45 protein-coding genes (1 of these 45 running past the window's edge) are annotated in these 57,671 nt (G+C 68.9%); 23 read left to right on the top strand and 22 right to left on the bottom strand.

What is annotated here, in order from left to right; translation table 11 throughout:
- The first annotated feature begins 34 nt into the window (after positions 1 to 34).
- From ACZ5UM_RS16465 to ACZ5UM_RS16395, 15 genes are all read left to right on the top strand, one after another.
- On the top strand, positions 35 to 1,258 hold the full coding sequence (locus ACZ5UM_RS16465; RefSeq protein WP_464845492.1) for an IS256 family transposase: 1,224 nt from the start codon (positions 35 to 37) through the stop codon (positions 1,256 to 1,258).
- 301 nt (positions 1,259 to 1,559) lie between these two features.
- Complete coding sequence (locus tag ACZ5UM_RS16460) at positions 1,560 to 2,654, top strand: DNA methyltransferase (protein WP_464845490.1); 1,095 nt, start codon at positions 1,560 to 1,562, stop codon at positions 2,652 to 2,654.
- A gap of 4 nt (positions 2,655 to 2,658) precedes the next feature.
- The gene (locus tag ACZ5UM_RS16455) at positions 2,659 to 3,810 is read left to right on the top strand and encodes a hypothetical protein (RefSeq protein ID WP_011196384.1); all 1,152 of its coding nucleotides are present in this window, start codon (positions 2,659 to 2,661) and stop codon (positions 3,808 to 3,810) included.
- Between the two features lie 23 nt (positions 3,811 to 3,833).
- Positions 3,834 to 5,903 (top strand): ATP-binding protein, encoded by a 2,070-nt coding sequence (locus tag ACZ5UM_RS16450; protein ID WP_464845487.1) that lies wholly within the window; start codon positions 3,834 to 3,836, stop codon positions 5,901 to 5,903.
- 25 nt (positions 5,904 to 5,928) lie between these two features.
- A complete protein-coding gene (locus ACZ5UM_RS16445; RefSeq protein ID WP_464845485.1) occupies positions 5,929 to 6,762 on the top strand; it encodes an HNH endonuclease in 834 nt (277 codons plus the stop codon).
- A gap of 238 nt (positions 6,763 to 7,000) precedes the next feature.
- Entirely contained in the window at positions 7,001 to 8,149 is a 1,149-nt protein-coding gene (locus ACZ5UM_RS16440) for a stalk domain-containing protein (RefSeq protein ID WP_464845483.1), read from the top strand.
- Between the two features lie 131 nt (positions 8,150 to 8,280).
- Positions 8,281 to 8,904: a TetR/AcrR family transcriptional regulator gene (locus ACZ5UM_RS16435; protein WP_464845481.1), complete on the top strand. Its 624-nt coding sequence runs from the start codon at positions 8,281 to 8,283 to the stop codon at positions 8,902 to 8,904.
- 17 nt (positions 8,905 to 8,921) lie between these two features.
- A complete protein-coding gene (locus tag ACZ5UM_RS16430; RefSeq protein WP_464845480.1) occupies positions 8,922 to 9,461 on the top strand; it encodes an ABC transporter permease in 540 nt (179 codons plus the stop codon).
- Between the two features lie 70 nt (positions 9,462 to 9,531).
- A complete protein-coding gene (locus ACZ5UM_RS16425; protein ID WP_464845477.1) occupies positions 9,532 to 10,734 on the top strand; it encodes a copper amine oxidase N-terminal domain-containing protein in 1,203 nt (400 codons plus the stop codon).
- A gap of 15 nt (positions 10,735 to 10,749) precedes the next feature.
- Entirely contained in the window at positions 10,750 to 13,272 is a 2,523-nt protein-coding gene (locus tag ACZ5UM_RS16420) for a hypothetical protein (RefSeq protein WP_464845476.1), read from the top strand.
- 253 nt (positions 13,273 to 13,525) lie between these two features.
- On the top strand, positions 13,526 to 14,746 hold the full coding sequence (locus tag ACZ5UM_RS16415) for a hypothetical protein (protein ID WP_464845475.1): 1,221 nt from the start codon (positions 13,526 to 13,528) through the stop codon (positions 14,744 to 14,746).
- A gap of 331 nt (positions 14,747 to 15,077) precedes the next feature.
- On the top strand, positions 15,078 to 15,257 hold the full coding sequence (locus tag ACZ5UM_RS16410; RefSeq protein WP_464845471.1) for a hypothetical protein: 180 nt from the start codon (positions 15,078 to 15,080) through the stop codon (positions 15,255 to 15,257).
- A gap of 70 nt (positions 15,258 to 15,327) precedes the next feature.
- Positions 15,328 to 16,530, top strand: a complete 1,203-nt coding sequence (locus ACZ5UM_RS16405) for a copper amine oxidase N-terminal domain-containing protein (protein WP_464845468.1) — start codon at positions 15,328 to 15,330, stop codon at positions 16,528 to 16,530.
- A gap of 669 nt (positions 16,531 to 17,199) precedes the next feature.
- On the top strand, positions 17,200 to 18,453 hold the full coding sequence (locus ACZ5UM_RS16400) for a hypothetical protein (RefSeq protein WP_464845464.1): 1,254 nt from the start codon (positions 17,200 to 17,202) through the stop codon (positions 18,451 to 18,453).
- The gene (locus tag ACZ5UM_RS16395; protein WP_464845462.1) at positions 18,359 to 18,877 is read left to right on the top strand and encodes a hypothetical protein; all 519 of its coding nucleotides are present in this window, start codon (positions 18,359 to 18,361) and stop codon (positions 18,875 to 18,877) included. The genes ACZ5UM_RS16400 and ACZ5UM_RS16395 overlap by 95 nt, the downstream gene beginning before the upstream one ends.
- Positions 18,878 to 18,916: 39 nt before the next feature.
- On the opposite strand, the gene ACZ5UM_RS16390 is transcribed toward ACZ5UM_RS16395, so the two are convergent.
- Positions 18,917 to 19,846 carry a tetratricopeptide repeat protein gene (locus ACZ5UM_RS16390; RefSeq protein ID WP_464845459.1) on the bottom strand — a complete coding sequence of 310 codons (930 nt, stop codon included), beginning with the start codon at positions 19,844 to 19,846 and terminating at the stop codon, positions 18,917 to 18,919.
- Positions 19,847 to 20,098: 252 nt separating this feature from the next.
- Between ACZ5UM_RS16390 and ACZ5UM_RS16385 the strand changes: the two genes are divergently transcribed.
- Positions 20,099 to 22,309, top strand: coding sequence for an S-layer homology domain-containing protein (locus ACZ5UM_RS16385; protein ID WP_464845456.1), 2,211 nt, complete (start codon positions 20,099 to 20,101; stop codon positions 22,307 to 22,309).
- A gap of 390 nt (positions 22,310 to 22,699) precedes the next feature.
- Here ACZ5UM_RS16385 and ACZ5UM_RS16380 read toward each other — a convergent pair whose 3' ends face one another.
- Entirely contained in the window at positions 22,700 to 24,280 is a 1,581-nt protein-coding gene (locus ACZ5UM_RS16380; RefSeq protein WP_464845454.1) for a CAP domain-containing protein, read from the bottom strand.
- A 232-nt stretch (positions 24,281 to 24,512) separates the two neighbouring features.
- On the opposite strand from ACZ5UM_RS16380, the gene ACZ5UM_RS16375 reads away from it, so the two are divergent.
- The 3 genes from ACZ5UM_RS16375 to ACZ5UM_RS16365 are packed head-to-tail and all read left to right on the top strand — an operon-like array spanning position 24,513 to position 27,614.
- On the top strand, positions 24,513 to 25,664 hold the full coding sequence (locus ACZ5UM_RS16375; protein WP_464845450.1) for a COG1470 family protein: 1,152 nt from the start codon (positions 24,513 to 24,515) through the stop codon (positions 25,662 to 25,664).
- A gap of 5 nt (positions 25,665 to 25,669) precedes the next feature.
- Positions 25,670 to 26,653, top strand: a complete 984-nt coding sequence (locus ACZ5UM_RS16370) for an ABC transporter ATP-binding protein (protein WP_464845448.1) — start codon at positions 25,670 to 25,672, stop codon at positions 26,651 to 26,653.
- Positions 26,625 to 27,614 (top strand): ABC transporter permease, encoded by a 990-nt coding sequence (locus tag ACZ5UM_RS16365; protein ID WP_464845444.1) that lies wholly within the window; start codon positions 26,625 to 26,627, stop codon positions 27,612 to 27,614. Before ACZ5UM_RS16370 ends, ACZ5UM_RS16365 begins: the two co-directional genes overlap by 29 nt.
- 126 nt (positions 27,615 to 27,740) lie before the next feature.
- Here the strand turns inward: ACZ5UM_RS16365 and ACZ5UM_RS16360 are convergent, their stop codons facing one another.
- The 13 genes from ACZ5UM_RS16360 to ACZ5UM_RS16300 form a co-directional block, all read right to left on the bottom strand.
- Positions 27,741 to 28,949 (bottom strand): MFS transporter, encoded by a 1,209-nt coding sequence (locus tag ACZ5UM_RS16360; RefSeq protein ID WP_464845441.1) that lies wholly within the window; start codon positions 28,947 to 28,949, stop codon positions 27,741 to 27,743.
- Positions 28,950 to 29,073: 124 nt separating this feature from the next.
- Positions 29,074 to 29,388, bottom strand: a complete 315-nt coding sequence (locus ACZ5UM_RS16355) for an XdhC family protein (RefSeq protein WP_464845438.1) — start codon at positions 29,386 to 29,388, stop codon at positions 29,074 to 29,076.
- Positions 29,389 to 29,393: 5 nt separating this feature from the next.
- The gene (locus tag ACZ5UM_RS16350) at positions 29,394 to 30,218 is read right to left on the bottom strand and encodes an XdhC family protein (RefSeq protein ID WP_464845436.1); all 825 of its coding nucleotides are present in this window, start codon (positions 30,216 to 30,218) and stop codon (positions 29,394 to 29,396) included.
- Positions 30,215 to 30,883, bottom strand: a complete 669-nt coding sequence (locus ACZ5UM_RS16345; protein WP_464845432.1) for a nucleotidyltransferase family protein — start codon at positions 30,881 to 30,883, stop codon at positions 30,215 to 30,217. The genes ACZ5UM_RS16350 and ACZ5UM_RS16345 overlap by 4 nt, the downstream gene beginning before the upstream one ends.
- Entirely contained in the window at positions 30,883 to 31,695 is an 813-nt protein-coding gene (locus tag ACZ5UM_RS16340; RefSeq protein ID WP_464845429.1) for a hypothetical protein, read from the bottom strand. Before ACZ5UM_RS16340 ends, ACZ5UM_RS16345 begins: the two co-directional genes overlap by 1 nt.
- Positions 31,692 to 32,810 carry a cytochrome b/b6 domain-containing protein gene (locus tag ACZ5UM_RS16335; RefSeq protein ID WP_464845427.1) on the bottom strand — a complete coding sequence of 373 codons (1,119 nt, stop codon included), beginning with the start codon at positions 32,808 to 32,810 and terminating at the stop codon, positions 31,692 to 31,694. The genes ACZ5UM_RS16340 and ACZ5UM_RS16335 overlap by 4 nt, the downstream gene beginning before the upstream one ends.
- A 14-nt stretch (positions 32,811 to 32,824) precedes the next feature.
- Positions 32,825 to 33,523, bottom strand: a complete 699-nt coding sequence (locus tag ACZ5UM_RS16330) for a 4Fe-4S dicluster domain-containing protein (RefSeq protein ID WP_464845424.1) — start codon at positions 33,521 to 33,523, stop codon at positions 32,825 to 32,827.
- A gap of 18 nt (positions 33,524 to 33,541) precedes the next feature.
- The gene (locus tag ACZ5UM_RS16325; RefSeq protein WP_464845421.1) at positions 33,542 to 34,516 is read right to left on the bottom strand and encodes an FAD binding domain-containing protein; all 975 of its coding nucleotides are present in this window, start codon (positions 34,514 to 34,516) and stop codon (positions 33,542 to 33,544) included.
- Positions 34,517 to 34,530: 14 nt separating this feature from the next.
- Positions 34,531 to 36,837 carry a xanthine dehydrogenase family protein molybdopterin-binding subunit gene (locus ACZ5UM_RS16320; RefSeq protein ID WP_464845419.1) on the bottom strand — a complete coding sequence of 769 codons (2,307 nt, stop codon included), beginning with the start codon at positions 36,835 to 36,837 and terminating at the stop codon, positions 34,531 to 34,533.
- A gap of 12 nt (positions 36,838 to 36,849) precedes the next feature.
- Positions 36,850 to 37,512 carry a (2Fe-2S)-binding protein gene (locus ACZ5UM_RS16315; protein WP_464845416.1) on the bottom strand — a complete coding sequence of 221 codons (663 nt, stop codon included), beginning with the start codon at positions 37,510 to 37,512 and terminating at the stop codon, positions 36,850 to 36,852.
- Positions 37,513 to 37,667: 155 nt separating this feature from the next.
- Positions 37,668 to 38,588: a heme o synthase gene (cyoE, locus tag ACZ5UM_RS16310; protein ID WP_464845413.1), complete on the bottom strand. Its 921-nt coding sequence runs from the start codon at positions 38,586 to 38,588 to the stop codon at positions 37,668 to 37,670.
- A gap of 26 nt (positions 38,589 to 38,614) precedes the next feature.
- Positions 38,615 to 40,936 carry a formylglycine-generating enzyme family protein gene (locus tag ACZ5UM_RS16305; protein WP_464845410.1) on the bottom strand — a complete coding sequence of 774 codons (2,322 nt, stop codon included), beginning with the start codon at positions 40,934 to 40,936 and terminating at the stop codon, positions 38,615 to 38,617.
- Between the two features lie 83 nt (positions 40,937 to 41,019).
- Positions 41,020 to 41,736 (bottom strand): Crp/Fnr family transcriptional regulator, encoded by a 717-nt coding sequence (locus ACZ5UM_RS16300; RefSeq protein WP_464845408.1) that lies wholly within the window; start codon positions 41,734 to 41,736, stop codon positions 41,020 to 41,022.
- 279 nt (positions 41,737 to 42,015) lie between these two features.
- On the opposite strand from ACZ5UM_RS16300, the gene ACZ5UM_RS16295 reads away from it, so the two are divergent.
- The 3 genes from ACZ5UM_RS16295 to ACZ5UM_RS16285 all read left to right on the top strand — a co-directional run bounded on the left by ACZ5UM_RS16295 (position 42,016) and on the right by ACZ5UM_RS16285 (position 44,075).
- Positions 42,016 to 42,750 carry a DUF7144 family membrane protein gene (locus ACZ5UM_RS16295; protein WP_464845404.1) on the top strand — a complete coding sequence of 245 codons (735 nt, stop codon included), beginning with the start codon at positions 42,016 to 42,018 and terminating at the stop codon, positions 42,748 to 42,750.
- Positions 42,750 to 43,424, top strand: a complete 675-nt coding sequence (locus ACZ5UM_RS16290; RefSeq protein ID WP_464845403.1) for a hypothetical protein — start codon at positions 42,750 to 42,752, stop codon at positions 43,422 to 43,424. The genes ACZ5UM_RS16295 and ACZ5UM_RS16290 overlap by 1 nt, the downstream gene beginning before the upstream one ends.
- A gap of 195 nt (positions 43,425 to 43,619) precedes the next feature.
- Entirely contained in the window at positions 43,620 to 44,075 is a 456-nt protein-coding gene (locus ACZ5UM_RS16285) for an IS1096 element passenger TnpR family protein (RefSeq protein WP_464845402.1), read from the top strand.
- On the opposite strand, the gene ACZ5UM_RS16280 is transcribed toward ACZ5UM_RS16285, so the two are convergent.
- The gene (locus ACZ5UM_RS16280; protein WP_464845400.1) at positions 44,057 to 45,076 is read right to left on the bottom strand and encodes a patatin-like phospholipase family protein; all 1,020 of its coding nucleotides are present in this window, start codon (positions 45,074 to 45,076) and stop codon (positions 44,057 to 44,059) included. The two genes, ACZ5UM_RS16285 and ACZ5UM_RS16280, sit on opposite strands and share 19 nt — an antisense overlap.
- Before the next feature lie 161 nt (positions 45,077 to 45,237).
- Between ACZ5UM_RS16280 and ACZ5UM_RS16275 the strand changes: the two genes are divergently transcribed.
- A complete protein-coding gene (locus ACZ5UM_RS16275; protein WP_464845397.1) occupies positions 45,238 to 51,687 on the top strand; it encodes a tandem-95 repeat protein in 6,450 nt (2,149 codons plus the stop codon).
- An 803-nt stretch (positions 51,688 to 52,490) separates the two neighbouring features.
- On the opposite strand, the gene ACZ5UM_RS16270 is transcribed toward ACZ5UM_RS16275, so the two are convergent.
- The 6 genes in view from ACZ5UM_RS16270 to ACZ5UM_RS16245 are tightly spaced (at most 37 nt apart) and all read right to left on the bottom strand, a layout consistent with a single transcriptional unit that may run on beyond the window.
- Positions 52,491 to 53,486, bottom strand: a complete 996-nt coding sequence (locus ACZ5UM_RS16270; RefSeq protein ID WP_464845395.1) for a branched-chain amino acid ABC transporter permease — start codon at positions 53,484 to 53,486, stop codon at positions 52,491 to 52,493.
- A gap of 7 nt (positions 53,487 to 53,493) precedes the next feature.
- Positions 53,494 to 54,354, bottom strand: a complete 861-nt coding sequence (locus ACZ5UM_RS16265; RefSeq protein WP_464845393.1) for a branched-chain amino acid ABC transporter permease — start codon at positions 54,352 to 54,354, stop codon at positions 53,494 to 53,496.
- A gap of 1 nt (position 54,355) precedes the next feature.
- On the bottom strand, positions 54,356 to 55,090 hold the full coding sequence (locus tag ACZ5UM_RS16260) for an ABC transporter ATP-binding protein (protein WP_464845392.1): 735 nt from the start codon (positions 55,088 to 55,090) through the stop codon (positions 54,356 to 54,358).
- Between the two features lie 13 nt (positions 55,091 to 55,103).
- On the bottom strand, positions 55,104 to 55,904 hold the full coding sequence (locus ACZ5UM_RS16255) for an ABC transporter ATP-binding protein (RefSeq protein ID WP_464845390.1): 801 nt from the start codon (positions 55,902 to 55,904) through the stop codon (positions 55,104 to 55,106).
- 17 nt (positions 55,905 to 55,921) lie between these two features.
- A complete protein-coding gene (locus ACZ5UM_RS16250) occupies positions 55,922 to 57,247 on the bottom strand; it encodes a substrate-binding domain-containing protein (protein ID WP_464845388.1) in 1,326 nt (441 codons plus the stop codon).
- Between the two features lie 37 nt (positions 57,248 to 57,284).
- Positions 57,285 to 57,671, bottom strand: the end of a protein-coding gene (locus ACZ5UM_RS16245; protein ID WP_464845386.1) for a 3-oxoacyl-ACP synthase. The gene runs 648 nt beyond the window's last position; 387 of the gene's 1,035 nt are visible here — the last part of the coding sequence; its start codon lies off the right edge, out of view — the gene reads right to left on this strand; its stop codon occupies positions 57,285 to 57,287.

The raw sequence follows: 57,671 nt of genomic DNA, 5'->3' as shown, positions 1-57,671 counted from the left end.
TAGGACCAGTACATCGCAAAGGAGGATCCCGCAGGTGACCACCTTTAGGATCGCATTGGAGGAGCTTCTGCGCAAGTCGGGTGTGGATGACCTGGACTTCCTCCGGGAAGGGATTCGGGTGCTGGCTCAGGGACTCATGGAACTGGAAGTGTCGCAGCAGATCGGCGCTGAACGGTACGAGCGCTCCTCCGAGCGCAGCAACTACCGCAACGGCTATCGGGAACGCCAGTGGGATACGCGGGTCGGAACGATCGATCTGCAGATCCCCAAACTCCGGAAGGGGTCCTACATGCCAAGCTGGCTCGAACCTCGCCGGCGGGCGGAGAAGGCCCTGGTGGCAGTGGTGCAGGAAGCTTACATTCATGGAGTCAGCACCCGGAAGGTAGATGAGTTGGTGCAAGCCCTGGGGATGACCGGCGTGAGCAAAAGCCAGGTCTCCCGGCTCTGCGCCGAGTTGGACGAAGTGGTTGAAGCCTTCCGCAACCGACCGTTGGAGGGCCGTTATCCTTACGTCTGGCTGGATGCGAAGTACGAGAAGGTTCGAGAGAACGGCAGGGTTTCCAGCATGGCGCTGGTGATCGCCATGGGTGTGCGAGAGGATGGCGAACGGGAGATCCTGGGGCTGGACGTGGGGCCCAGCGAAGACGGGGCCTTCTGGACCGCGTTCTTGCGGCAGTTGGTCGCTCGGGGCCTGAAGGGCGTGCTTCTGGTGATCAGTGATAACCACGTCGGTCTGCGCGAAGCTATCCGAACCGTGTTCAGTGGCGCCAGCTGGCAGCGCTGCCGGGTTCACTTCATGCGGAACCTGCTCGGCTATGTGCCCAAGAACCTGCAGTCCATGGTGGCGGCTGCTGTGAGGACCATCTTCGCGCAGCCGGACCAGAAGGCAGCGAGGTCCCAACTGGCCGTAGTGGTCGAGAACCTGCGGAAACAGTTCCCCCGGGCCGCACAGCTGCTGGAAGATGCCGAGGAGGACATTTTGGCTTACATGGCTTTCCCGTCTGAGCACTGGCGGCAACTACACTCCACCAACCCGCTGGAACGGCTCAACAGAGAGATCGGCCGACGGACGGAGGTCGTCGGCATCTTTCCCAACAGAGAAGCCCTGATCCGCCTGGCCGGAGCCGTCATGATCGAACAGCAGGAAGAGTGGATGACCGCCCCACGCCGATACTTCAGCCAGGCGTCCATGGCGAAACTGTACGCCAACGACCCCAGCCTCAGTTGTCCGGAACTCCTACCGCTGAGTGCCGACTAGAGCAACTGCATCGCTGGAACCCGATTTACACCACTTGACGGGACTTGATCGACCCGGCTCAGCGTGTGGTCGAAGGGGCGAAGACTAGGAAGAGTCAGTAGTATGTTGACAGGATGGTGGCACGTGTCCAGCGAACCAATGAGGAGCACGCCTCCTAGGCCTTGCGTGTGTTGACGAGAACGAGTGAGCCCCATAACCGGGGCTTTCCTTGTTTGCAGGTATTTCCCCTTCACCCGCCGAATTGTCGCACTATCGAAAACCAACCTCATTCGCAATCGACGTCACACCGGAGGCAGCCACGATGACCACAGCCCCGCACCTGCGCCTCAACGCCCTGTGCCCCTACTTCACCATGTTCCCCCTCGACTTCCCCACCCGGTATCTGGCCCAGGCCCGGCCGGGCGAGTGGGTGCTCGACCCTTTCTGCGGCCGGGGAACCACAAACTACGCGGCGCGTCTTCACGGCCTTCCCACCGTCGGCATCGACAGCAGCCCCGTGGCGGTGGCGATTGCCCGGGCCAAGCTGGTCCAGGTCACCCCCGACGAACTGATCGCCGAGGCGGAACGCATCCTCGCCGGGCCCGAGCCGGCCGACGTGCCGGAGGGCCACTTCTGGGACCTCGCCTACCACCCCCGCACCCTGCTCGACATCTGCCGGTTGCGGGAGGCGCTTCTGCGCGACTGCGAAGCGCCTGTGCGCATCGCCCTGCGGGGGCTTATCCTCGGCATCCTTCACGGTCCCCGAACCAGGCGGGCGCCTTCCTACCTGTCGAATCAGATGCCCCGTACGTATGCCACCAAGCCCGATCCCGCGGTCCGCTTCTGGGTCCGCAGGGGGATGAGGCCCGAAGAAGTGGACGTACTGGACGTCCTCGCCCGCCGGGCCCGGTATAGCTTCGCCGCGCTGCCTCCGCCGGTCCCGGGGTGCATCCTCCAGGCCGACAGCCGGGAGCCCGGTGCCATCCCCGTCGTAGATGGGGGGTACCGATGGGTGATCACCTCGCCGCCCTACCTCGGCATGCGCTCCTACCAGCCGGATCAGTGGCTGCGGCTCTGGTTCCTGGGTGGAGAGCCCACCGTACGGTACATCCACGCGGGACAGGTGAGCCACTTGCAGGGAGAGTACCAGCGCGACCTTGCAACCGTCTGGCGGAACGTCGCGGCTCGGTGCCGACCGGGGACCAGGCTGATCATCCGCTTCGGCTGCCTCCCCACCCTGCCTTGCAATCCAAAGCAGGTGCTGGAGGAGACCCTGGCGAGGTCGGGTGTACCCTGGCGCATCGTGGAGGTTACAGGCGCCGGCATCCCGCCGCGGCACCGGCGCCAGGCCGTACAGTTTGAGAAAACCCGCCCGGCTCACGAGGAGATCGACCTCGTGGCCGTCTTGGGGGAGTGAATCGATGCTGCACCCAGATGCATTGACGGGCATCAAGGAGCAGATCATCCGGCTCGCGGAGGCCGACCGCGCCCTGTTGGACGACCTGCGCCGGGAGGTGAGGGACCTCGCCGGCAGCGTCAGGGTGATTCGGCCCCGCAGTTCTACCGCGATCTCACTGGTGGCCAGCGACGGCGGCAACAACAAGCTTGTGTTCGACCCCTTCTACGTGCAGGTGGTACGGGTGGTGGACTCGTACGGCAAGGAGCTGCTGGTAGACGTCGTCTCGCCGACCACTGACCCCGACTCCTTGTTGACGAATCACTTCACCCCGTCGGGGGACCCGAAATCGGCCCTGGGCCGGCTGATGGCCGACCTGGGGGTGAGGAGCCTGTCCGCGCTCAGCCACATGATTCCGGACAGCAGGCGGGTGCGGGAGCGCCCGGAAACGGTGAGCCCCTCCTGGGTGCAGGTCTACCGCGATATCTGTGAGTGGGCGGTGCTTTATGAGCGCATCTGTTACCAGACCTTTGCCTCCGACACGCTGATTGTGCGGGACGGCCTGCTCCGCTCCAAGGTCTTCCGCGGCGAGGGCTTCATCCGGATGCGGGAGCGGATGGAGGAGGCCATCGAGCGGGTGTGGCGGCAGGACCGCCGGCGCATCTATCTGGTGGGGCTGGCCAAGCACAGCCAAGTGCTGAACCGGTATGGCCTTGCGATGGCCATTGAAGAGACCCTCCCCGCCGGCGATGCCCGCTACGTGGCGATTCCCCGGGAGTTGGAAGCCAAGGCCTACAAGTGGCAGGAGTGGGCACGTGGTGCCGAGACTGAGGAGGGGGAGGCCCCAAAGTTTGTGGCCGGCGACATGTTCTTCGTCCGCTTCGGGCCGCACTCGGGCGATCCCGTCTGGGCTGTGGACATTTTCTCGGCCCAGCGTGACCGGGCGGACGAGATACTCGGCCACCTGCTGGCAGATGCCCGGGACGGTTTTCCTGTGCCGTATTATCCTCGCTGTCTCCAGCGGGCGCACGAGCACGCACAGCTAGCTGACTTCGACTGGGCGATCCTGCAGGACCAGATCCTGGATGCTGTACGGGGGCTGCTCCCCCGCGAAAAGCAGTTCCTGCTCGATGCATACAGACTCAGGGCAGACGTGACGGGAGAGAGGTACGGATGACGCTTTTTCCGCGAGACCAGGTAGTGGGCATCTTTCGCGGCTTCAGCCAGGGCGGTATGGAGTTTCACGCCGACTTGGTGCTGCCGTACCGGAGCGAGTTCCAGTCCATCCCCATGCATGGCCAGTTCCTCATCGTCCAGTTGGAGAACCAGAACGAGGGCGTGCTGGGGCGCATTACCTCCACTACGGCCGACGGGCGTCTCACCCAGGGGGCGGGGGAGGACTACGGCCTGCGGGTGATCGCGGAGGATCGGGAGATCCCCGAGGACCTGCGGGACCAGTACCTGAAGTACCGGGTGAACATCCGGGTGCTGGGGGTGCTGCGGGAGGTCGGTGGAAGGATCGTCTTTGCCCCATCCCAGCGGCGCCTGCCTCACGTGGGCAGCCGGGTCGCTTTCCTCTCCCCTGAGCTCCTGCGTGAGGTGGCCGGCCACAACCTGGAAGGTGCCGAGCTGGGCTTCCTGGCCCTTGGCGAGTTCATCTACGCCAGAGGGGACCGGCGCCTGAAGGTGGAGGAGTGGATGCAGGTGCGGGAGCCGGTGGTGGTGCCGCGCTTCCCCATCCGGCAACTTGTCTCCCGCCGGTCCTTTGTCTTTGCCCGGGCCGGCTTTGGCAAGTCCAACCTCAACAAGTTGCTCTTCGCCGGCCTGTATGAGGAGACACCGACGGTGGAGAAGCGGGGTGGCCGTCAGGTGCCGGTGGGGACCATCATCTTCGACCCCGACGGCGAGTACTTCTGGCCCGACGACAAGAACCGCCCCGGCCTGTGCGACGTGCCCCACCTGCAGGACCGGATCGTGGTCTTCACCAACCGGGAGGCGCCGAGTCGCTTCTACCAGTCTTTCGTCGCCGGAGGGATCAAGCTGGACATCCGGCGGCTCCGGCCCGCGGATGTGATCTCCATCGCCCTCTCTCCGGAAAAGCAGGATCAGCAGAACGTGCGCAAGCTGAAAGGCATGAATGACGCAGACTGGAGCGAACTGGTGGATGCGATTGCCGCGGAGGGCAACGCCACCGATCTTGGACTGATCAAGCGGTTGCTCCGTTTGGAGGAGGGCCAGGAGGCGGAGGCCCTGGCGGCCCGGGCGAATATGACCACCATCGTGAAGATGCTGCATGACCGCTCCAGCCAGATGTTGGACATGCTCCTCGCCGCTCTGAAACAGGGCTGCATCTGCGTGGTGGACGTCTCGCAGCTCAGGGGATCGTCGGCCCTGGTGCTCTCAGGGCTCATCCTGAACCACATCTTCCAGCATAATCAGGAGCAGTTCACCCGGGCGGAGCCGGACACCATTCCCACCATCGCCGTCATTGAGGAGGCACAGTCGGTGCTGGGCCCTGGCGGTGGCTCCGGTGCGGAGCCCTACATTGCATGGGTGAAGGAGGGCCGCAAGTACGACCTGGGTGCGGTGATGATCACACAGCAGCCGGGGTCGATCTCTACCGAGATCCTGAGCCAGGGCGACAACTGGTTCGTCTTCCACTTGATCTCCGCAGCCGACCTGACGGCCCTGAAGCGGGCGAACAGCCACTTCAGCGACGACCTGCTCAGCTCGCTCCTGAACGAACCGATCCCCGGCCATGCTGTGTTTTGGAGCAGCAGCGGCGGCAAGCCATATCCAGTGTCCATCCGGGTGTTCAGTTTTGAGGAGCGGTACCAGGTGCTGGACCCAGACGGGACACGGGGAGCTGTCGAGACCTTCGCCCAGCGGCTGCGGTCCACCTACGAAGCCGTACTGCGGCCGGCAGGTGAGGCTGCTGCGGCACGAGCGCACCCGGAAGAGGCGGCTGCCGAGGAGGATGTCGATAGCCTGAAACTGCCGTTGTCGCGTGCCTTTGAGAAGGTGCGTTCGGACAAGGCATTCATGGATGAGCTGCGGACAACGGGCGTACCTTGGGGTGTTATTGTCGGAAAAATCAAGGAGCACCTGCCTACCGAGTGGCACGATCTTGATAACCGGGCGTACCAGAGCGTCAAGCCCTTCCTGGACGAGACGTTCGGTCAAGGCAACTGGGACACGGAAAAGCGACCCACCCGGGACGGAATCCGCAGCGTGACCTGGGCCTTTGTACGAAACCGGGTCGACGAGTAGCGAGCATCAGGAAGGCGGTGGTCAGGTGAAGCTGAATCGCAAGATGATGCATTGGCTGGGCGTTCGACTCGTTGAGGCTGCCAAAGAAGGTCACACGGTCTACTATCATGAGTTGAGTAAGCCCCTGCAACTCACCAACTACCGTCTGCTGAGTGAGCCTCTCGGCGAGCTATCGGAACTCGCTATGGATAACGGTTTTCCTCCGATTTCCGCTGTCGTCATTAACGTAACTGACCAACTGCCTGGTGCTGGCTTCTTTAAGCTTGTAGGCAGGAAACTACGTGGCTATGAGATCCCAGAACAAGAGTGGCAGCCCTTTTTCGCAGAGATGCTGGCAGAAGTGTTCGCTTGGGACGACTGGGACGACTTCCTGGAGGTGCTGGATGAGACGTACGGCTCTGACCTGCCAGCGACCCGAGCTGCGGGGACTGGAAGGACCGCACATCCAGACCTGGCCAGGACGGTTGAGCAGGACCTGCAGGCCGAAGAGATTGAGGAAGGGCGGATCGAAGGTGGCGTCGTCGAGTACTACGGCCGCCGGTATGAGCGCGATCCCGAAAACAGGCGTCGGGCAATTGAGATCCACGGGTTGAACTGCGCCGTCTGTGGGTTCAACTTTGAAGAAGTCTACGGTCCACGTGGAAGGGACTTCATCGAGGTTCACCACGTCAAGCCTCTGAAGGCGTTCGAAGGTGTAGCACAGGTTGTAGACCCCAAGGTCGACCTGGTTCCCATCTGTGCGAACTGCCACAGGATGATCCATCGCCGTCACGACAGTGTTCTCACCCCGGACCAACTGCGCCGGATCGTCGAAGAACAACGCGCTACGCGGTCAGCAGGCCACCGACCGATGCGATAGCTCCACCCGAACGAGATGGGCCCTCGATTCCGCAGCGCGGAGTTGAGGGTCTAAGCATGTCTGCGTCTGTACGGCTCCATTCTTGGCTTCAGCCTGGCCTCGAGGCGGTCAGGGGCATCGGGATTCATACGGACGCGGCGGATGCACGTGCAAGTGCTCTCATTCACAAAAAGGAGTTCCCCCGCCGGAGTAAGAATGGAATACCCATTAAGTCTATTTCGAAGGGAGACTTGCACCCATGCGGCGCGTGCTAGCCCTACTCATGATGCTGACCGTTATGCTCGTTCCCGCTCTGGCCCAGGCGGAGACCGCGGTCCGCCTGGTGGTGGACGGGGTCGAGGTACAGACCGACGTGGCCCCTGTCCTGGAGAACGACCGTACGCTGGTGCCCATCCGTGCAGTGACTGAAGCCCTCGGGTTCGAGGTGGAGTGGGACCAGGAGACCCGCACGGCGACCCTGACCAAGGGCGAGACGACGATCCAGCTCACCGTGGGCAGTCCGGAAGCCGTGGTCAACGGGGAGAAGGTGGCGCTCGACGTGGCCCCCTTCATCCTTTCCGACCGCATGATGGTCCCTGTTCGCTTCGTCGCCGAGGAGATCGGCCTGCTGGTCGACTGGGAGCAGGAGACCCGCACGGTGCTCATCACTTCGCAGCCGCCAGCGGAGGAGGCTGCGGAGACCGGTGAGTCCGACGAGGATGGCGAGGCGGATGAGGCCGGCGAGCCCGCGGGTGCGGTCGACCCGGCCGCGCTGGAACTGCTCGCGCAGGCTCATGCCGCTTCCGAGGTGAACGTCCGGCAGACGGGCCACTTCACCGTGACCATCGAGGGCGGGCTGATTCCCGTCGATTCCGAGATATTCCTCGAAATGTACCAGGAGACGCCGGAGCGGGCCCTCGGCTACAACACGGTGCGGGCCTTCGGGATGGAGCAGACGATCGGGGTTGCCGTACTCGACGGCCAGTACTGGATGCAGGACGAGACGGGCGCATGGGCTCAGATGGCGCTGGAGGAGATGGCGCCGACGGATCGCCTGTCTGACCCGTCCGCCCTGGTCAACCTGAACCCCGCGGAATACGACTGGGCCAGCGCCACCGTGACCCGCGAGGCCTACGAGGGAGCCGAACTGCAGGTCGTGACGGTGGTCATGGACAAGGCGGGACTGTCCGCTCTGATCGGTGAGGCGTCCGAGCTGATCACCGACGTCCGGATGGAGGCCCGGTACTGGCTCAACGACGACGGCACGCTGCATCACATCGATGTGTATGTCGAGACCATCGCCGGCGAGCCGGTGCCCATGCGGGTGGTCATGCAGGGCACCGTGTTCATCGAGCCCTGGGACGGGACCATCGACTTCCCGCCCGAGATCACCGGTGCTGCCGAGTAGTCGGCGGCCGGAGCGGGGTCTTTCCCTCGATCGAGCAAGGTGTGGGGCTGCGGGAGCGGGGTTCCCGCAGCCCCTGAGCTTTTTCGCCCTCTCCCGCGATCCGCCCGTTGACAACGGGCCCGGCATCGCCCATGTCCCCCCGTCCGAAGAACCCGCCGCCGGACCGGCGGGCGGAGATCGTCGACGCCGCCCTGCGGCTCTTCGCCGAGAAGGGGTACGCCGAGGCCACCAACGCCGAGATCGCCAAGGAGGCCGGGGTCACCGCGGCGGCGCTCTACTACTACTTCTCCAGCAAGGAGGAGCTGTTCAGGGCCGCGGTGCGCCAGCACATCGGGCGGTTTGTCCCGACGCTGCGGGCGCTGACGGCGCAGGCGCCCGCGGACGCCTCCGGTCCGGAGGCCGTCGGGATGATCCTCCGGAGCGCGCTGGCTTTCTTCACGGAGGAGAAGACGCAGCTGGTGCTCCGGATTGTCCTGGCCGAGGGGCCCCGGCGCCCCGAGATCCGCCAGATCTGGATCGACCAGATCACCGGGATCTTCGAGTTGCTGGCCTCCTTCGTGATGAACGCCATCGCCTCGGGGCAGATCCGCCCCATCGACCCCCGGCTGATCTTCGTCCTGCTCCAGGGCCCCATGCTGTCGACCGTGATCATCCGGGACCTGCTGCAGGTTCCCGCGCTGGAGGGGCTCACCAACGACGCCGTGGTCGACGCGGTCCTGGAGACCACGCTGGCCGGCCTTCGGACCGACGGCTGAGAGAGGAGGAACACGCCGTGCTCCAGCGCATCCTGGCGCTGGCCCAGAAGCAGTTCATCCAGATCCGGCGCGACCGGCGGAACCTGGCGATGATGCTGGTCCTGCCGATCCTCTGGCTCATCCTCTTCGGCTATGCGTTCACCTTCGACGTGGGCGAAGTCCCCGTGGCCGTCGTCGACCGGAGCGGCACGACCATCGGCGCCGCCGTGGCCGACGCGCTCCGCAGCTACAACCGCTTCGTCCCCGCCGACCTGCCGGAACCGTCTGAGGCCGGCATCCGGGAGGCGATCTTCCGGGGCGAGGTGGTGATGGGCGTCCTCATCCCGCCCGGCTACGGCGACGAGGCGCATGCCGAGCTGCACATCCTGCTGGACGGGGCGAACCTCTTCGCCGTCCAGACCGCGGCCCGCCTGATCCCGGCCGCGCTGGAGCCCGCCCAGGAGGTTGTGCGGGCGGAGCTTCAGGCCCGCACCCGGGCGCATGTGGCGGAGCTGATCGCCGAGGCGGCCGAGGCGCGCAAGGCTGAGGTGCTCGAGGGAGCGGCGAGTCCGCCGTGACGCCCCTGCCGTTCCCCCGGGCAAACCTCTGCCCGGGGGTTTTCGTATTGGTTATGGGAGAACGAACAACATGGGGGAGTGGGAACCGATGAAGGGGGATCACACACGCCGTGCCAGGTGGCTGGCCTGGCTGATGCTTGCGGCGCTGCTCGTGCACGGGCCGGTGGGGGCAGGAGCGGAGGAGCCGCTGCAGCCGGAGGTGGCGGAGTACCCGGCTGAGAACTACGAACCCGGTCCGGGATGGCCGGAGGGCTGGACGCCGCCGCCCCCGCCCGAGGGCATGTCGGAGCAGATGCGGGCGGAGGTGGAACAGGCGCTCCGGGACAATCCGGATATGTATGATCGGTACGACTGGTGGGTGTGGGATCCGCTTCCTGCCTGGACCCAGGAGTATCCCTGGTACTGGGAGGAGGACTGGATGGTCTGCGGGACGACGATCCACGTGTACGCCTATCCGAAGCCGGATACGCGGTTGATCCAGCAGGTCTTCGGCCGGTCGTACGTCGTGGGGCGGCTGCACCTGAAGCCGTGCAGGTACGAGCCTATGCAGTACATCGTGGCCGTACGGGAGTTGAGTGAGGAGGAGAAGCTGGCCGAGGGGCGCGGCATCGAGTACGAATACTGGATGGACAAGTCTCACCCTGGGCTGGGCCGAGACTATGGATACCGGCACAACGGAAGCCCGGAGGAGATCTTTGTCTTCCTCAACTTCGGCAACGCCAGCAGCCACTTTGACACTCCAGCTTATCTTGACACCACCGTCAACCGGGTTCGGGTACCCATCCGGTTCATCAGCGAGATGATGGGGGCGGAGGTCACCTGGGACCAGGCCGGGCGGCGGGTGACCATTCATTTCCCGGCAGTTACCCGTGAAGTAGTGAAAGCTGTGCCTGCGCCTGGATACGACTATCCCGACCTGATCCACCCGGAGACACACCTGCCCGACCCATACCGGTACCTGTTGCAGGAACAGACGGTGAGTGTACCCGAGCGAACCATCGTGCTGACGATCGATCACCCAGTGGCGGTGGTAGACGGGCACGAGGTGGCCTTAGACGCCCCGCCGGTGATCCGGAACGACCGAACGATGGTGCCTGTCCGCTTCATAGCTGAGCAGATGGGTGCCAAAGTCTACTGGGTCGGGGCCGAACCCATCTACCGGCTCGACGATGGGACCATGTCAGGCAGGTACCAGGTTCACATCTTCACGCCGTTCTTCCCCCTGTACGAGTACCCCAGCTGGTACCTGGAGAATCGCGCGGTGCGGTACTAAGGGGGAGCTGGAATTATGAACTGGCGACGCTGGTTTGCGGGGGTCCTGGCCTGCTTGCTTGCCATGGTACCCAGTCCCGTCGTTGTCGCGGGGGACTGGATCACGAAGGGTGGTTCTCCGCAGCGCACGTCGACAGTCCTCGACCCTCACGGCCTGATTGAGTTGAGTCCGTACTGGGAAACGGAGGCGTTGGGGGAGAGTGCGGCCCAACCGGCGGTCGTCGATGGAGTCATCTACCATCTGGCAGGGCCCTACCTCTGGAGGCTGGAGTTGGACGACCTTCAACGACCGGTTGGCGAAGCCGTCGCGGTCAGTGATCCGGTGAAGCGAAAGGGAGTCGAGTTCAACGTGGCGCCTGGAGGCGCGTTCATCGCCCCGCAGTCCAGCCCTAGCTACAGTCCGGAGACCGGTATCCTCTATTTTGGCACGGGCTATGGTTGGCTCTGGGCGTACCACACGAGAGAAGGTTGGTTTCGGCCTGCTGAACTGGACCTGGGTTGTCCCATCGTGGGTTCACCACTGGTGATCCACGATCGAGGACGAGATATTGTCGTGTTGACGGATCGACCCAACTACCCCGGCGAGGAAAACCGGCCAGAAGGACGACCGCTGTGTCCCAGGGGGCATGGGAAGGTCTGGGTAATCCGAGCGTTGGATGACCTGGACCGCGTTCCAGAGGTGCACCACTACGAAGCGGCTACGACGAAACAAGATGAAAGCGGCTTCGGCGGCTTCATCACGCCCTCCGCCGTCATGGCTCCGCCCCACGGGAGCAACCCCAGCTTTGTCATCGGCACTGATGGCTTTGAGGGAGGGCGCGCGCTGCGGCTGGCCCTGGACCGCGACAACGACTATCGCCCTTACCGGGTCTGGACAGTCGACAGTACCGCCGGCTTCGCCGGCAACTTCACCTCAGACGGCACCCACGCGTACTGGTTGGACACCCGGGGGCGCCTCTGGGGCGCCAATCTGCATGACGGGCTGGAGCCCGCCGGCTGGAAAGGGCACATGGTCGACGTCCCCGCCCTCATCGGCGCCAGGAACGCCTTCACCAACACGGAACCCGCGGTCGAGGTCCGCCAGACCCCCGACGGCCCCAAGACCCACCTCTACGTCACCCTCCGCAACTACACCGACACCGGCGCGGGCCTCCGGGACGGACCGACCGGCAGCGACGGCGCCGTCGTCGCGCTGGGCCCCGGCGGCGAACTGAAGTGGTACCGCAAGTTCGGCCCGGCGGACCGGCTGGGCGAGCGGATGGCCTCCCTCAACACCGCACCGCTGGCCCTGATCAGCCGGGGCGCACTCATCTTCGGCGACGTCAACGGCCACATCTACAGTTACGCCCTGGACACCGGCCAGCCGATGGGCGGCGACGGGCGGCCCGCGCTCATCCAGCCGGAAGGGCGGGCGCCCACGGACCGGCTGTTCCTGCTGAAGGACGACGAGCAGCCGAACACCGGCCCCTACAACTTTTCCCAGGTCTCAGGCGTCGGCGTCGATCCGGCCTTCGCCCACGGCCTGCTGCTCGTCGGCGTCAACTACACCGACGCTTCCGGGACCTCCGGCCGGCTGGTGGCCTACCGGGCCGGCGAGGCCTACGACCTGCGGTGGCTGGATGAACCGGGGCCCCTGGAGCTGGAGCAGGGCAAGACAGTCGCCCTGCAGCCCCGGCTGCAGCTGGAGCTGACGGCCCGGCCCCTGGCCGCGCTCTGCCCGGGCCCGCTGTCCGTCGAGTGGTTCCTCACCGACGAGAACGGCAAGCTGGTGCGGTCCCTGGGGACGGCGCCGCTGCCCGGCGACCTGGCGCCGCAGCAGCCCCACTCGGTACCGCTCACCGTCGCCCTGACAGAGACCGACCCGGCGGCGGGGCAGATCATCGGCGTCATCGACCTGCCCTCCGTGTACGCCCTCAGCGCGCCGCACACGCCCAACCCGAAGGTGGCGGCGGCCCGGGGCCTCGCGGCGGCGCTGGGGCTTCCGGCCGAGAAGAGCTGCGCCGGTGCGGCGGCCGAGGTGGTGGAGCGGGAGGGGGAGCCGGGGCCGGAGGGCGGCCTGGCCAACAACGTGCTGATCGTGCCGTACCGCAACCCGCAGCCGCCCGACGAGCCTGAGCGTCCGGGCGAGGAGGGCGGAGGCGGGAAAGCGATCATCGACGACCCGTGGGTGGCGGAGCTGGCGGTGCCGGAGGTGGCCGAGGCAGGTCGGCCGTTTGAGGTCGGGATCTACCTGGGTTACCAGAACAACCTGGGTCAGGGCGAAATCCGGGTGCCGCTCCGGCTGTGGGCGCGGCCTGCGGGGGGCGCATCACCGCCCCCGGACGTGTGGCAGATGGTGATGATCGACAAGGTGCCCTGCTGCAGCCTGAAGCCGGGGACGATCCCGGGGCTGAGCGTAGGCACGTGGGAGATCATCGCCGAGATCGACTACCCCGCCGATACCCGGCCGGAGAACAACCGGGTCATCCGGAGGGTGGAGGTGCTGCACCTGAAGCCCGGCGAGAGCGGCGGCGCGGAGGGCGGGGCCATCACGGACTGACGGCCGTGCCATCGGCGACGGAGGCGATGCCACCACTGAGTGCGGTGCTGTCGGCGACCGTGGGCGATGCCACCACTGAGTGCGGTGCTGCCGGCGACCGTGGGCGATGCCACCACTGGGGGCGGTGCCGTCGGCGACTGTGCACGATGCCATCACCGGCGGAGGAGCTGGCATCAGACCGACGCTGAAGGTATCTCCAGTCTCAGTGTTAAAGACTTAACAGGACACACATCTGACCAGGGAGTTGAGGTCGATGCACACAGACCCGCCCGACCCGCGCCGGGGGCAGGTTTGCTCGCTGGAGGCGGCCCGAACGGACCACCTCGTCCGGCGGTTGCGGTCGAAGCTGATGGATTATCTCCGCGACGACGAGGCGGAGATCTCCGTCGGCTGGGGGATGGTACGCTTCTTCCCCCCGGAGCTGTTTGACGAGGTGGAACCTGAGGCACGGAGCCTGGCGGTGGACTGGCTGGCCTTCATGTTCCCGGGGGAATGGAGGATTCCCCTGGCCAGGCAGTTGGCGGAGGATGATGCGTCGCTGTCGCAGGAGGAGCGTGCGACCCTGAACGCCTGGGCCGACAGGGCGGCACCGGGCTTCTTCCGCGTGGAGTCGGTCTCCGGCCCGCAGGCCAGACTGGTCCGCCTCCCCGATGATGCGCCCCGCACCGTGAGAGGGGTGCGGGGCGGGGTGCTGAAGCCGGGAGACCTGCTCGTGACCTGGCTGCTGCCCACGGGACCGGCTTACTACCTCGGCCTCGAAACGGCGTTCGTGGACCAGGACCTGACAGACGGTCTGCGCCACATCCTTCAGGTGGAGATGGACCTGCTCCGGCGGCAGCAGCCCCATGCCACCTGGGATGACCTCTACCGCACCTCCTGGCCGCGGATCGTGTGGGCTGTCGGTGTGCTGGCCAACGATGCGGATGTGTTCCGCATCCACGCGCCGCCGGGTCCGTCCGTGCTGTGGGACGGCCGGCCGGTGCCGGACGCCCCGGCATGGTGGGAGCGGACCGCCGAATGGGCGCGCACGTTGGCTGAAACGAGTGCGCCTATCCACGAAGAGCCGGGCGACGGGATCGAGCGGCTCTGGTGGGATGCCGCGCTGACCCTTAGGCCGAAGCAGGAGCGCACGGCGGCATCCTGGACGGCGGCGGTCGTCTATGCATTCCGGCGCTACGTGCAGGGCGACCCCACCGTGACGCAGGCCGAAGTGGCGGAGCAGTGCTGCGTTTCGCCAGCTACGGTGGGGAATCGCAGCCGGCAGATCGTAAAGGCGCTCGGGCTGGAGCCGTTCGACCTCCGCTACGTGGACCTGCTGGCACGGGACGTGCGAATCCTCTGGGAGATGCACTGCATCGGCGCGCTCGGCTCCCCCGCACTCTATGGCGGAATGGATGTGGCGAAGATGTCGCCCGAGGACAAGCTGCTCCTTCACGCGGTCCTGCGCGATATGCGCCGGTATCTGAACGAGTGACGGGCAGGATTCCACGGGAATCCCGCCCGTCCGCGTCGTCAACGCAGCAGTTCCCGCAGCTCCACCGGCACCACGGCAACCTCATGGTTCCGAACGTCGACTGGGCCCGGTAGTCGCCCAGGTCGGCCGTCGCGTGTCTGATGATCATGGTGTACTCGATCCATGCCTGTCCCCCGTCGGGCTTCCCGTGGAAGTACAGCGCGATCACCCAGTTGTTGCGAGCGGCCGTGAGGCCTGCCTACTCCCAGGCCTCCCTGAAACAGGCGATGGCCTCCTCGAAGCGACCCTCCTAGAGGAGCCGGCGATCCTGGTCATCGGCACGACGGTGCTGGTGACGACCCACTACATGGACGAGGCGGCCCACTGCGACCGGCTGGCGATGATGAACGCCGGGCGGCTGGTGGCGGTGGGGACGCCCCGGGAGCTGCGGGAGGCGCATGCCGCCGGCGGCGGGCTGGAGCAGGTGTTCGTGCATCTAACACGGATGGAGGGCGCGGCGAGTCCGCCGTGACGCCCCTGGCGTTCCCCCGGGCAAACCTCTGCCCGGGGGTTTTCGTATTGGTTATGGGAGAACGAACAACATGGGGGAGTGGGAACCGATGAAGGGGGATCACACACGCCGTGCCAGGTGGCTGGCCTGGCTGATGCTTGCGGCGCTGCTCGTGCACGGGCCGGTGGGGGCAGGAGCGGAGGAGCCGCTGCAGCCGGAGGTGGCGGAGTACCCGGCTGAGAACTACGAACCCGGTCCGGGATGGCCGGAGGGCTGGACGCCGCCGCCCCCGCCCGAGGGCATGTCGGAGCAGATGCGGGCGGAGGTGGAACAGGCGCTCCGGGACAATCCGGATATGTACGATCGGTACGACTGGTGGGTGTGGGATCCGCTTCCTGCCTGGACCCAGGAGTATCCCTGGTACTGGGAGGAGGACTGGATGGTCTGCGGGACGACGATCCATGTGTATGCCTATCCGAAGCCGGATACGCGGTTGATCAGAGAGGTTTATGGGCGATCATATGGCTGGTCGCGCCTCTACTGGAAACCGTGCCGATATGAGCCTATCAACTCGCTTACCGAGGCGCGCGGACTCACCGAGGAAGAGAAACTGGCCGAAGGGCGCGGCATCGAGTACGAGTATTGGATGGACAAGTCTCACCCTGGGCTGGGCCGAGACTATGGATACCGGCATAACGGAAGCCCGGAAGAGATCTTTGTCTTCCTCAACTTCGGCAACGCCAGCAGCCACTTCGACACTCCAGCTTACCTTGACACCACCGTCGATCGGGTTCGGGTACCCATCCGGTTCATCAGCGAGATGATGGGGGCGGAGGTCACCTGGGACCAGGCCGGGCGGCGGGTGACCATTCATTTCCCGGCAGTTACCCGTGAAGTAGTGAAAGCTGTGCCTGCGCCTGGATACGACTATCCCGACCTGATCCACCCCGAGACACACCTGCCTGACCCATACCGGTACCTGTTGCAGGAACAGACGGTGAGTGTACCCGAGCGAACCATCGTGCTGACGATCGATCACCCAGTGGCTGTGGTAGACGGGCACGAGGTGGCCCTAGACGCCCCGCCGGTGATCCGGAACGACCGAACGATGGTGCCTGTCCGCTTCATAGCTGAGCAGATGGGTGCCAAAGTTTACTGGGTCGGGGCCGAACCCATCTACCGGCTCGACGATGGGACCATGTCAGGCAGGTACCAGGTTCACATCTTCACGCCGTTCTTCCCCCTGTACGAGTACCCCAGCTGGTACCTGGAGAATCGCGCGGTGCGGTACTAAGGGGGAGCTGGAATTATGAACTGGCGACGCTGGTTCGCGGGGGTCCTGGCCTGCTCGCTTGCCATGGTACCCAGTCCCGCCGTTGTCGCGGGCGACTGGATCACGAAGGGTGGTTCTCCGCAGCGCACGTCGACAGTCCTCGACCCTCACGGCCTGGTTGAGTTGAGTCCGTACTGGGAAACGGAGGCGTTGGGGGAGAGTGCGGCCCAACCGGCGGTCGTCGATGGAGTCATCTACCATCTGGCAGGGCCCTACCTCTGGAGGCTCGAGTTGGATGACCTCCAACGACCGGTTGGAGAAGCTGTCTTTGTGCGTGATCCGGTAAAGCGGAACCCAGTCGCGTTCAATGTGGCCCCTGGCGGGGCATTCATCGCCCCGCAGTCCAGTCCCACTTACAGTCCAGAGACCGGAGTTCTATACTTCGGAACCGGCTATGGTTGGTTGTGGGCCTACCATACCAAGGAAAGATGGTATCGACCGGCTGAACTGGACCTGGGTTGTCCCATCGTGGGTTCACCACTGGTGATCCACGATCGAGGACGAGATATTGTCGTGGTGACGGATCGACCCAACTACCCTGGGGAAGAGAACCGGCCAGTAGGGCGGCCCCTATGCTCTCGCAGCCACGGCAAGGTGTGGGTGGTGCAGGGGCTCGACCGGCCGAGTGACATGGTCCGATGGCAGTACTATGAGGTAGAGACCACGAAACAAGATGAAAGCGGCTTCGGCGGCTTCATCACGCCCTCCGCCGTCATGGCTCCGCCCCACGGGAGCAACCCCAGCTTTGTCATCGGCACCGATGGCTTTGAGGGAGGGCGCGCGCTGCGGCTGGCCCTGGACCGCGACAACGACGATCGCCCTTACCGGGTCTGGACAGTCGACAGTACCGCCGGCTTCGCCGGCAACTTCACCTCAGACGGGACCCACGCGTACTGGTTGGACACGCAGGGGCGTCTCTGGGGCGCCAATCTGCATGACGGGCTGGAGCCCACCGGCTGGAAAGGGCACATGGTCGACGTCCCCGCCCTCATCGGCGCCAGGAACGCCTTCACCAACACCGAACCCGCGGTCGAGGTCCGCCAGACCCCCGACGGCCCCGAAACCCACCTCTACGTCACCCTCCGCAACTACACCGACACCGGCGCGGGCCTCCGGGACGGCCCGACCGGCAGCGACGGCGCCGTCGTGGCGCTGGGCCCCGGCGGCGAACTGAAGTGGTACCGCAAGTTCGGCCCGGCGGACCGGCTGGGCGAGCGGATGGCCTCCCTCAACACCGCACCGCTGGCCCTGACCAGCCGGGGCGCACTCATCTTCGGCGACGTGAGCGGCCACATCTACAGCTACGCCCTGGACACCGGCCAGCCGATGGGCGGCGACGGGCGGCCCGCGCTCATCCAGCCGGAAGGGCGGGCGCCCACGGACCGGCTGTTCCTGCTGAAGGACGACGAGCAGCCGAACACCGGCCCCTACAACTTCTCGCAGGTCTCGGGCGTCGGCGTCGATCCGGCCTTCGCCCACGGCCTGCTGCTCGTCGGCGTCAACTACACCGACGCTTCCGGAACCTCCGGCCGGCTGGTGGCCTACCGGGCCGGCGAGGCCTACGACCTGCGGTGGCTGGATGAACCGGGGCCCCTGGAGCTGGAGCCGGGCACGACAGTCGCCCTGCAGCCCCGGCTCCAGCTGGAGCTGACGGCCCGGCCCCTGGCCGCGCTCTGCCCGGGCCCGCTGTCCGTCGAGTGGTTCCTCACCGACGAGAGCGGCAAGCTGGTGCGGTTCCTGGGGACGGCGCCGCTGCCCGAAGAGCTGCGCCGGTGCGGTGGCCGAGGTGGTGGAGCGGGAGGGGGAGCCGGGGCCGGAGGGCGGCCTGGCCAACAACGTGCTGATCGTGCCGTACCGCAACCCGCAGCCGCCCGACGAGCCTGAGCGTCCGGGCGAGGAGGGCGGAGGCGGGAAAGCGATCATCGACGACCCGTGGGTGGTGGAGCTGGCGGTGCCGGAGGTGGCCGAGGCAGGCCGGCCGTTTGAGGTCGGGATCTACCTGGGTTACCAGAACAACCTGGGTCAGGACGAGATCCGGGTGCCGCTCCGGCTGTGGGCGCGGCCTGCGGGGGGCGCATCACCGCCCCCGGACGTGTGGCAGATGGTGACGATCGACAAGGTGCCCTGCTGCAGCCTGAAGCCGGGGACGATCCCGGGGCTGAGCGTAGGCATGTGGGAGATCATCGCCGAGATCGACTACCCGGCTGACACCCGGCCGGAGAACAACCGGGTCATCCGGAGGGTGGAAGTGCTGCAGGTGAAGCCGGGCGAGAGCGGCGGCGCGGAGGGCGGGGCCATCACGGACTGAGGAGATGCCCCCTTCACGGTGAGAGGTGTTGGCTCCATCTCACCTTGCCTGCCCTGCCTCCCGGTTGCCGTGTTTCTTCACCACTGCGGTCACGGCGCGTTTCAAGAGCCGGGGCAGGGTGGGATCATTCTGCCACCGCCGGGCCAGTTCGGCGCCCCAGTCTCCGGTGTCGCAGACCAACGTCTTCACAAGGGCCCTGGCTTCAACCGGCGTGCTGGCCATCTTGAACGCGGCCGCCAGGGAGAGTACCCGGAACCGGCCCTGGACCATCTTGGCCCGCACGTCTGCCCGCGTGGCGGCCACCAGGTCCCCCGGAGCGAGCATCTCATACTCCAGAGCGAAGGGCGGGACTTGGCCCCGCTCCACCTGCTGGGCGACGAACGCGTACAGCTCGGTCACGGACGCCAGGTCAGGATCGGGCAGCTTCCGCCACAGCCGGGCCGCCTCCGCGTACCAGCCCAGGTTGAAGGCGGCGACGCCGGCGTAGTGCAGGCCGTAGTCCAGGGACTTGCCCGGCCAGCGCCGGTGCAGCTGCAGCACACGCCGGTGCTGGCCCAGCTCGCCGGCCGCCCGCTTGATCATCACGGTGTACTGTACCCACTCGGGCGGGACCGGCCCCCTGGCGCGCCACTGCCGCAAGCCCTCTTCGAAGTCGGCGATGGCCCGCTCGAGCTGCGCCTCTGCAGGGCCGGGCTGTCCCAGATCGTGCAGACAGATGCTGGCCATGGCATGGGTGTACGGCAGGGGTTCCGGGTCGCGCAGGAGGGGCTGAATCGCCTCGAGGGCGGCCGCAGGATCGCCTTGGTTATAATGAAGGGCCCCGAGGTTGTTGAGTGCGGTCGGCAGCCGGGCCAGCTCCCAGGCCTGCCGGAAGCAGGAAGCCGCGCGCATGGGCCGGCCGGTATGCAGATGGACGATCCCTTCCTCACAGAGCGCCCGTGCCCTCAGGTAAGCATCCCGTGCGGTCAAGATCCACACCCTCTTCCGTGCACGATGATCCCGCTGCGTGCAGGCTGCCCCGTGGCCAGGGCATCCGCGACAGCACCGATACATGCGTTCGACGGAGAAATGCCGTTTCCTGCTAGGTAAGGGAGAAAAATCCAGACCACCCGCGGACAGAGCGGCGCCGCCGCGCCGGTCCGGCACGGGGAAAAGTTTGTCGGAATCGAGAAACGAATCCTCGGATGCCCCCGTCCAACGACTGGAAGGGGGTATCCAGCGATGATGGGGAAGTGGAACCGTCTCCTTGCGGTCCTGCTGGCAGCGAGCCTCCTGACTCTCCCGACGGGCGCCCTGGCCCAGTCGCCGCGCACCGATGCGGCGACGCCGCCCGACGCGCCGCCGGCACCGGGAGCGCAGGCGGAGATCCAGGTGACCCGGGACCAGGCCATCGCCATCGCCCGCCGGCACTTCGCCATTCCGGCCGGCCTGGGCGAGCCCAACGTCGGCATCAGCCAGGAAGCCGACCGGGCCTACTGGACGCTGCGGTGGGAGACCGACGACAAGCAGCCTGACCAGATCTACATCCACGTCAGCATCGACGCGGTCACCGGCTGGGTGACCGGCTACAGCTACTGGACCACCGGGTTGCAGCCCCAGGCCCTCAGCCTCAGCTACACCCGTGAAGAGGCGCGGGAGCTGGCGGAGGACTGGTTCGGCAAGCTGGTGCCGGCCGAGGTGCGGGAAGCCGTGCGCTTCACGGACGCGCCCATGGCCGTCAGCTACTTCAGCGACCCGACCTATCGCTTCAACTGGGAGCGGGTCGCGCAGGGCTACCCGGTGGCGGACGAAGGGATCTCCATCGCCATCGACGCCCGAAACGGGGACCTGGTCGACTACAGCCTGAACTGGCGCCACGGGCGCACGTTCACGGTGCCTGGGGCGCTCCTCGCCCGGGCCGAGGTCGACGCCGCCCTACGCCCCTACCTGGGCATGACCCTGCAGTACAGCTACTTCACGGAGCCCGGCACGGACGAGGGCGAGTGGCGCCTGGTCTATGCTCCCATGAGCGGCATGCCCTACGTCGACCAGGAGGGCCGGCTGCTGGGCGCCGACGGCACCGCCGCCCGGCCGCGGCCGGAGCCCAGGCCGCTGGATCCGCCCGCGACCGCCTACCGGCGGCCCGCCAGCCCGCTGGACCGGGACGCCGCCCTGGCCATCGCCGCGGCGGCCCTGGGCATCGCCGATCCGCCGTCCTCCAGCGCCTACGACGAGACCGGAACGGACGTCAAGCGCCGCGAGTGGTCCTTCTCCTGGCAGCTGGAGGGGGGCGGTGGCGGCTACGTCACGGTGGACGCCGAGGCGGGCGTCCTGACGCAGATGTACGCCTGGTCCGCCCCGGGCGAGGAGCTGCTCCGGGAGGGCGAGGAACCGTCGGTGAGCCTGGCGGAGGCGGAAGCCGCGGCCCTTGCCTTCGTGCAGCGGTTCCGTCCCGACCTGGCCGGCCGGGTCGTGTACCTGCCGGAACCCGCGCCGGAGGAGGACGCGAACCGGATCTACGCCTACCACTTCCGGTTCGGGGTGCTGCACGAAGGGCTGCCGGTGAACGGCTGGAACCTCTCGGTGGACGTGGATCCCCGCACCGGCGCCGTGCGCAGCTTCTACTCGTACACCGAGGCCAGGGGAAAGGGTGAGTTTCCGCCCGCGGAGGACGTGATCGGTGTCGAGGAGGCCCTGAACGCCTACCTGGAGGCCGCCCGCGTCCGCCCGGCCTGGGTCAGCTTCCGCCACCGCGAGACCGGGCAGCTGCAGCAGCCGCAGCTGCTCTGGGCCTCCGACGGCCTCATGCCCGTCTATGCGATCGATGCCCTCACCGGCGCGCCGCTGGACTGGCAGGGGCGTGATCTGATCAAGGCCTCCCAGAAGCCCGCCGACATCGCCGGCCACTGGGCCGAGCGGGAGATCGAGCTGTTGTGGAACCGCGGCGTGTTCGACCTGGAGGACGGCCGGTTCCGTCCGGACGAGCTGGCCACCGCGGCGGAACTGGCCCGCTGGATCGTGCTGGCGAAGGGCATCCAGCCCTATCCGGCCGCCGACTTCGCCTCGTTGGGGGCCCGGGGCGGCCTGGCGCTGGCGCTCCAGCGCTCTGCCGAGTCCCCGTACTTCGGTGCCGCCTTCCGGGCCGGGATCATGCGGCCGGAGGACTTCCCCGAGGACTTCGACCCCAACGGGCCGGTGTCCCGTGAACTCTTCGCGCTGTGGGCCGTCCGGGCCATGGGCTACGGCCGGGTGGCCGGGATGAGCGCCCGCATCGAGCTGGATTTCGCCGACGCCGCAGAGGTCGGGGCGAAGTACCGCAACGCGGTCGCACTGCTGGCCGGTTTTGGCATCCTCTCCGGCGACGGGGAGAACCGGTTCTACCCGCAGGCCCCGGTCACGCGGGGCGCGGCGGCGAAGATCCTCTACGCCGTGTCAGCGGAGCCGCGGTACTGAGGTGTCGGGGCAGCCGTGCCCCGGGCACCCGGCCCCGCCGGCTCCCGACCCTGCTGGCCGTCATCCTGCTCCTGGTCTCGGCGGTGCCCTCGCAGCGCCCGGCTGCGCCGGCAGCGGGACCGGACGTGGCGCAGGCGGGGCCGAGGATCAGCCGGGAAGAGGCCATCGCCGTCGCCCGGACCTTGCCGCCCGACGCCCCGGCCGGCCCGGACGGAGACTTCACCCGGACAGTGCCGCCGTGCGTGCCGGCCGGCCCGGACGGAGACGTCACCCGGACAGTGCCGCCGTGCGTCCCGGCCGGCCTGGACACAGGCGTGACCCTGTGAAGATCGGCCGCGCACAGACGCGAGGCGTCCCGACCTGCACGGTCGGGACGCCTCGCGCGATCATCTAGAACCCATCCACGTAGAGCGTGCCGTTCACCAGCCGGGCCTCCACCCCGGCCAGCCGCTCCAGGAAGGACTTGTCCACATACACGGCGCCCCCGTGCTCCTGCACCGGCAGCGCCAGCTGCAGCCGCTCGCCGGCCACCCAGGCCATGACCCGGCCCGGCGTGTAGAGCCCCAGGCGCCCGCCCAGGCTCCAGTACGTCCGGCCCAGGGCCGAGGACGCATCCGGCGCGGGCTCCGCCTGTGCCCCCAGGGCGCTGAGGGCCGACTCGGGCAGCAGGATCGTGCCCCCGGGGCCCATCAGGGCGGGCCGATCGAGGGCAGCCCCCGCCACCTGAAGGGGCACCGGCCGGAACGGCTCACCATTCCCCGTCCGCCGGTCGCACCAGGCAAACAGAGGGACCGCCGTCTCGCTGCCGTCGGGACTCACCACCAGCAGCTCGGCCGCATCGTCCGGGCTGCAGGCGGGGAGCCGGAAGGTGGCCGAGCGGTCATCCGCCACCTGCAGGCCCTCCACCGGCAGGCCGGCGGCGTACACCGCCATCTCCGGCCGGAAGCCCTCCCCGGCCAGCCGGATCCCGTCCAGCCACGTGGTGACGCTCTGCACCCGGGCGGGCCGGCTCTCCGGCCCCGTGGTGAAGGACCACGTCCGCTCGAAGGGTTCCGGGCCCTGGCCCCGGTCCACCAGGCCCCGCATCCGCACGGTGTAGCGGCTGTCCGGCCGGAGGGGCCGGGCCGGGATCAGGGCGGCCGTGTCGCTGAGCCGGTCATCGCCCTCCGGGTCAAACGGCAGCACGGGCACACGGCCCTCCGGCCCGGTCAGGCTGGCCTCGGTCAGCCGGAGCGACCGGACAGGCCCCGGGAAGGTCAGGGTGATGGTGTAGCCCACCGGACCCTCCACCCCCGGGTGGAGGCGGAACGGGTCGGGGACCTCCCGCCCGTCCCAGGCGGTAGGCACGCCGGTCTGCCCGGGATGCGGCCAGGCGACGGCCTCCTCCGGCCCGGTGACGGACCGGGCGGCCGCGCCGGCCGGGGCGACGCCGTAGTCCAGGACGTTCACGTAACGGCCGTCGGAGCCGGCCGCGAAGCCGTAGCCGATCGCCGTCGTGCGGGGGCTGAGCAGCGGCAGCCGGTGGTAGAGAGTCTGCATCCAGCCGTCCACCGCCTGTTCGGCCGGGCCGGCGAAGTGGACGATCTCGCCCACGCCGCCGCCGTACCCCTGCCGGGCCGCCCGGTCGGCCGGCCTGCGGCCGGTGAAGCCGGGGGCGCCGGGGACCTCGGTGTGGGCGTTGGGCTCCCACTGATCGGGATTGGCCGCCAGGTAGGCGGCGTGGGCCTGGGCGGCGGCGCCCAGGGCCGGGTCGTAGGCCACCGGCGGAAGGCCGGCGGCGGTGCGGTACCGGTTCACCTGCTCCAGGGCGAGGCGTGCCTCGGGCCCCGGGGCCGGCGGTTGATGAGCCGCAGGGGGTTCCGGGATCGGTTCGGGGCGGGGCGCAGCGCGGGTTCCACGGGCGATTCCGCCGGAGAAGAGGAGGAGACTGGCCAGAAAGATGCTGAGAAGAGGGGGCAGGATTCGCTGCACGGGGTTCGCCTCCAGTATTAACTTTCCCATATCTACATCAGATGAGTCTTAACATTCGTCACGCGGCAATCGGTTCCCTTCCCCGACTTCCGCCCGGATTCTTAACCTCTTTTCAGGTTCTTGTAAGCCTCATTTCATCTTTCTTTGCCACCATCGGGCTGGAGCCAACCGCTTCCAGGCATCGCCGCGCGCCCGCGGCGGTGCTCCAACATCGTGGTGAGGTGAGGAATCGATGTCGTGTCGCACTTTGCGCTGGGGAACTGTCCTGGCGGCGGCCGCCCTGCTCGTGTTCACGGCGGTGGCGCCCGCGCAGGCCGCAGAACTGCACTTCTCCACTCGCTACCCCGGCATCGTCGTCAAGCCCGGCGAACAGCTGAGCCTGACCCTCAACCTGTCCGGCGATGTCGGCGTGGCCGACCTGGCGGTGAAGGAGCTGCCGCAGGGCTGGGAGCCGCCCACGTTCCGGGGCGCGGGCTACCCGGTGAGCCAGGTGTACGTCGCGCCGGACCGCGATGAGACCGTGACGCTGAGCCTGAAAGTGCCCGACCGGGCCGCCGAGGGGACTTATCAGATCGTGCTGACCGCATCCGGCGGCGGCCAGGTGACCGAGCTGCCCCTCTCCATCACGGTGGCGGCCACTGCCACGGGCCGGGCGAGCCTGCGGACGGACTTCCCGTCGATCCAGGCCCAGGCGGGCACGACGTACGGCTTCAACGTGACGCTCCGCAACGACGGCGACGTGGAGGAGATGTTCGCCCTCTCGGCAGCGCCGCCTGAGGGTTGGGAAGTGATCTTCCGCGTCTCCGGCAAGCAGGTGGGGACCATTCCGGTCGCGGCCAACGCCTCCCAGACCGTGGATGTCTCGATCAGCGTCCCCGATGAGCTGGAGGCCGGCACCTACACCGTGCCCGTCTACGCCCGCTCCGCTTCGGGCGAGGCCAGCCTGGACCTGACCCTGGAGGTGCTGGGCAAGTACGGCCTGGATCTGACCACGCCCGACGGCCGGCTCTCCTTCGACGCGGTGGCCGGGCGCAAGAACGGCGTGACCCTGGAGGTCAAGAACACCGGCACCCTCCCCGTCTCGAACGTGACCTTCTCTTCCACCCTGCCGCCCAACTGGACGGCGACCTTCTCGCCCGAGAGCATCGACCAGCTGGCCCCGGGTGAAAGCCGCCAGGTGACGGTGGAGGTGACGCCCAGCAACAAGGCCCTGGCCGGCGACTACCTGGTGACCCTGCGGGCCCGCACCGACCGGGCCGGTGACAGCGCCGAGTTCCGGGTGGCGGTGCAGACGCCCACCCTCTGGGGCCTGGCGGGCGTGGGCGTGCTGGCCGCCGTGGGCGGCGGGCTCTACTGGGTTTTCCGCACCTTCGGCCGGAGGTGAGGCCGGTGGCGGAGACCGTCATCGAAACCCGCGGCCTGGTGAAGCGCTACGGGGACTTCACCGCGGTGGACGGCCTGGATCTGGAGGTGCGGGCCGGTGAGGTCTTCGGGCTGCTCGGCCCCAACGGGGCCGGCAAGACGACCACCATCCTGATGCTCCTGGGCCTGACCGAGCCCACCGAAGGCTGGATCCGGGTGCTGGGCCACGACCCGGTGCGGGATCCCATCGCCGTCAAGCGGCTGACCGGCTACCTGCCCGACAACGTGGGCTTCTACGACGAGATGACCGGCCGGCAGAACCTGTTCTACACGGCGGAGCTCAACGGCATCCCCCGGCGGGAGGCGGCGGCCGAGATCGACCGGCTGCTCCGGCGGGTGGGACTCAGCGAGGCCGCCGACACCCGGGTGGGGGCCTACTCCCGGGGCATGCGGCAGCGGCTCGGCGTGGCCGACGTGCTGCTGAAGAAGCCCCGGCTGGTCATCATGGACGAGCCGACGCTCGGCCTCGACCCCGAGGGCGCCCGGGAGTTCCTGCAGCTCATCCGGCAGCTCGCCGACGAGGGTATGACGGTGATGCTCTCCTCGCACCTTCTGCACCAGGTGCAGGAGGTCTGCGACCGGGTGGCGATCTTCGTGAAGGGCCACATGATCGCCTGCGGGCCGGTGGACGAACTCGCCGAGCAGGCCCTGGCCGGGGAGCCCCTGCGGCTGGAGCTGGAGCTCGCGCCGTGTCCGGAGGCGCTGCTCGCCGCCCTGGAAGGGCTGGAGGGCGTGCTGGAGGTGAAGCGGACCGGGGAGGGGGGCGACTCCGCCCGCCTGCACCTCACCTCCCGGCGGGACGTGCGCGCCGAGGTGAGCCGGCTGGCCGCTTCCCACGGGGCGGCGGTGCTGCACCTGAGCCAGGCGGGGCGCAGCCTGGACGACATCTACCGGCGCTACTTCGCGGACGGAGGTGAGACCGGTGGCCGTTCTTCCGAAGGTGCAGCCTAAGGTCTGGCTGGAGCGGCTGCGGGCCCGGCCGGCGGAGGCGCGGGCGGTGGCATCCCCGGGCGGCGGGCTGGCCGCGGTGGTGCGCAAGGAGTTCGCGGACCACGTGAGCAGCTGGCGCATGGTGATCCTGGTGCTGCTGCTGATCGTCACGGGTATCGGCTCGCTCTACACCACCGCGCAGACCATCCGGTCCGTCGTGGAGGCCACGGCCGACACGCCCGACTTCGTCTTCCTCCGGCTCTTCACGGTCGGCAGCGCCCAGCTTCTGCCGCTGACCTCCTTCGTCTCGTTCCTGGCGCCGCTGGTGGGCATCGCGCTGGGGTTCGACGCCATCTGCGGCGAGCAGAGCCGGCGCACCCTGAGCCGGCTCCTGGCGCAGCCGATCCACCGCGACGCGGTGATCAACGGCAAGTTCCTGGCCGGCCTGCTGAGCATTGTGGTCACGTTCACGGCCCTGCTGCTGGGCGTCGGCGCCCTCGGCCTGATCATGATCGGGGTGCCGCCCACCGGCGACGAGGCGCTGCGGCTGGTGGCCTACGGCGTGCTGACCACGATCTACGTGGCTTTCTGGCTGGCGCTGGCCATCCTGTTCTCGGTGGTCTTCCAGCAGGCGGCGACGTCCGCCCTGGCCTCCATCGCCGTCTGGCTCTTCTTCAGCGTCTTCTGGGACATGATCGTGCGGCTGGTGGCCGGCGACGATCCGGTGGGGCTGGGGCTCTGGCTGAGCCGGGTGTCGCCGGGGTACCTCTACACGGAGGCGATGGTGTACCTGCTCACGCCCAACGTCCGCACGCTGGGTCCGGTGACGCTGGAGCAGGTCCTGGGGGCGCTGGAGGGTGTGCTGCCGGTGGGCCAGTCGATCGCGCTGATCTGGCCCCAGGCCGTGGGGCTCGTGGCCCTGACGGCGGTGTGCTTCGCCGCTTCCTACATCCTCTTCATGCGGCGGGAGATCCGCGCCTGAGCGGCTGCCGCGGGAGAGGTTCACATACAGTGCGTCCGGGGCCCCGCTTGTTGCGGAGCCCCGGACCGTTGCATGGGGCGGTGATTTTGAGCTCTTCCCCCCGTTGGGCAGAACAAGCGGGCCGCATCACTTCACGATTCCGACGCCCTCCGCCGGTGCCGACAGCCGCCGCGCCAGGGCGGCGAGGCCCAGGCCCGCGAGGAGGAGGCAGGCGATGAAGCCCACCACGCCGGGCCAGCCGAACCGCATCCAGAAGAGTCCGGCCACGGTGCCGGCGATGCTCGCGCCGAGGTAGTAGGTGAGGAGGTAGAGGGCAGAGGCGGCGCCCTTGTCCCGCGGTGCGCGCTGCCCCACCCAGCTGCTGGCGATGGAGTGGGCGCCGAAGAAGCCGAAGGTGAAGACGGCAATGCCGCCGATCTTCAGGAGCAGCGGCCCGGCCAGCGAGATCGCCGCTCCGGCAAGCTGAATGCCCAGTCCCAGGGCGAGCATCGGCGCGCGGCCGTACCGGTCGGAGAGGCGGCCCATCCAGGCGGCGCTGACCGTGCCGAACAGGTAGAGCACGTAGATCCAGCCGACCAGGGCGGCGCTCAGGCTGTACGGCGGCGCCATGAGGTGGTAGCTCACGTAGTTGTACAGGGCGACGAAGGAACCCAAAGCCACGAAGCCCACGAAGTAGAGGGTGCGCAGCAGCGGGTCGCGGAAGGCATCCAAAAGCGACCGGGCCAGCCGGCTGAGCTGCAGCGGCTGCGCCCGGAAGTTGCGCGAAGGCGGGAGGGTGCGCGCGAACCAGAGCGCGCACACGAGGCTGACGAGGCCGATCGCGCCGAGGGCCCCCCGCCAGCCCCAGAACTCGGCCACGCTTCCCGAGATGATGCGGCCGCCGAGGCCCCCCAGCGAGTTGCCGGAGATGTACAGCCCCATGGCCGCCCCCAGATGGCGGGTGTCAATCTCCTCGGCGAGGTAGGCCATGGCCGTGGCCGGCAGGCCCGCCATGACCAGCCCCTGGAGGAAGCGCGTGAAGAGGAAGCCGTTGAACCCAACCATGCGGGACGCGGCCAGCCCGATGACGCCCGTCAGCAGCACGGCCAGGGTCATGATCGGCTTGCGCCCCAGGGAGTCGGCCACCGGGCCCACCAGCACCTGGGAGAACGCCATGCTCACGGTAGCCACGGAGAGGGACAGGCTGGCCTGCGCCGGATTGATGCCGAAGTCCTGGGAGAGCAGCGGCAGGATCGGCTGCGTGACGTACAGGCTGGCGTAGACCGAGAGGGCGCCGAGGAAGAGGGCGAGGGTGACCAGGCGGTACTCACGGGTGCCTCTCTGGATGCGCGACACGGGGGAAGCCTTCTTTCGTTAATAGTTCTACACACAATATGTTAGGCGATTGGTTCGTGATTGGCCAGAGGGCACGCCCGCGTTGCGGGGGACGTCCACCCCGGTGCGCCCAGACTCACCCGCGTCAGCACCCGAAGGGCTCGATCAGCACCTCCATCACCCCGCCGCAGACGGCGCCGTCGGGGAGGGAGGGATCGTCCAGCAGATCGACCTGCTCCAGCACGGGCTGCCCCTCGTCCAGGGCGGTGAGGGCGGCCAGCCGGACGCGGTTTTCACCGCAGCCGCCGCCGATCGACCCGGCGGTGCGCCCGTCCCGCCAGATGAGCATCTTCGCCCCCACCTCCCGGGGACAGTGGCCGCGGGTGTGCACGACGGTGGCCAGGGCGACGCGCTCCCCGGCCTGCAGCGCAGCCTGAAGGCGCAGGATGGGATCCTCCACGCCGATCACCTCCGGCTCAGGTGGATGAGGGGCCTGTCCAGCGCGGAGAGCGGCCTGCCGGTCCCGCCCCGACGGACGGCGATCAGCTCGGCGGCGATGGCGACGGCGATCTCGCCGGGGGTCCGCGCCCCGATGTCGAGCCCGATGGGGGCCCGCACCCGGCTCAGCCACGCCTCGTCCACGCCCTCCTCCCGCAGGGCATCGAGCACGGTCCGGACGCGCGTCCGGCTGCCGATCATGCCCACGTAGGGCACCGGCCTCCCGGCCAGCGCCGCCAGGCAGGCGGCGTCCTGGGCATGGCCCCGGGTGACCAGCACCACGTGGTGCCGCTCCCCCGGCGCCATCGCCGCCAGTTCCGCCGTGAGCGGGCCGCAGATCACCCGGTGTGCGGCGGGGAAGTGGGCCGGGTGGGCGTACTCCCGGCGGTCGTCCAGGACCCAGACCTGAAAGCCCGCCAGGGCGCCCGCCCGGGCCACCTCCCGGCCCACGTGGCCCGCGCCCACCACCAGGAGCACCGGCGGCGGCAGGTGGGACTCCACGTACACCCGTACGCTGCCCGCCGGCAGGTGCAGCCGCTGGCAGCCCGTCTCCCCGCGGACCAGCTGCTGCGCGGCGAGATCCGCCATCGCCGCCGCCAGACCCGCCGGCGCCGCCTCCAGCCGGGGATCGACGTAAAGCGGTCCGCCGGGTCCGGCCAGCACGGCGGCGCCCGCCCACGGGCCCTCCACCACCTTGGCGACGGCAACGGGGCGCTCAGCGGCGATCTCCCGGGCCAGCGGGTGCAGGTAGGACATCTCTCGCTGATGCCGCCCGAGGCGCAGGGGCGTCATGCGCGGCTCACCTCCCTTTCCCGGCGTCCGAGGGCCTCCAGGGCCTCCCGGTACGCAGCGGGCGTGTCGATGTCCCGGAGGATCTCGTCGTTTTCCACCGCGACCGGCGCCACCGCTTCGGGATGCCGGCGAAAAAGCCCCCTCAGCCCCTCCGCCGGGGGCAGCGCCAGCAGGTCGGGGAGGAACCGCCGGTCGACGCAGAGGGGGTGGCCCCGCCGCCCGCCGCAAGCCGGCACGGTCAGGCCGCCCCGGTGGCCCGCCGTCACGCGGGCGACGAGCCCGGGGGTGATCTGGGGCTGGTCCCCCAGGGCGATGAGCACCGCAGCCGCAGGTTCGCCCCGGGCTTCCTCCCGCAGGAGCGCCGCGGCGCCGCACTGTGCGGAGGTCAGCATCCCCTCGGGATAGCGGGGGTTCTCCACCAGCATCACCCGGCCGTCCCGGGCCAGCGACCGGAGGGCGGACCGGTGCTCGGCCGCGCGGTGGCCCAGCACCACCGCCGTGCGCCTGACGCCCGCCGCCAGCAGCGTCCGGACCACCGCCTCCAGGACCGTGCCGTCTCCCCACGGCAGCAGCATCTTGGGCCTGCCCATCCGCCGCGACTCGCCTGCGGCCAGCACCACCGCATCCACCGGCCGGCCGCCCGGTCCCGCCTTCGCTGCGCGCATCACGCGACCACCGCCCGTTCGAGCCAGTCGGTGAGGCCCGGGGCCATCGCCGCGGGCTGGATCAGCAGATGGGGCCCGACGTCCGGCGGCGGGTCCGGCAGCGGCAGACGGGCGCCGCGGCTGAACAGCCCCCAGACCGGCATCCAGTCCAGCCCGGGCCCGGTGAGCGGCCGGACCTCGCGGGCGCCGGGAAGCGCCAGCGCCCACGCCAGATCCGCACCGCCCATGACGGCCCGCCGGACACGGCCTGCGGCGATCGCCTCCCGCAGCCGCCCGGGCGCCTCCAGGTAGAGGAGGCTGCGCACCGCCGGTCCCAGGACGGCCGCCAGGGCGTCGCTCCCCAGCGGGGCCCAGACGGGCTCGTTGCCGCCGGCGCCGCCGAACGTCACCAGGGCGGCACGCCGGTAGCCGGCGACGGCCAGCAGGCAGCTCCCGGGCAGCGTCCGGTACGCGGCCCAGCCGGCCAGGAGCGGCAGCCAGGCCAGCTCCCGGGCGGAGGCATCCGCCGCGGGGTCGCCGTCCGGCGCGAGCGGCTCCCCGTCGAGCCCCAGCGCTTCCGCCAGCCGCGAGAGCTCCGGCGCAGGGTAGACGGCCAGTGTGGGAGGCGGCGCGGGGGGTTCGCCTGTCCGGGGGGGTGCGCCATCCCCGGCGGCGTCCGCCTGCACGCTCAGGCCGCCCGGCGCCGTGCACCTGGCCGCCTCCGGCGGCCCTTCTTCCACGATGATCTCCGGCCCGGCCAGCGCGGCCCGAAGTCCGGCCACCGCCGCGAGGCCGGCCTGGCGCAGGACCTCCCGCCGCCGCGGGTCCATCACCGCGCGCCCCCCTTCCCGCCGGCGCCGGGGTGGACCGGCTCCGGTTCGGCGCCCGGGGCTGCCGGGGCCGTTCCGGTCTCCAGGACCAGCTCCTCGTACCACCGGCCGTGCACCGCCCGCACGTGCGTCAGGCTCACCGTTCCCAGGAACATCGAACGCAGGAGCGGCCAGTTGGTGCGCACCAGCGTCACCGCGGCGACGTGCACGAAGAGCATGACGATCGCGCCGATGAAGGCCCAGTCGTGGAGGATCGTGGCCCAACGCACCACGCCCGCCGGCAGCGGGTAGGCGTAGCGCACCGCCTTCAGCAGCCCCGTGGCCACCAGAACGAGGGAGACCAGCACCCAGAGGGGATAGGAGAGGAGCCGCTGGGTAGCCAGGTACTTGCCCGCGGGCGGGTGGCCCTGCCAGCCGACCGCCCGCTCGATCTCCCGCCGCCACGCCGCGGGCCACTGCAGCGAGCCAAACCCGAGGATGCCCCGGTCGCCCACCAGTCCGGCGTACGCCAGCAGCTCCAGCCCGGCGTCCCGCAGGGTCTCCCGGTCGGGCAGCAGCCGGTGGCGGCGGGAGGCCCCGGTGGTCAGCGCGTGCACGGCGGTGCCGCCCAGGCCCAGGAGGATCAGCGCGGCGCCGGCGTAATGCGCCGTGTAGAGCGCCGTGAGCGGGAAGGCGCCGGGCAGCCAGGAGACCGTCAGCAGCGCGCCGCTCCCGATGGCCAGCAGGAATCCGGCCGCGTTCACCCAGTGGCTGATTCGGTGGCCCGGGGAGTGGCGCTCCACCTGGCTCGTGCCCGGATGGATGCCGGGCCGGCGCCGGCGGTAGAAGGCCCCGCCGAAAAGCCCCAGCGCGATGCCGGCCGCGGCGGCCAGCAGCGTGATGGACGCCCAGCGGAAGCCCAGCTGGAACAGGGCGCTCTGCGGCGCCCAGGGTTCGGCCGCGAGCGCGGCGGCGGGGAACAGGCCGAGCGCGCCCGCCAGCGCAGCGGCTCTCCGCACCGCGGCCCGGATGTGCCCCCACACCGCCGTACCGATGCGCCCCCGTCCCGCACGGCGCGGCGGGACCATGCCAGCCGGCTGCCCCGGCCGGGCCGGGACGCAACGCCGCGTCTCCTTCATCCCGCACACCTCCCTCAGAGGATCTGCCGGTAAGTGGCCGGGTCGGCCCGGCGGATGTCGAGGCAGAGGTGGTCGCTCTCGATCAGGCCGAGCCGGATCGAGTGGTTGACCGGGCAGACGCCGACGCAGGCCGGGCCCTCGGGCCGCCAGTGGCACATGTCGCACTTGGTGTAGACGTGCCGCTCCGGGTCGTAGAAGATGCGCGTGCCCGCCAGCGGGTCGCCCGAGACCGCCGATACGCCCTCGGCCGGGAAGGGGCAGGCCGCCGCGCATTTGCCGCAGGCGACGCAGACCGACTCGTCGATGCACCGGGCGCCGCTGCCCGGGTCGATGCGCAGGGCGTCGGCCGGGCAGACCACGAAGCATTCCGGGTCGGGGCACTGCTTGCAGGGAGCGGGCACGTAGCCGGCGTTGCCCATCTGGGCGCCTGTGGCGACGGCGATGCCCACCGGCTGCCCGGGCGGCGCGAAGACCCGGATGCGGGGCACTCCCGACAGGCCGGCCTCCCGGTGCACCTGGCCGCAGGCGACCTCGCAGGCGCCGCACCCGACGCAGAGGGCGGGGTCGGGGAAGATGACCCCCTCGGAGAGGGGCGGAAGCTCGGTTTCGGCCACCGCCGCCACCTTCGCGGCGCCCATGAGGGCGAAAAGCGACCCGGCGGCCGCGGCCGCCGCCGTCAGAAAGCCGCGCCTGGACGCTTGCTGCTGGGCCATATCGGCTCCTCCTTTCCGTCACTCCCCGAGGATCGCCCGGCGCATGAGCTGCGCCGCCAGATCGATCTTGTAGGCGTTGTGGGTCATGGGCCGCGCCTGGGCCAGCTCGGCCCGGACCGCCTGGTCCACCGTCTCCGGCGACAGCTGCGCCCCGCGCAGGAGGCGCTCCGCCGTGTGGCACCGCCAGGGGGCCGGAGCCACCGCGCCCAGCACCAGCCGGATGTCCCGGATGGCGGTGCCCACCACCTGCATCTGGCAGGCCACCGACAGGATGGCGAAGTCCCAGACCTCCCGGGTGCGGACCTTGATCCAGACCTGGCGGCCGCCCTCCATCGGCGGGGGGACCCGGACCTCCGCCAGGATCTCGCCCGGCCGGAGGACGTTCTCCCGGTGCAGGTCCTGCCGCGGCAGCACGAAGAACTGCTCCAGCGGCATCGTCCGGTTGCCGTCGGGCCCGGCGACGGTGGCCTCCGCATCCAGGGCGATCAGGGCGGGCGCCAGGTCGGAGGGGTGCACGATGAAGCACCCGGCGCCGCCGAGGATCGCGTGGTACCGGTTGTCGCCCAGCACAGCGGAGCAGTACGTGCGGTCCCGCCGGAGGCAGGGGGTGAGGGGGTTCCGGTAGTACCAGCAGCGGGGGCGCTGGCAGAGGTTGCCCCCCACCGTTCCCTGGTTGCGGATCTGCTGCGACGCCACCCGGCGGGCGGCCTCGTGCAGCAGCGGCCACCGCTCCCGGATGCGCCCGTGCTGCTCGACGTCGGCCACCGTGGTGGCAGCGCCGATGCGCAGGCCGCCGTCCCCGGTCTCCTCGATGTAGCTGAGCGGTCCGATGGTCTTCAGGTCGACCACGACCTCCGGGGTGACCACCCGGTTCTTCATCAGTCCCACCAGGTCGGTGCCGCCGCCCAGGGGCGCCCCCTGGTCGCCGGCCCGCCGGAGCGCGCCGACCGCCTGCTGGACCGAGCCCGCGGCGACGTAGCTGAAGCTTTTCACCTCCGCACACCTCCTCACTTTCCGGCCGCCCGGAGGGCCCGCAGCACCCGCTCCGGGGTGAGCGGCAGCTCGGTGACCAGGACGCCGGTGGCGTTGTAGACGGCGTTGACGATGGCGGCGGCTGTCGGGATGCCCGGCGGCTCGGCCATGCCCTTGGTGTTGGTGTTGTTGGAGTAGAGGTCGATCTGCGGGACGATGATCGGCACCTGTTCGGGCATGTCGCTGATGGTGGGCAGCTTGTAATCGGTGTAGTTGCAGGTGACCACCACGCCCGTGTTGGGGTCGATCACCCGCTCCTCGCTCATGGCGTACCCCCGGCCCAGCGCCAGGCCGCCGTGGATCTGGCTCTCCACCAGCAGCGGGTTGATCGCCCGCCCGCAGTCGTGGGCGGCCACCAGCTTCAGGATCTTCACCTGGCCGGTGCGGGTGTCCACCTCCACCTCGGCGAACTGGGCGCCGAAGGCCGTCACCCGGTAGTCGCTGGGGTTGGGCCCGCGGAAGCCCTTGCCCACCACGGCGTGGGTGAACTGCCGGGCGACGCTGGCCAGCGGCTGGGCGAAGCCGGGGTCGGTGCGGGAGCGGACCACGCCGTCTTCCATGTAGAGGTCCGTGACGTCCCGGTCCGTCAGCTCGCTCACCGCCTGCAGCACCTGCCGGCGGGCGTCGGCCGCGGCGTTGCGGACGGCGGGGGTGAGGGAGGGGGTCAGCCGGCTGCCGTAGGTGCCCTGGTCGAAGACGCCCAGGGCCGTGTCCCCGCAGCGCACCTGCACCAGCGACAGCGGCACCCCCAGCTCCTCGGCGCAGACCATCGCCATCGCCGTCATGGCGCCCTCGCCGAGGTCGTTGAAGGCGGACTGCAGGATCACCGAACCGTCGGTGTTGATGACCACGTTGGCCGCCGAGGGCGGGCCGCCGCCGGCGCCCCAGATCAGCGAGCCGACGCCCACGCCCCGCTTCACCGGCCCGGGGTCGGAGCCGGGGACCTTGCGCCGCTTCTCCGCCCACCCGATCGCCCGGACGCCCAGGTCGTAGGCCTCTTTGAGCCCCTTGCTGGAGTAAGGGATCTGCGCCACCTGGTCGGCCCAGGGGGTGTCGTTCTTCTTGCGGAACTCGATGGGGTCCATGCCGATGGCCTCGGCCAGGAGGTCCATCACCGCCTCCAGGGGGGCCATGCCCTCCTTGTTGCCGGGTCCCCGCATGGCGGTGTTGGTCATGTGGTTGGTGTAGACCGCGTACTCCTCGGTGCGCACGTTGGGGCAGAGGTACATCTCGCGGGCCGGAATCCCGGAGTTGAGGGCGAAGCGGCCGCCCTCCGCGCCGGCGGCGACGTAGGCCTTCAGGTCGATGAAGGTCAGCGTGCCGTCCCGCCTGCAGCCGGCCCGGATCTTCTGCACCGTGTAAGGCCTGTGGCCGGTGGAGATGATCTCCTCCCACCGCTCCAGGGTCAGCTTCACCGGCCGCTGGGTCACCCTGGCCAGCAGCGCGGTGATGACGTGGTACTTCTCCAGGCCCGTCTTGGAGCCGAAGCCGCCGCCCATGTAGTCCCGGAGCACCCGCACCTTCGACGCGGGCAGGCCGAAGGCCCCGGCCAGGCCGTTCATCACGTTGTAGACCGACTGGGTGGAGTCGTACATGACCAGCGTGCCGTCGCTCTCCCAGTAGGCCACGCTGCCGTGGGGCTCCATGCAGCAGTGGTGGACCGCCGGCAGGCGGAAGGTCCGCTCCACGACCACGTCCGCCTCCCGTTCGCCCTGGGCGATGTCGCCCCGCTCGATGATGCGCGGCCCGCCGTTCAGCACCTTGCCGCTGGGGTGGATCTGCGGGGCGTCGGGCTCCAGGGCCTTCTCGGGGTCCAGCACGAAGGGCAGCGGCTTGTAGGTGACCCGGATGGCGGCAACCGCGTCGCGGGCGACGTGCTCGTTCACCGCCGCCACGGCCGCGACCTCGGCGCCCACGTACCGGAGGACGGGGTTGAAGACCAGGCCTTGGCCGGCCACGTTGATGGGCTCGGTGTTGCCGTAGTGGAGGATGGCGATGACGCCGGGGATCTTCTCCGCCTCCGAGGTGTCGATCGAGACGATCTCCGCGTGGGGGTAGGGCGAGCGCAGGATCTTGCACCAGAGCATGCCGGGGAGCTGGACATCGGCGGTGTAGACCGCCCGGCCCGTGACGCGCGCCACCCCGTCGATCCGGGGGATGCGCTGTCCGACGATCTTCAGCTGCTCATCGGGCCGCCACGGCTCCACCTCGTTCTCGGGCACCTCGACGATGATCTCGCTGACGTGGCCCTCGATCTCGACCCGCGTCTTGACAAACGGCATGCGTTCACCCCCTTACCGGCGGGCCCGGGCGGCCTGCAGCCCCGCCGCGAGGATGCCGGGGTAGGCGCCGCAGCGGCAGATGTTGCCGGCCACGGCGTTCCTGATGTCTGCCTCGGTGGGATCCGGGTTCTGCATGAGGCACGCCTTGATGGACATGATCTGGCCGGAGGTGCAGTAGCCGCACTGGAACCCGTCGCAGTCGATGAAGGCCTGCTGGACCGGGTCGAGCCCCTGCTCAGTGGCCAGCCCCTCGACGGTGAGGACCGCCTTGCCCTGCATCTGCACCGCGAGGACCGAACAGCTGTAGATGGCCCGGCCGTCCACGATCACGGTGCAGGCGCCGCACTCGCCCCGGTCGCAGGTGACGTGCGTCCCGGTCAGGCGGAGCCGCTCCCGGAGCAGGTTCGCCAGGGTATCGCGGGTGTCGACCTCCACCGTGTACTCGGTACCGTTGACCGTGAGCGTCACGGTCTGCAGCACGGGCGGGCGGTATCCCTGCGCCGCGGGCGGCAGCTCCGCGGCCTCCGCCCGGCCCGTGCGCGGCGCCCGGTCCGCGAGCCGCGCCCGGCGCCGGATCCTTACGCCCCCCAGGAGGCCGGCCGCGGCCGCCGCGGCGCCCGCCTGCTTCAGCAGCGTCCGCCGGGCGATTCTCTGCGGTCTCCCCTTCTGACGCACAGCGCCCCCTCCTTCTGCTTTGAGGATCAGCCATTCACGGAAAGAATCCTATTCATGCCTGGGGGGACATTATCCCTGGGCCCCGGCCGCTGCAACAAAACGCAGGACGCCTTCCGCTGGCGTCCTGCGTTCTCATTCGGCTTTGTCCTGCGGCGTCAGTGCACCGTGATGATGGCCATCACCGCCACCATGTAGAGCGAGGCGAACTTGAAGAGCCGGAAGTTGACCTGCACCGACGGGCGGATGAGGGCGTTGGCGGCGAGCCCCACCAGCACGGCGCCCAGGCAGAAGGATACGCCCACCGTGCCCCAGGGGAGGGACAGCAGCCAGGTGACGGTCGCCATGGTCAGGGCGGCCAGCAGGGTGGAGCCGCTGATGACCCTCTGCGTCACCTCCGGCCCGTAGACGTTGGGGAAGACCGGCACCCCGGCCGCGGCGTAGTCCTCGGCGTACTTGATGCTGAAGGTCAGGATGTGGGTGGGGATCCAGAGCAGCACGGCCAGGGCCAGGAGGAGCCCGACCAGGTCGACGCGCCCCAGCGCCAGGGCCCGTCCGGCCAGCACGGGCATGCCGCCGGAGATCCCGCCCCAGAGGATCGACCACGGGGTCCGCCGCTTCAGCCAGACCGTGTAGACCCCCACGTCCAGCAGCCAGCCGGCGAACACAATCAGGCCGAACAGCAGGTCCGCCGCGAAGGCCCAGGCGAGGCCGCCTGCGGTCAGCGCCGCCCCCAGCGCCAGCGCCGCGCCCGGCGAGAGCCGCCCCGCGGGCAGCGGGCGGTCCTGGGTGCGCGCCATCTCGCCGTCGATGTCGCGGTCGTAGACCATGTTGAGCACCGTCGCCCCGCTGATGCTGAGCAGAAGGGCCCCCAGGAGCGCGGGCCATCCGCCCCGCAGCGGCCCGCCCCCGCTGGCGCAGCCGGCCACGCCGGTGAAGAGCAGCAGGGCGGTCTGCTTGCTCTTGATGAGCGACCATACGTCCCGCAGCCACTGCATCGCCGGGTGTCCCGGCGCGGGCGCCGCCGGTTTCGTCTGACCGGGCGCTGCCGGCTGTGCTGCAGGTCTCCTCCGTGTCATCCGCGCTCACCTCCTCTGGGCGCGGGTCACCGCACGCACCGGAAGCCGATGCCGGGGCTCCGGTACTCCGGTTCCACGTTGTTGCGGCTCCAGGTGCGCAGGTCGTACGCATAGTCCGCCTTGCTGCCGCCCCGCAGATAGCGGTAGTGGATCTGGGGGTAGATGTCCGCGGTCCACTCCCAGACGTTGCCGGCCATGTCGTAGACCCCGTAGGGGCTGGCCGCGTCGGCGGTCTGGAAGTCGCCCCACCGCTGGCCGTTGTAGAAGCCGACCGGCGTGGTGTCGCTGAACCCCTCGGCGGTCTCGAAGGGATCGCGGCTGTGGTAGTAGTTGGCGTGCTGCGGGGTGATCTCGTCGCCCCAGGGGTAGGCCCGCTGGGTCGTGCCCTTGGCGGCCTTCTCCCACTCGGCCTCGGTGGGCAGCCGCCAGCCGTAGTACTCACAGTAAGCCTTGGCGCCGAACCAGGTCACCATCGTGGCGGGGTGGTTCTCATACCCGGACAGCACGGAGAAGCCGTCGCCCTCGGCGAACACGCGGTTCGCCGGATCGCCCAGGACGAAGTGGGGGTAGTCGCCCGGCGGGTACTCCTTCTCGTGCTTGCCGAAGTGGTACGCATCGCCGGGGTAGGGGGCGAGGATCGTGTCGCCGTCGCGCTGCAGCACGCCGGCCGCGAGCGCCTCCTCCAGGTAGGCGGCAAACTGGGCGTTGGTCACGGGGACGACCATGATCTCGAACTCGTCCACCATCGTCTCCAGCGCGTCACGCCCCATGGGGAAGGGGCCTGCGGGCACCCGGGCCCAGCCCTCGGCGTCGGTTCCGGCCGCGGTGAACTGCCCGAGCCCCGGCGGCGGCGTGGGGGGAGACCCGCAGCCGGAGAGCAGGGAGGAGACCGCGAGGAGCGCCACCAGGGCGGTCGTCGCCTTGCTCCAGCGTCCGCCGGGCCGGAACAGGTCGGCCAGCAGCCAGATCAGGAAGACCGCCAGCACCACCAGCACGGCCCCCAGGCCCAGGTCCATGGCCAGCATGGTCCGGTTGACCACGGGCTGCTGCGTGTACTCGGTGACGAACAGCCGCTTCAGGCTGAAGATCGTCGCCCCGGCGAAGGCCAGGTCGGAGCCGACGATCACGAGCCAGCCGAACCAGCGGCGCGCCCTCCCCTTGAGCCCCATCATGTCGGCGAAGTAGAAGAGGAGGATGGTGGCCACGATGGCCGAGAGCATGTGCCAGTGGCCGGTGAGCGTGATGCGCTCCTCCCGGTGGGGCATCGTGCGGATCAGCTCGTCCAGCTTCACGGCCATGAAGATGCCGACGAAGGTGGTGCAGAAGTTCATGTAGACCATCTGCCACGTCGCCCCGAAGCGGAGCGGGTCGTGGAGCAGGGCCTTCACCTTCTGGCCGAAGGTGGCCCGGGCGATCCCCTGCTCGGCCAGCCGGTCGCTGACCAGCTTCCCCCAGGCGTAGATCACCAGCAAGAGCGCCGCCAGGAGGATGAAGCAGGAGCCGACGTAGATGATCGTGTGCGCCGCCGCGGTGAACACCACAGACCAGGCGCCGAAGCTGGTGACGATGGTGCCGAAGCTCATAAGCGGCATGGCCACCTTGTGCAGGGTGCCCCGGAAATCAAACCAGCGGCAGACCAGCAGGCAGGTGGCCACGGCGATGAGGGTGAGCATGATGTGCAGGTGGCCGATGACCGAGCTCTGCAGCACGGTGCGCACCGGGTTCCGGACCACGTCCTCCGACAAGAACGAGACGAAGCCGTTGCCGAAGTACGCGCCCGGGATCGCCCCGAACAGGGCGGAGACCAGGGTGCACACGGCCATGGTGAAGAAGGCGGTCCGTTCCAGGTCCACGCCCCCGCGGGTACGGGCGTAGGCCGGATCGTGCTGCCGGTACTCGGGCCCGAAAGGCCAGAGGGCGACCGCCAGCAGGATGCCGGCGTAGAACAGCAGCGCCTGGCCGACCAGGAAGAGCCCGTGGAACACCCAGTTCTGGCCGAAGTACCCGAAGATGAGTCCGCTGAACATGGCCAGCAGGTAACCCACGGTGGTGATCGTGTTGATGTTGGCTTGCTGCGCAGGCTTCATGGGCACCCGGTCGGTGATGAGGTAGACGAGGACGGCGACGACGGCGAAGGCAATGGAATGGTAGAGGGTGATGATGCGCCCCTCCCGCTGCACCGGCTCCAGCTTCATGCCCAGCAGGTTCACCACCACATCCCGCACGCCCCACTCGACCATGGGGCCGGAGAGCGTCATCCAGATGGCGGTGACCAGGGCGACCAGGCCGATGGCCAGCAGGCACAGGCCGCGCGTCGAGCGGAACAGGTACTGCAGACGACGCTGCATGGTGCCTCCCTCCCTGGCGGATCCTGTCACCTTCACCTTATCAGCGGGGGCCCGGCGAAACATTGACCTGAGTCAATCAAACCTCATCCGACTGCAGCCGGCTCCAGGTTCAGCGCGATGCGGTGCAGCTGGCACGGGTCGAGCAGGGAGATGTGGCCGTATCCGGCGTCCTCGATCAGGCCCTGGCCCTTGAACTCGCCCAGCACACGCACCACCGTCTCCACCGCCAGCCCGCTCATGGAGGCGATCTCGCTCCGGGTGAGGGAGACGCAGGAGGCGCCGTCCTGGCACTCGGTGGTCATGAGGAGGGTGCAGGCGACCACGGAACGGGCCGGCAGGGTGGAGACGTGCGTGAGCCGCATGTAGCTCAGGATCAGCTCCTCCGTAATGCCCGCGATGACCGCGCTGGCCAGGTCGGGATCCTCCCGGATCGCCCGCCAGGCCGCGTCCCGTTCGATGAAGTAGACCTCTGCGCCCTGCCGGCCGGCGCGGCCGCTGCAGCAGTAGGTGCGCGCCATGCGCAGGCCGGCCAGACCCACGGGCGCGCCCGCAGGCGCCATGCGGATGATCTGCTCCCGGCCTTCGGCGTCCACCACGTACTCGTGGATCTGGCCCTTTGTGACCAGCCACCAGCCCACGACCGGGTCCCCCTGGCCGAAGAGGATCTCGCCCCGCTCCAGCTCCCGGCGGGTGGCCATGGGCCGCAGCCGCATGAGCTGGTCCCGCATGTCCCGCCAGCAGTAAGGGGCCCCCCGCTCCCGCACCGGACAGTCCGCACAGCGTTCCCTCGGCTGCCTCACTGGTGTGCCACCCCCTCGCGGCGTTCTTTCTTCTACCATGCGGGAGTGGACGGGGAGCGCTCCACCCGTCGAAATGCCCCATTTTAGATAAGTTTTCGTAACACGACCGATGGGCTAGGGGGCGTCTGGTCCTATTGCATCGGGCCCCGTGCGCATATACCAAACTATCTATATTCACCGTATATATGATCCAGGTCAATGTTTCGCAGTGCGCGCTCTGTTATGTGTGAATTGACCGGGGATTCCGCGGTTACGACCGAAGGCACGAGGAGGATGCGTATGACGAAAGATCCCACCCCTCTGGTGCGCGGTGCGGCTGTTCTGCTCATGACCCTGACGACCGTGTTCCACATCATCGGCGGCATCGGTGCGGTGTGCGTCTCGTTCGGCGGCCCCGACTACCGCCCGGCCATGCCCTACATCCCCTACCAGCACATCTACCAGCCCATCACGATCGCTGTCATGATCCTCGGCTTCGTGTTCCTTATCCTGACTTATGCCATGTTCCGCGGCGAGCGCTGGGCCGTGTGGACGGCCATCGGCCTCATGGCCCTCAGCCTGATCATCACGTACATCCGCATGCGGTACTCGCTGATGATCCGCGGCGGCACGGCTCCGACCAACGTGCGCTTCTACATCACCATCGTGACCTTCCTGTACATGGTCATCACCCAGATCCCGGGCATACGCAACAAGGTCGACTGGAAGCGTCCGCTGGGCAAGACCGGCCCGTACAGCACGCCCGGCGGCCTGGCCCTCATGGTGGCCGGTCTCTTCACGGCGCTCTCGCCCTGGGGCGTGGGCTCCAGCCACGTCTTCGACGGCGTCAACTACGCGATGATCATGATGAAGCCGCTGGTGATCACGGGCAGCCTCTTCATGCTGGCCGGTGCGGGCCTGCTGCTGTCTGTCCGGCTCGGCCGCCCGGTGGACGAGCTGCTGGTGAGCGGGGTGCGCCGGCTGATCGCGGCCCGGCGGCCTGAGGCGGCGACTGCGGAAGGGGGGCGCAGCTGATGCCAGGTGGCGGCGGTGGTGGTTTCCTGCAGTACATGGACAGCATGGCGATGGCTTTCGGCTTCATCCTCTTCCTGTGGGTCCTGCACCACGCGTGCGGCCGCTACGTCAAGCTGCACCACGGCGCTTTCCTGGGCGGCTCGATTCTCTCGCTCATCGTGGTCTTCCTGGTGGGCCGCAAGGCGGAGCTGGCCCTGGATCCCTTCGTGGGGGCCATCGCGCTCCTCGCCGGCGTGCTGTACGCCACCGGCTTCCTGGCCCTCATCGACGAGCGGCGCCGGGTCACGCCGTACTTCGTCGCCTACAGCATGGTGGGCATCCTCGGCTACGCCCTGGCCGCCCACTACGGCGCCGTGACGGCCGCGGTGTGGCAGATGCCGCTCCTGTGGCTGACGGCCATCCCCAGCGGCATCGTGCTGCTGGGCGGGCCGATCTGGCTCATGTCCAGGAGGGGCGACGGGCCTCACGCCCTGTGGGTGCCCCTGGGCACGATCCTGCTCTACGCCGCCTTCTACTACATGGTGGGCACGACCAACGAGACCATCGCCCTGGGCGACAACGCCAGCTCGCTGATCAACACGCTGCTGGCGGCCGGCTCCCTGTGCCACCTGCTGGGCTTCATCCTGGTGCGGGGCTGGCTGGCGGCCGACCAGCCCGACGCCGGGGCGGCCTAGGCGCAGGTGACGGTGCATACCGGTACATGCCGGTAAATCCGGGCATTTGTCCGACGCGAACAGCGCGAAAGCCCCCGTGCGGCAGCACGGGGGTTTTTCATCCAGCCAGCCCGGATTCGTGCAGGACTTCACGCGCCCGCCTCCGAAGCAGTAGTGCCGTGTAGCACACGGTGCGTCAGCAGAGGGGGCACAGCGTTGGCTGTACGTGGGTGGTTTACCGTCCGTGTGGATCTCGTTTCGGGTGCAGGCCTGCACTTCGCGCCGCAGCCAGGGCGCATCTTCCTGGTCGGGCCTTCGCACACGTTCCTCGATCTGGCGACCGCGATCGACCTCGGCTTCGCCCGTTGGGACCTGAGCCACCTGCACGAGTTCCGCTTCCCCGACGGGCGCTGCTTCGGCATTCCGGCCGACGAAGACCCGGATGTGATCGACTACGAGACCGTCCGTGTCGGGTCCCAGGTGAAGCGGGGGGAGCGGTTCACGTATGTCTTCGACTTTGGGGCGAACTGGGAGCACCGTTGCGAAGTGATCGCTTCCAATCTGGATCCTCTGGAGGTGCTGGGCCACGTCCCGCGCCAGCCGACGCCCATCTGGGGCTGGGGCTGGATTCCGGACCAGTACGCCCGGCAGAGTTACGGGGATGAGGCCTGAGGCCGCCGGGGGGCAGGCAGGGTGAGCCGCCCCGGGACCGGCGGGGATGTGGCTGGGACGGCGGGTGCTGGCGCTGACTGGGATGCCGCTGGGATAGCGGGTGCGGGCGTCCCTGGGGATGCCGCTGGCGTGGCTGCTGCCCACGCCGGTGATGCCGGATCGGCGGGTGACGTGGCCGGTGCCGGCCGGGTGACCTGTGCAGGTACCGTTGGGGCCCCGAACCCGGCCAGGCACGCCCGGATGGCGGGAATCGCCGCTTCCGCCGCTGCCTGGCCGCTCAGGATCTGCGACCGGTACCGGTGAAACTCGAAGATGCCGCAGTCGGCCCAGGGGCGGATGATGATGTCCGCCCCGTTCAGCTCCGCGGCCACCAGCCGCTCGTCCATGATCTCCAGCATGCGCATGAGAAAGACCAGGGGATGCCTGGGCTTTTTGCTTCTCCACGAGTAGGGAACCGAAACGTCGACCGCGATGACGATGTCCGCGCCCAGCTCCCGCGCCAGCTGGACCGGGACCTTGTGGAGCACGCCGCCGTCGACGAGCCGCCGGCCGCCCAGGGGCACCGGCCGCACGATGCAGGGCATCGCCGTGGAGGCGCGCAGGATCGGTCCGAGGGGTCCCCTGTCCAGCGTGACGGGCTCCCCGGTGTCTGCATCGGTGGCGGTGGCCGCAAAGGGGAGGTTCAGGTCCTCCACCCGCAGCCTGCCCACGGCCCGTTCAAAGGAGGCGGCGAGGGGAGCGTTGTCCAGCCAGCCGTCGCGCGCCCAGGCGGGCCGGAACAGGTCGCGGAAGCGCACCGAGGCGAAGACCTGCTCGATCTGCTCGGTGGTCAGCCCCGCCGCGTAGGCGGCCCCGACCATCGCACCGGCGGACGTGCCGGCGATGCAGGCGATGGGAATCCCCGCCGCCTCCAGCGCCCGCAGCACGCCCACGTGGGCGGCCCCCCGGGCGCCGCCGCCCAGCGCCAGCCCGATGCGCGGCCTTTCCAGACGCTTCCCCATGCCACTTCACCTCCTCATCAGTATGCCCCGTGGACGGCGGCACGGGGCGCGGGGCGAGAGGAAATCGGTGCCTTCCGGGAGAACAAGTTTTAGGTAATACTTGTTCAACCCCTACGCAGTTATGGCCGGACTCGTGGGGGGAAGCGGGAGGATCACGAGGCATGTGGAGAGTGAACAGGATCGTCGTTGCCCTGTCTCTGCTGCTGGGCGTTGCCGTAGGCGGAACCGCCGTGGCCGCACAGGATCTCGCGCAGCCGCTCTACGACACCGAGGCGCCCCAGGAGTGCCGTGCCGGCATGGGGTGCGCCCAGGTCTTCACATTGCCAGCCGGCACCGACGGCCTGGTGGTTCGGGAGGTCATCCTCCCGCTGTCCCGGGAGGGAATGAGTGATCTCCTCCGGGTCGAGGTGCGCGACGTCGTCGGGAACAAGCCCGGCGGCGAGCTGTACGCGTACGCGGAGTTGACGCCGGACGCCGTGCGGCTCAAAGAGGGCTATGCGGATCCGGGCAAGACCCGCATCGAGTTGACGCCTGTGCCCGGCATGCGGATGGTGGCCGGGAAGGAGTACGCGCTGGTCCTGACCGTTGTGCCTGGAGGAAAGTCCGGCTCCGTGGGCCTGCAGGGGCAGGGCGATACGACTTATTATTGGTATGACTACAAGAAGGACGTGTACGCGCCCGGGCGCATCGTGCTGGAAGCTACCAAGGGCGGCCTGTGGCAGGCGTACCCGGACATGGATTTTGCGTTTGAGATGGTGCTGGATGAGGCACCGGAGCAGCCGACCATCCAGAATCCCGGGCCCCAGACGGTGGACGAAGGCCACTCCACGGCCGTCACCCTCGTGGTGACCCACCCGGAGTCGATCACGAAGCTCACCGCCGAAAGCGAAGATCCCAATCTTCTGACCGTACAGGTTGAGCAGGTCGGCCAGACCTGGCAACTGGTTCTGACGGCTTCCGATGTTGTGACCGCCGACACGGTGGTTCAGGTGACCATCCAGGCGGAGTACGGCGCCGCCGAGCCTCTGGTCGTCACCTTCCCGGTCACGGTGGTGAACGTGAACGATCCGCCCGTGATCAAGTTCCTCAACATCCCCGCGCCGCCCGACGAGGCGAAGATCCTGGAGGACGCCCCGCTGGACCTGCGGTTCGAGGTCACCGATGAGGAGACCCCACCGGAAGAGCTTGTGGTCACGGTCACGCCCCAGGGAACCGATCTGTTCATCGGCGGCGTCATGAATCCCACCAGCGAGGGACTGGTTGCCCTGGACCAGCACCTGCAGCTCAAGAAGGACGCCTTCGGCAAGACCGAGGTGCTCATCGAGGCCTCGGACGGGCAGGCGACAGAGACCGCCAAGTTCAACCTGAACGTGCTTCCGCAGCAGGATCCGCCGGAGTTTGTGGAGCTGCCGGGGGACACCGTGACGACAAAAGAGGATACGCCGGTGACCGTCCAGGTCGTTGCGTACGATCCGGACCTCACGGACCCGCTGACGCTGGATGCGGTCAGCAGCAACCCGGGGCTCCTGCCTTCCAAGCCCGACGCCGGCGGGTACGGCATCAAGATCATCAAGACGGACACCAGCAACGGCCGGACCACCTGGCAGGTCACCCTCAACCCGTCCCCCGACGAGTCGGGCACTGCGACGGTGACGCTCTACCTGGACGACGGCCGTCACTACGTCCGGCACTCCTTCCAGCTGAATGTCGAGGCTGTCAACGACCAGCCCAGGATCGAGCAGGTTGACACTGTGGTCAGGAAGTACGGCTCCGGCCCCTTCGCCGTGGACCTGCAGGTGTCCGACGTCGAGACCGTCGTGACCCAGCTGGGCGTCAACGCGACCATCATCCGCAACGATGACGGCATCCTCTCCGCGGTGGAGGTCCGCCGCCAGGGGACCCAGTGGCAGATCTGGGTGACGCCGACCGCGAACATGACCGGCACCGCGACCATCGAGGTGACCGTCGACGACAAGAGCAACACGCCGAACAGCACCGCCACGATGACCTTCGACGTGGTCATCGAGCGGGAGCCCGTGATTCAGGGTCTGCCGCCCAGCGACTCGATGGTGGAGGAGCAGCCCAAGGACTTCCACTTCACCGTCGACTGGGCCGACCAGGTGACGGCCACAACGTCGGCGCCTGAGCTGGTCAGGGCGGAGGTGGTACCCAGCGGCACAGGCTGGAAGCTGACGGTGACCCCGGAGGTGGACGTTGTCGGGACGTTCACCGTCACCGTCACGGCCAGCAACCAGTACTTCTCGGCCGCGCACACGATGACCGTCAGCATCGCCAACATCAACGACCCCCCCGTCATCGAGCTGTCGGAAAAACGGGTCGAGACGCTGGAGGACAAGCCGGCGACGGTGGACCTGATCATCCGGGACCCCGACCCCAACGACTCCCATGACGTGATCATCGAACTCATTTCGGGTTCGCCCGCGGTGGCCGAGGTGAAGGCCTACGGCCAGGGACTGCACCGGACCCTCCGCATCACCCCGGTTTCCGAGCTGTCAGGCGAGAGCACCTTCCGGGTCACGGTGCGGGACAAGGCGGGTGCGCAGGCCAGCGAGACGCTGGAGGTCGTGGTGATTAACGTCGACGACCCGCCCATCATCTTCCTGCCGGAGTCGCCGTCCATCGACGAGGACACCCCGGAGGTCAGGTACACCATCCGCGTGGTCGATCCGGACACCCCCGGCCCCTACTCCCTCTCGGTCCTCTGGACCGATGTGCCCATTGAGTGGGGCGCGATCGACGCGGAGGCGGGCCTCTGGGAGCTGATCGTCAAGCCCAAGGAGAACCAGAGCGGCTATGTGACCATCCGCTTCAAGGCTGAGAGCGGCGGCCTGGCGACGGTGGCGGATCTGCGCATATTCATCCGGGAGATCAACGACCCGCCCTCGCTCTGGTTCGATGAGGCACGGATCGAGATCGACGAGGATACGTTCTACATCCTGCAGCTGACCATCGACGATCCAGAAACCCCGCTGCAGAACCTGCGGGTGTCCTTCGCCTCCGACAACCAGAAGCTGCTGCCGCCCAGCAGCTTCCGGTACCAGGTGGACGGGGACAGCGCGTCCGTCATGATCACGCCGGCCCCTGACCAGTACGGTCAGGCCCTGGTGACCGTCTCCGTGAGCGACGGTTTCCTATCCGACCAGAAGACGCTCGAGGTCATCGTCCATCCGACGCCGGACGATCCCCGCCTGGAGAACATCCCCGACCCCATCGTCATCGATGAGGACGGCCGGTTCGACCAGCAGGTGCGGGTCTACGACCCGGACGTCCCGGGCGGGCCGGTGGCGGTGCAGATCAGCGTCTCCGGCGCCATCTTCGGCTGCCAGCCGGGCGCCGACTGCCCCGCGGTGCGGCTGGATCCTTCCGGCGAGTACCGGCGGCTGGTCATCGAGCCGGTGGAGAACATGTCAGGCACCGGGACGATCACCTTCCACCTCAGCGTGGACGACGGCCAGGGGCACGTCCGCCAGGCGACCCGGGAGGTGGCCGTGACCGTCCGCCCTGTCAACGATCCGCCGTTCATCCAGGAGATTCCCGACCAGGAGATCCTTGAGGACGGCATGCTCTCCGGGGTGACGGTGCTGATCGGCGACATCGACTCGAACGTCAACGAGCTGCGGGTGGAGGCGTTCTCGTCCAACACCTCCATCCTCCGCAACGAGCTGATCCGGATCGAGCCCGAGTTCAGCACCGACAACGGCTTCGGCGCGTGGCTCAGCGCCATCCCGGAGCCCGACCGCTTCGGCACCGTGACGGTCACGGTCCGGGTCACCGATCCGGAGGGAGCGACGGCCAACCGCTCCTTCCGTCTGAACATCCTTCCCGTGAACGACCCGCCCACTTTCGAAACCGGCCCCGACATCGTCGTACCGGAGGACGCGGGCCCGCAGTCGTTCCCGAAGTGGGCCAAGGACATCTCCCCCGGCCCCTTCGAACAGGGACAGAAGGTTACGTTCGAGCTGGAGATCGTGGAGGAGCACACGGCTTATCCGCAGCTGTTCGCCGAAGGGCCGGCCATCGCGCCTGACGGCACGCTGACCTTCACCCCGGCCCCGAACGCGCACGGATCCGCTCTGGTGCGCGTGTGGCTGAAGGATGACGGCGGCACGGAGCACGGCGGGAAGGATACCTCGGATCCGCCCAAGACCTTCGCCATCACGGTGAACTCGGTGAACGACGTGCCGGTCATCAGCCCGATTCCGAACTACGGCACCGACGTCGGGACGGCCACCGGATGGATCCGCTTCGACGTGCACGACGAGGAGACCCCGGAGGATCAGCTGGCCGAGATGATCACGATTGAGGTCACCTCTTCGGACACCGGCCTGGTGCCGAACGGCAACATCGACCTCCGGTGGGAAGATCAGCCTGAAATTCGGCTGACACCCGTCGACGGCAAGACCGGCGTGACGACCATCACGATCACCGCGACGGACAGTGACGGAGGCGTGGGGAAGACCAGCTTCCTGCTCTACGTCAACAACCTGGCCCTGCGCGGGCTGGAGCCCTCCATCGGTACGCTGAACCCGCCCTTCGACCCGCGGATCCTCAGCTACGTGGTGCCCTATGAAGGCTGGGTGCCCCAGGTCCAGGTGACGGCCTACGTGGACGATCCTGCCGTCCGCATCCGGGTGGAAGGGGAAGACGTGGCCAGCGGCCAGAAGTCGCAGCCGATCCGGCTGGGTGAAAACGGCGGCGAGGTGCGGGTGGAGGTGTACTCGCCCCTTCCGGACGTCAGCATCAGCCGGACCTATACCCTGAGCTTCGTCCGCCAGCAGTCGGCCGTTGCGGAGCTGGCCGATCTCAGCATCACCCCGGGTGAACTGCAGCCCAAGTTCGATCCGAAGCGTTACCACTACACGGCCACCGTCCCCCACGAGGTGACGGCGGTGACCGTCAACGCCCGGCCGGGCGACGTGTGGACCAAGGTGACCGTCGACGGTCACCAGAACCTGCGGGTGGGCACCAACAGGATCGTGGTGACGGTGACCGCCGAGACCGGTGAACGGGTGCAGTACTTCATCGACGTGACCCGCCTTCCCGGACCCCTCAACATCCGCAATGTGGAGGTGGAGGCCGGCGCGGACTGGGCGACGCTGAAGTTCGCCCTGGACGATGCTGCCTCGGTGACGCTCTACTACCGCCCGGAAGACGGCGTGGAGCGGAGCCGCTCCGGCGGCTACGGCAGCAGCCACACCATCACCCTGACCGGGCTGGAGCCGGCGACCGCGTACACCTACCGTATCCATGCCGAGCGGAGCATGGGCACCGGTGCAGAACTGGTCAGCTCGTTCCGCACGGCGGCGCCGGAGGCGAGAGGCCTGTGCGAGGTCGGGGCCGACGGGAGCCTGAGCTGCCCGACCACCAGCTCCGCCGTGACCCAGGCCCGCCAGGTGCTCCCTGACGCGGATCCCAACCGGATCGCCGTGGCAGCCGCGACCGATCGGGATATGGGCGCTGCCGTGGCGGAGATCCTGGCCGCCGAGGTGCCGGAAGGCGAGCGGGTGGTGACACTGCGGCTGGACGACCTGCCGCACGGCGTGGCGCTGTTCGATGAGGCGGCGCTGCGGCGGGCTGCCGGGTCGGGGGTCGCGGTGAAGGTGGAGTCGCCGCGGGGCAGCGTGACGCTCACGCCCTCGTTCCTGGCCGAACTGCAGCTGAACCCGGGCGAGCAGCTGGCCGTTGCCCTGACGCCGGGCGCGATAGATTCCCGTTACCTGGAGCCGTGGCTGAGCACGGGCGGTTACCGGCAGGTGGGTGAGCCGCTGGCCGTGTCGCTGGTGCGCATCAGCGAGCGCGGCATGGCGCCTGTCTCGACGCTGCCCTCGCCGCTGCTGGTCAGTCACCCGGCGCTTGCGGCCGACGAGGTGGAGGCGGCGACCATGGCCGTCTTTGCCCAGGTGTCCGGCCGGACGCAGCTGGAGCCCCTGGGCGGCCGGCTGACGGCGGATCGCACCCGCATCGAGGCGGCCCAGCCGGTGCCGGGCAGCACCGTCGTGCTGGCCTACGATCACCGCTTCTCGGATGTGCCGCCGAGCCACTGGGCCTACCGGATCGTGCACGAGATGGCCGCTCGCCAGGTGCTGCGCGGCGTCACGCCCACGCAGTTCGCCCCGCAGCAGCCCATCACCCGGGGTCAGCTGGCCGCCATCCTGGCCCGTGCCCTGAACCTGGGAGAGGACGACCGGTTCGCCCGGATCTACTACGACATCGCACCCAATGACGGGCTGGCCCCCGAGATCGGCGGCGCCATCCGGGCCGGCCTGATGATGGGCTATCCCGACGGCACGTTCCGGCCCAACGCTCCGGTTACCCGGCAGGAGCTGGCCGTGGTGCTGAGCCGGATGGCCGAGCGGCTGAACCTGCGCGGCGCCATCGACCAGGAGGTGGCCGAGCGGCTCGCCCTGATGGCCGACTGGAATCAGGTGGCCCCCTGGGCGCAGGACGGCGTGCGCTTCGCCGTGGCCGAGGGGCTGATGGTGGGCCGTTCCGCCTCGGCATGGGCCCCGCTGGAGCAGACCACCCGGGCCGAGGCCGCGACCGTGATCCAGCGGCTGCTGGACAAGGTCGCCCCCGGCGAGTGGCGTTGAGCTGTGGGCCGTGAGCAGTGGGCGTGGGCGATGTGCCTTGGGCGGTTTCTGTACCCGCCCCGCCCACGACGATCGGGGTAAGGACTCCGGTGCACACGCATGAACCCGGACGCTGGTCATCCAGCGTCCGGGTTCCGTGCTCGGCGCTGTAGTTCCGGTCAGCCTGACACGGCATCACCCGGGTCCGGCCCGGCCGTCCTCCCGGTCACACTCCCAGTTCCGCGCGAAATGTGCACCCTCCAGTCCCGAGTCACTGTACATTCTGCGCGCTCACTGCGCCGCCGCCGGGGTGGGAGGCCCAGCAGGGCAGACCTACCCGGGACTGAGCCGGTGTTGCTCCCGGGTCACAGGCCGAGTTCCGCGCGAAATGTGCACCTTCCACTCCCGAGTCACCGTACATTCTGCGCGCTCACTGCGCCGCCACCGGGGTGGGAGGCCCAGCCGGGCAGACCTACCCGGGACTGAGCCGGTGTTGCTCCCGGGTCACAGGCCGAGTTCCGCGCGAAATGTGTACCCTCCAGTCCTGAGTCACCGTACATTCTGCGCGCTCACTACGCCGCCGCCGGGGTGGGAGGCCCAGCAGGGCAGACCTACCCGGGACTGAGCCGGTGTTGCTCCCGGGTCACAGGCCGAGTTCCGCGCGAAATGTGCACCTTCCACTCCCGAGTCACTGTACATTCTGCGCGCTCACTGCGCCGCCACCGGGCTAGCCGGTGTGTCCGTTCACAACACGCCCCGCCGGTCCCCCTCCTGAGGGACGGCGGGGCGCACCGTTTCATGTCTGTCACTCGGCGGCCCGCGGCTTACCGCGCCGCCCTCACCTCCGCACGGGCCTGAGTCCGGGCCGCTGACACACGGCGCAGGCTGCGGGCCAGGCCGGCGATGCCCTGGGGCAGGAAGAGCACGATCAGCGCATACAGCAGGCCCAGCGCCAGCCGCCACCGCTCGGTGTAGCTGGAGAGCAGCGTTCCCGCCAGCCGCACGACCCCCGAGCCCAGGGCCGGGCCGCCCAGGGTGCCCGCGCCGCCGATGATGGTCATGAGCAGCACGTTGATGGTCGTCTCGGTGCCGAGGACGGTGGGCACGACGAAGTTCTCGGTGGCCGCGTACATCACCCCGGCCACGGCGGCGACGGCGCCGGCCAGCACGATGGCCCCCAGCTTGAAGGCGAACACGTTGTACCCGATCGCCGCGGCCCGCTGCTCGTTCTCCCGGATCGCCACCAGCACCCGCCCGAACGGGGACTGGATGATGCGCCTGAGCACCAGGTAGACGACCACGGCCAGGGTCAGGGTGAGCAGGTAGAGCTCGAGCCGGTGGCGGGGGCCGTAGGCCCAGTCCGGGGCCACCTGCACGCTCAGCCCGTCGCTGCCGCCCGTCAGGCTGCTGAACTTCTCCGCGGCCACCCGGAAGAACTCGGCAAAGGCCATGCTCACCATCGCGAAGTACACGCCCCGCACCCGGAGCGACAGGGCGCCGACCACCAGGGCCAGCACGGCCGCAAGGGCCGGGGCCAGGGCCATGGACGTCCAGAACCCCACTCCGTAGTACTTGGCCAGCAGCGCCGCTGCGTAGGTGCCCGCGCCGAAGAAGAGCGCATGACCGAAGGAGACGATGCCGGTGTACCCGAGCAGCAGGTCAAAGGACATGGCGAACACGGCGAAGACGAAGGCGCCGATCAGGAGCGACAGCAGGTAGCGGTTCTGGCCGAGCCCGGGCAGGAAGGGAAGGGCGTACAGGACGGCGATGATCACGAAGGGGGCGAGCCGCCCCAGAAGCGAACTGCGCGATGCCAGCATCTCCCCGTCACCCCCTCTGCTCACCCAGCAGCCCCTGAGGCCGCAGGACCAGCACGACCGCCATCAGGGCGATGTTCACCGCCAGGGCGAACTGCGGCGCGTAGAAACCCACGAAGGCCTGGACCAGCCCGACCAGGATCGCCGCCAGCAGCGAACCGGTGAAGCTGCCCAGCCCGCCGACGACCACCACGATGAAGGCGGGGAGCAGGTTCTCGGCCGCCAGCGTCGGGTGCGCCCCCTCGAAGGGGCCGGCCACGGCGCCCCCCAGGGCCGCCAGCATGCCGCCCAGGGCGAAAACCCCCGTAAAGACCCTGCGGATGTCCACGCCCAGGGTCTGCACCATCTCCCGGTTCTCGACGCCCGCCCGCACGATGACGCCGAGCCGGGTGCGGGTGAGGAAGAGGTGGACCAGCAGCCAGACCAGGAGCCCCACGGCGATGATGAACAGCCGGTAAACCGGGAACGGCCGGTCGAAGACCTGAAGCGTGCCCTGAAGCAGAGCCGGCGTCTGGAACGGCAGCGGGTGCGGCCCCCAGATCGCCTCGACCGCCTCGTCGAAGATCAGCATCACGCCCAGGGTCATCAGGACCTGGAAGAGCGGCCGGCCGTAGAGCGGACGGATGGCCAGGAGCTCGATGGAGGCCCCGAGCAGGGCTCCGAGCGCCGCACCGCCCAGCAGGGCCAGGGGGAAGCTGCCGGTGGCCAGGTAGATGGTGAGCGCCCCGTAGGTGCCCAGCATGTAGAGCCCGCCGTGGGCGAAGTTGAGAACGTTCATGAGGCCGAAGATCAGGCTGAGCCCGGAGGCGATGAGGAACCACAGCAGCCCCACGGTCAGCCCCTGGAGCGCGAGCCATGCGAGGAGACCCATCTCATGCCACCCCCAGGTAGCGCTGCCGCAGCTCCGCGTTCTCCAGCAGGTCGGCCATGCGCCCCTGGTGCACCGTGCCCCCGTCGTCGATGACGACGCAGTGCTCGGCCACCGCCTGGGCCAGGCCGAAGTTCTGCTCCACCAGCAGCACCGTGGTCTTGGCAGCGATCTTCAGCAGGGCCTCGCCCAGGTGCTCCACCACCACGGGCGCCAGCCCCTTGCTCGGCTCGTCGATGAGCAGCAGGTCGTTGTCGTTGAGCAGCACCCGGCCGATGGCCAGCATCTGCTGCTGGCCGCCGGAGAGCGTGCCCGCCGGCCGGTTCCAGGCCCGCTTCAGGTCCGGAAACAGCTCCAGCACCTCTTCCAGCCGGCCGCTGGCCGCCTCGGGTCCCCGGCGGCGGACCTGCCAGTCCAGGTCCCCGCCCCGGACGGCGACCCGCAGGTTCTCGGCCACCGTCAGGCTGCCGAAGAGGCCCCGGTCCTCCGGGACGTACCCGATCCCCAGGCGGGCGACTTCGTGGGGCCTCAGGCGGGTGATGTCCCTCCCCTTGAAGGTGATGCGCCCCCGGCGGGCGGGGCTCAGCCCCATGACAGTGCGGAGGGTGGTGGTCTTGCCGGCGCCGTTCCGGCCCAGGAGGACGGTGATGGCCCCCGGCCTGACCGTGAACGAGACGCCCTGGAGGATGTGGTACTCCCCGATGTACGTCTCGACGCCTTCCAGTATCAGCAGGGACACGGGCTTCACCTCCTCAGGACTGCGCCCGGGCAGCGGGCGGGCCGGACAGGGCGTAGCCGTGGCTGGCCCCCAGGTAGGCCGCCTGCACGGTCTCGTTGGCGACGATCTCCGCCGGAGTGCCCTCGGCGATGACCTTGCCCAGCGAAAGGACCGTGATGGCGTCGGAGATGCCCAGCACGATGTCCATCTTGTGCTCCACCATGAGGATCGTGCGGCTGCGCTGGGCCTTGATCCGCTCGATGACCTCGATGATGCCCGGCACCTCTTCCCGGCTCATGCCGGCCGTGGGCTCATCCAGCAGCATCACGACCGGGTCGGTGGCCAGCAGGATGGCGATCTCCAGCTTTCGCTTTTCGCCGTGGGCCAGCTCCCTGGCGAGGGCCCGGGCCCGGTGGGCGAGCCCCACCGTCGTCAGTGCTTCCTCGGCCTTCTCCGCGTACGCCCGGAGCGACTCGGCCGAGCGCCACAGGTGCCAGCTGTGCCGCCCGCGGGCCTGGGCCGCCAGCCGCACGTTCTCCAGCACGGTGAGCTCCGGGAACAGGTTGGTGATCTGGAACGAGCGGCCAATGCCCTTGCGGGCGATCTGGTGCGGGGGGAGGCCCGTGATGTCCTCCCCCCGGAACAGGATCCGTCCCGCGGTGGGCTTGTAGATGCCGCTGATCAGGTTGAACAGGGTGGTCTTGCCCGCCCCGTTGGGTCCGATGACCGAGCGCAGGGTCCGGGCCGGCACCTTGATGGAGATCCCCTGGTTGGCGGCGAGCCCGCCGAAGGACTTCGCCACGTCCACGGTCTCCAGGATGATCTCAGGCTCCACCGCGCACCCCCCTCTCGCTACCGCCCCGGCACGTTGACGGGCGGCGCCGTCTCCTCGGCGCTGAGCTCGGCGACCAGCTTGGGAATCGGGTAGTCGTGGTCCGGATCCTTGACCAGCTCGACGAAGTACATCGGCTGCAGGGCCTGGTGGTCCTCTGGCCGGAAGGTGTAGGTGCCCTTGGGTCCCTCGAAGCTCATGCCTTCCAGGGCCGGGATCAGGTCCTTCGCATCGGTGGAACCGGCCTTCTTGATGCCCTCGACGATGGCGATCCCCGCCGCCATGCCACCGGCGGTGAACAGGTCGGGGGGCTCGCCGTAGCGGGCGATGTGCTCCTTCACCAGCCAATCGTTGACCGGGTTGTCGGGCAGGGTGTAGAAGTAGCGCACCACGCCGTTCATGCCCACCGCCGCGTCGCCCATGCCGATCAGGCTCGCCCGGTCGCCGATGCTGGTGGTGACCTTCATCCGGTCGAAGAGCCCCAGCTCGCCGATTTGCTGGAAGAGCTTCAGGGCGTTGCCGCCGGACCAGGTGACCATGAGCACCTCCGGGTTCAGCTCGATCACCTGCTGCAGGTAGGTGGCGAAGTCCTTGGCATCCAGCGGGGCGTTGATGTTGCGGATCACGGTGCCGCCGTACTGCTCGAAGATGGGGTTCCAGGCGTCCTGGGAGGAGGTGCCGAAGGCGTTGTCCGGCGCCAGGTGGACGATGGTCCTGCCCAGGTTCTCCACCGTGGCCTTGCCGCCGGTCAGGGCGTCCTGGGTGGTGTTGCCGCCGGTGCGGAAGATGTACGGGTTGAAGTCGGTGGTGGTCAGCTGGTCGCCGGCGGCCGGGTCGATCATGTAGATGACCTCGTAGAGCTTTGCCTGCTCGGCGACGGCCAGGGCCACCGGGGTGGAGGCGGACCCCTGCAGGATGTGCACGCCATCCTGCTCCAGCAGCTTGATCGCCTTCTGCTTGCCGACGTCGGGACTGCCGGTGTCGTCCTCCACGATGACCTCGATGGGCCGGCCGAGCACCTCCATGGTCCCGCCGGTCGCGTACTCGAGGCCCAGCCTCAGCCCCTTGATCTCCTGGTCGGCGTACCCGGCGAGGGGCCCGGTGACCGAGGTGATCACGCCGATCTTGATGGGCTCGGCCGGCGGCTGCGCCCCGCCGCCGGAGCCGCCGCTGCCGTCCGAACCGCCGCCCTGGCCACTGCCGGAGCCGCCTTCGGAGCCGGCGGCGCTGGTCGGGCCAGGGCCGCCCCCGCCGCCGTTTCCCGAGGAGCCGGTCGAGCCGCAGGCCGATACCAGGAGCGCGAGGACGAGGGCCAGCGCTCCCAGGGCAAACCGGGACTTGCGCATGAGAGATCCACCTCCGCGAAGCGAGTGAAAGGGATGACTACGGGCCCCACCGGATGGCGGTGGCCGCCCAGGTGTAGCCGGTTCCAGCGCTCAGGAGCACCGCCAGGTCGCCCGGGGCGAGCAGCGCCCTTCGTTCGGCCTCGTAGAGGGCGACCAGCGGGTCGATGGCCGACATGTGGCCGTACTCGTCCAGATAGACCTGCCGCTCGGGCGGGATGCCGAGGGCGGCCATCACCTGGTCGAAGAGGGAGCGCTTGGTGTGCAGCATGCCGACGAAGCGGATCTCCTCGGGTCGGAAGCCGCTCTGCTCGGCGGCGGCCCGCGCGACCCCGATGAACCGCTGCGCCGACACCGGATCCAGCCGCTCCTTCATGGCGGCGGGGTCGGTCACGTCGAAGCAGTGCATGCGGCCGGCCACGGTCTC

Source organism: Symbiobacterium ostreiconchae, from assembly GCF_055396975.1.
Note: the sequence above shows the minus strand (reverse complement) of the source record. Positions and strands in the feature narration are given on the sequence as shown.

What these genes read in the sequence shown, in the direction of transcription:
- ACZ5UM_RS16460 (WP_464845490.1), top strand. Translation starts at nt 1,560, where the DNA reads ATGACCACAGCCCCGCACCTGCGCCTCAACGCCCTGTGCCCCTACTTC.
- ACZ5UM_RS16455 (WP_011196384.1), top strand. Translation starts at nt 2,659, where the DNA reads ATGCTGCACCCAGATGCATTGACGGGCATCAAGGAGCAGATCATCCGG.
- ACZ5UM_RS16440 (WP_464845483.1), top strand. Translation starts at nt 7,001, where the DNA reads ATGCGGCGCGTGCTAGCCCTACTCATGATGCTGACCGTTATGCTCGTT.
- ACZ5UM_RS16435 (WP_464845481.1), top strand. Translation starts at nt 8,281, where the DNA reads ATGTCCCCCCGTCCGAAGAACCCGCCGCCGGACCGGCGGGCGGAGATC.
- ACZ5UM_RS16425 (WP_464845477.1), top strand. Translation starts at nt 9,532, where the DNA reads ATGGGGGAGTGGGAACCGATGAAGGGGGATCACACACGCCGTGCCAGG.
- ACZ5UM_RS16420 (WP_464845476.1), top strand. Translation starts at nt 10,750, where the DNA reads ATGAACTGGCGACGCTGGTTTGCGGGGGTCCTGGCCTGCTTGCTTGCC.
- ACZ5UM_RS16415 (WP_464845475.1), top strand. Translation starts at nt 13,526, where the DNA reads ATGCACACAGACCCGCCCGACCCGCGCCGGGGGCAGGTTTGCTCGCTG.
- ACZ5UM_RS16405 (WP_464845468.1), top strand. Translation starts at nt 15,328, where the DNA reads ATGGGGGAGTGGGAACCGATGAAGGGGGATCACACACGCCGTGCCAGG.
- ACZ5UM_RS16400 (WP_464845464.1), top strand. Translation starts at nt 17,200, where the DNA reads ATGGTCCGATGGCAGTACTATGAGGTAGAGACCACGAAACAAGATGAA.
- ACZ5UM_RS16385 (WP_464845456.1), top strand. Translation starts at nt 20,099, where the DNA reads ATGATGGGGAAGTGGAACCGTCTCCTTGCGGTCCTGCTGGCAGCGAGC.
- ACZ5UM_RS16375 (WP_464845450.1), top strand. Translation starts at nt 24,513, where the DNA reads ATGTCGTGTCGCACTTTGCGCTGGGGAACTGTCCTGGCGGCGGCCGCC.
- ACZ5UM_RS16350 (WP_464845436.1), bottom strand. Translation starts at nt 30,218, where the DNA reads ATGACGCCCCTGCGCCTCGGGCGGCATCAGCGAGAGATGTCCTACCTG.
- ACZ5UM_RS16345 (WP_464845432.1), bottom strand. Translation starts at nt 30,883, where the DNA reads ATGCGCGCAGCGAAGGCGGGACCGGGCGGCCGGCCGGTGGATGCGGTG.
- ACZ5UM_RS16335 (WP_464845427.1), bottom strand. Translation starts at nt 32,810, where the DNA reads ATGAAGGAGACGCGGCGTTGCGTCCCGGCCCGGCCGGGGCAGCCGGCT.
- ACZ5UM_RS16330 (WP_464845424.1), bottom strand. Translation starts at nt 33,523, where the DNA reads ATGGCCCAGCAGCAAGCGTCCAGGCGCGGCTTTCTGACGGCGGCGGCC.
- ACZ5UM_RS16320 (WP_464845419.1), bottom strand. Translation starts at nt 36,837, where the DNA reads ATGCCGTTTGTCAAGACGCGGGTCGAGATCGAGGGCCACGTCAGCGAG.
- cyoE (WP_464845413.1), bottom strand. Translation starts at nt 38,588, where the DNA reads ATGACACGGAGGAGACCTGCAGCACAGCCGGCAGCGCCCGGTCAGACG.
- ACZ5UM_RS16305 (WP_464845410.1), bottom strand. Translation starts at nt 40,936, where the DNA reads ATGCAGCGTCGTCTGCAGTACCTGTTCCGCTCGACGCGCGGCCTGTGC.
- ACZ5UM_RS16295 (WP_464845404.1), top strand. Translation starts at nt 42,016, where the DNA reads ATGACGAAAGATCCCACCCCTCTGGTGCGCGGTGCGGCTGTTCTGCTC.
- ACZ5UM_RS16290 (WP_464845403.1), top strand. Translation starts at nt 42,750, where the DNA reads ATGCCAGGTGGCGGCGGTGGTGGTTTCCTGCAGTACATGGACAGCATG.
- ACZ5UM_RS16280 (WP_464845400.1), bottom strand. Translation starts at nt 45,076, where the DNA reads ATGGGGAAGCGTCTGGAAAGGCCGCGCATCGGGCTGGCGCTGGGCGGC.
- ACZ5UM_RS16275 (WP_464845397.1), top strand. Translation starts at nt 45,238, where the DNA reads ATGTGGAGAGTGAACAGGATCGTCGTTGCCCTGTCTCTGCTGCTGGGC.
- ACZ5UM_RS16270 (WP_464845395.1), bottom strand. Translation starts at nt 53,486, where the DNA reads ATGCTGGCATCGCGCAGTTCGCTTCTGGGGCGGCTCGCCCCCTTCGTG.
- ACZ5UM_RS16265 (WP_464845393.1), bottom strand. Translation starts at nt 54,354, where the DNA reads ATGGGTCTCCTCGCATGGCTCGCGCTCCAGGGGCTGACCGTGGGGCTG.
- ACZ5UM_RS16250 (WP_464845388.1), bottom strand. Translation starts at nt 57,247, where the DNA reads ATGCGCAAGTCCCGGTTTGCCCTGGGAGCGCTGGCCCTCGTCCTCGCG.